The organism is Actinomadura rayongensis (assembly GCF_009831215.1).
Lineage (GTDB): Bacteria > Actinomycetota > Actinomycetes > Streptosporangiales > Streptosporangiaceae > Spirillospora > Spirillospora rayongensis.
In genome coordinates this window covers 743,845-800,338 of the sequence record NZ_WUTW01000002.1, presented here as the reverse complement: position 1 = coordinate 800,338, position 56,494 = coordinate 743,845, and the positions used below count along the sequence as shown (strand labels likewise).

55 protein-coding genes, 2 tRNA genes, 1 pseudogene and 1 CRISPR repeat array (2 of these 59 running past the window's edge) are annotated in these 56,494 nt (G+C 71.0%); of the genes and pseudogenes, 26 read left to right on the top strand and 32 right to left on the bottom strand.

From position 1 onward, the window contains the following. Both GQ466_RS12990 and GQ466_RS12985 read right to left on the bottom strand, forming a co-directional pair. Positions 1–65: the 5' end (the start) of a lysylphosphatidylglycerol synthase domain-containing protein gene (locus tag GQ466_RS12990; protein ID WP_161103109.1), read on the bottom strand. 997 nt of this gene lie to the left of the window's left edge; only the first 65 of its 1,062 coding nucleotides appear in the window; its start codon is at positions 63–65; its stop codon lies beyond the left edge, outside the window. A gap of 759 nt (positions 66–824) precedes the next feature. Further along, positions 825–1,250 carry a luciferase domain-containing protein gene (locus tag GQ466_RS12985; protein WP_161103108.1) on the bottom strand — a complete coding sequence of 142 codons (426 nt, stop codon included), beginning with the start codon at positions 1,248–1,250 and terminating at the stop codon, positions 825–827. Positions 1,251–1,956: 706 nt separating this feature from the next. Between GQ466_RS12985 and GQ466_RS12980 the strand changes: the two genes are divergently transcribed. Beyond that, complete coding sequence (locus tag GQ466_RS12980; protein WP_161103107.1) at positions 1,957–2,889, top strand: fumarylacetoacetate hydrolase family protein; 933 nt, start codon at positions 1,957–1,959, stop codon at positions 2,887–2,889. Positions 2,890–2,944: 55 nt separating this feature from the next. Here GQ466_RS12980 and GQ466_RS12975 read toward each other — a convergent pair whose 3' ends face one another. After that, a complete protein-coding gene (locus tag GQ466_RS12975; protein WP_161103106.1) occupies positions 2,945–3,835 on the bottom strand; it encodes a TIGR01777 family oxidoreductase in 891 nt (296 codons plus the stop codon). A gap of 303 nt (positions 3,836–4,138) precedes the next feature. Between GQ466_RS12975 and GQ466_RS12970 the strand changes: the two genes are divergently transcribed. From GQ466_RS12970 to GQ466_RS12960, 3 genes are all read left to right on the top strand, one after another. Continuing rightward, positions 4,139–4,213: transfer RNA gene (locus GQ466_RS12970), tRNA-Asp, on the top strand. A gap of 38 nt (positions 4,214–4,251) precedes the next feature. Further along, a tRNA-Phe gene (locus GQ466_RS12965) sits at positions 4,252–4,325 on the top strand. A gap of 85 nt (positions 4,326–4,410) precedes the next feature. Beyond that, on the top strand, positions 4,411–5,358 hold the full coding sequence (locus GQ466_RS12960) for a tyrosine-type recombinase/integrase (protein WP_161103105.1): 948 nt from the start codon (positions 4,411–4,413) through the stop codon (positions 5,356–5,358). A 59-nt stretch (positions 5,359–5,417) separates the two neighbouring features. Here GQ466_RS12960 and GQ466_RS12955 read toward each other — a convergent pair whose 3' ends face one another. The 3 genes from GQ466_RS12955 to GQ466_RS12945 all read right to left on the bottom strand — a co-directional run bounded on the left by GQ466_RS12955 (position 5,418) and on the right by GQ466_RS12945 (position 7,044). Continuing rightward, a complete protein-coding gene (locus GQ466_RS12955; RefSeq protein WP_161103104.1) occupies positions 5,418–5,651 on the bottom strand; it encodes a hypothetical protein in 234 nt (77 codons plus the stop codon). A gap of 112 nt (positions 5,652–5,763) precedes the next feature. Next, entirely contained in the window at positions 5,764–6,705 is a 942-nt protein-coding gene (locus GQ466_RS12950; protein ID WP_202420407.1) for an NlpC/P60 family protein, read from the bottom strand. A 69-nt stretch (positions 6,706–6,774) separates the two neighbouring features. Further along, positions 6,775–7,044 (bottom strand): helix-turn-helix domain-containing protein, encoded by a 270-nt coding sequence (locus tag GQ466_RS12945; protein WP_202420406.1) that lies wholly within the window; start codon positions 7,042–7,044, stop codon positions 6,775–6,777. Between the two features lie 152 nt (positions 7,045–7,196). On the opposite strand from GQ466_RS12945, the gene GQ466_RS12940 reads away from it, so the two are divergent. The 13 genes from GQ466_RS12940 to GQ466_RS12880 all read left to right on the top strand — a co-directional run bounded on the left by GQ466_RS12940 (position 7,197) and on the right by GQ466_RS12880 (position 18,670). Next, positions 7,197–7,691 (top strand): hypothetical protein, encoded by a 495-nt coding sequence (locus GQ466_RS12940; protein ID WP_161103101.1) that lies wholly within the window; start codon positions 7,197–7,199, stop codon positions 7,689–7,691. Positions 7,692–7,715: 24 nt separating this feature from the next. Next, positions 7,716–8,051, top strand: coding sequence for a hypothetical protein (locus GQ466_RS12935; protein WP_202420405.1), 336 nt, complete (start codon positions 7,716–7,718; stop codon positions 8,049–8,051). After that, on the top strand, positions 8,048–8,710 hold the full coding sequence (locus GQ466_RS12930) for a DUF8175 domain-containg protein (RefSeq protein ID WP_161103100.1): 663 nt from the start codon (positions 8,048–8,050) through the stop codon (positions 8,708–8,710). The genes GQ466_RS12935 and GQ466_RS12930 overlap by 4 nt, the downstream gene beginning before the upstream one ends. Before the next feature lie 4 nt (positions 8,711–8,714). Further along, positions 8,715–10,007 (top strand): TrbL/VirB6 family protein, encoded by a 1,293-nt coding sequence (locus GQ466_RS12925; RefSeq protein WP_161103099.1) that lies wholly within the window; start codon positions 8,715–8,717, stop codon positions 10,005–10,007. Further along, positions 10,000–11,484, top strand: coding sequence for an SCO6880 family protein (locus GQ466_RS12920; protein WP_337193445.1), 1,485 nt, complete (start codon positions 10,000–10,002; stop codon positions 11,482–11,484). The genes GQ466_RS12925 and GQ466_RS12920 overlap by 8 nt, the downstream gene beginning before the upstream one ends. Before the next feature lie 12 nt (positions 11,485–11,496). Then, positions 11,497–12,909 carry a hypothetical protein gene (locus GQ466_RS12915; protein WP_161103098.1) on the top strand — a complete coding sequence of 471 codons (1,413 nt, stop codon included), beginning with the start codon at positions 11,497–11,499 and terminating at the stop codon, positions 12,907–12,909. After that, complete coding sequence (locus GQ466_RS12910) at positions 12,906–14,690, top strand: type IV secretory system conjugative DNA transfer family protein (RefSeq protein WP_161103097.1); 1,785 nt, start codon at positions 12,906–12,908, stop codon at positions 14,688–14,690. Before GQ466_RS12915 ends, GQ466_RS12910 begins: the two co-directional genes overlap by 4 nt. 21 nt (positions 14,691–14,711) lie before the next feature. Then, entirely contained in the window at positions 14,712–15,083 is a 372-nt protein-coding gene (locus GQ466_RS12905) for a DUF4913 domain-containing protein (RefSeq protein WP_161103096.1), read from the top strand. Positions 15,084–15,168: 85 nt separating this feature from the next. Beyond that, positions 15,169–15,801 carry a hypothetical protein gene (locus tag GQ466_RS12900; RefSeq protein ID WP_161103095.1) on the top strand — a complete coding sequence of 211 codons (633 nt, stop codon included), beginning with the start codon at positions 15,169–15,171 and terminating at the stop codon, positions 15,799–15,801. 83 nt (positions 15,802–15,884) lie between these two features. Next, on the top strand, positions 15,885–16,325 hold the full coding sequence (locus GQ466_RS12895) for a hypothetical protein (protein ID WP_161103094.1): 441 nt from the start codon (positions 15,885–15,887) through the stop codon (positions 16,323–16,325). Positions 16,326–16,356: 31 nt separating this feature from the next. Further along, positions 16,357–16,740, top strand: coding sequence for a hypothetical protein (locus tag GQ466_RS12890; RefSeq protein WP_161103093.1), 384 nt, complete (start codon positions 16,357–16,359; stop codon positions 16,738–16,740). Further along, positions 16,737–17,180, top strand: a complete 444-nt coding sequence (locus GQ466_RS12885) for a hypothetical protein (RefSeq protein WP_161103092.1) — start codon at positions 16,737–16,739, stop codon at positions 17,178–17,180. The genes GQ466_RS12890 and GQ466_RS12885 overlap by 4 nt, the downstream gene beginning before the upstream one ends. Positions 17,181–17,200: 20 nt before the next feature. Further along, on the top strand, positions 17,201–18,670 hold the full coding sequence (locus GQ466_RS12880; protein ID WP_161103091.1) for a hypothetical protein: 1,470 nt from the start codon (positions 17,201–17,203) through the stop codon (positions 18,668–18,670). A 325-nt stretch (positions 18,671–18,995) separates the two neighbouring features. On the opposite strand, the pseudogene GQ466_RS31510 reads toward GQ466_RS12880, so the two are convergent. Beyond that, positions 18,996–19,175: pseudogene (locus GQ466_RS31510) on the bottom strand (helix-turn-helix domain-containing protein); the annotation flags it as partial. Positions 19,176–19,604: 429 nt separating this feature from the next. Further along, positions 19,605–19,970 (bottom strand): hypothetical protein, encoded by a 366-nt coding sequence (locus GQ466_RS12870; RefSeq protein WP_161103089.1) that lies wholly within the window; start codon positions 19,968–19,970, stop codon positions 19,605–19,607. 142 nt (positions 19,971–20,112) lie between these two features. Between GQ466_RS12870 and GQ466_RS12865 the strand changes: the two genes are divergently transcribed. Next, complete coding sequence (locus GQ466_RS12865; RefSeq protein WP_161103088.1) at positions 20,113–20,958, top strand: helix-turn-helix domain-containing protein; 846 nt, start codon at positions 20,113–20,115, stop codon at positions 20,956–20,958. Further along, positions 20,955–21,152 (top strand): DUF397 domain-containing protein, encoded by a 198-nt coding sequence (locus tag GQ466_RS12860; protein ID WP_161103087.1) that lies wholly within the window; start codon positions 20,955–20,957, stop codon positions 21,150–21,152. Before GQ466_RS12865 ends, GQ466_RS12860 begins: the two co-directional genes overlap by 4 nt. Before the next feature lie 1,240 nt (positions 21,153–22,392). Next, a CRISPR array of direct repeats spans positions 22,393–23,669; the repeat unit is 37 nt; unit sequence CCTCCAACGGTGACCGGCACCTTCTGGCCGGTGCGAC. A 146-nt stretch (positions 23,670–23,815) separates the two neighbouring features. Here GQ466_RS12860 and csb2 read toward each other — a convergent pair. From csb2 to GQ466_RS12745, 23 genes are all read right to left on the bottom strand, one after another. Beyond that, positions 23,816–25,303, bottom strand: a complete 1,488-nt coding sequence (gene csb2 / locus GQ466_RS12855) for a type I-G CRISPR-associated protein Csb2 (protein ID WP_161103086.1) — start codon at positions 25,301–25,303, stop codon at positions 23,816–23,818. Between the two features lie 6 nt (positions 25,304–25,309). After that, positions 25,310–26,284 carry a type I-G CRISPR-associated RAMP protein Csb1/Cas7g gene (gene cas7g, locus GQ466_RS12850; protein ID WP_161103085.1) on the bottom strand — a complete coding sequence of 325 codons (975 nt, stop codon included), beginning with the start codon at positions 26,282–26,284 and terminating at the stop codon, positions 25,310–25,312. Positions 26,285–26,286: 2 nt separating this feature from the next. Further along, a complete protein-coding gene (gene cas8g1, locus GQ466_RS12845; RefSeq protein WP_161103084.1) occupies positions 26,287–28,659 on the bottom strand; it encodes a type I-G CRISPR-associated protein Cas8g1/Csx17 in 2,373 nt (790 codons plus the stop codon). Beyond that, a complete protein-coding gene (cas3g, locus tag GQ466_RS12840) occupies positions 28,653–31,130 on the bottom strand; it encodes a type I-G CRISPR-associated helicase/endonuclease Cas3g (RefSeq protein WP_161103083.1) in 2,478 nt (825 codons plus the stop codon). The genes cas8g1 and cas3g overlap by 7 nt, the downstream gene beginning before the upstream one ends. A gap of 2,793 nt (positions 31,131–33,923) precedes the next feature. Then, entirely contained in the window at positions 33,924–34,751 is an 828-nt protein-coding gene (locus GQ466_RS12835) for a 5'-3' exonuclease (protein ID WP_161103082.1), read from the bottom strand. A gap of 108 nt (positions 34,752–34,859) precedes the next feature. Continuing rightward, complete coding sequence (locus GQ466_RS12830) at positions 34,860–36,152, bottom strand: glycosyltransferase family 4 protein (protein WP_161103081.1); 1,293 nt, start codon at positions 36,150–36,152, stop codon at positions 34,860–34,862. After that, entirely contained in the window at positions 36,149–36,949 is an 801-nt protein-coding gene (locus tag GQ466_RS12825; protein WP_161103080.1) for an RNA-directed DNA polymerase, read from the bottom strand. The genes GQ466_RS12830 and GQ466_RS12825 overlap by 4 nt, the downstream gene beginning before the upstream one ends. Continuing rightward, a complete protein-coding gene (locus GQ466_RS12820; protein ID WP_161103079.1) occupies positions 36,946–37,665 on the bottom strand; it encodes a WbqC family protein in 720 nt (239 codons plus the stop codon). Before GQ466_RS12820 ends, GQ466_RS12825 begins: the two co-directional genes overlap by 4 nt. Next, the gene (locus tag GQ466_RS12815; protein ID WP_202420404.1) at positions 37,665–38,384 is read right to left on the bottom strand and encodes a PIG-L family deacetylase; all 720 of its coding nucleotides are present in this window, start codon (positions 38,382–38,384) and stop codon (positions 37,665–37,667) included. The genes GQ466_RS12820 and GQ466_RS12815 overlap by 1 nt, the downstream gene beginning before the upstream one ends. Beyond that, on the bottom strand, positions 38,381–39,523 hold the full coding sequence (locus tag GQ466_RS12810; protein WP_161103078.1) for a glycosyltransferase family 4 protein: 1,143 nt from the start codon (positions 39,521–39,523) through the stop codon (positions 38,381–38,383). Before GQ466_RS12810 ends, GQ466_RS12815 begins: the two co-directional genes overlap by 4 nt. Next, positions 39,520–40,062 carry a phosphoribosyltransferase gene (locus tag GQ466_RS12805; protein WP_161103077.1) on the bottom strand — a complete coding sequence of 181 codons (543 nt, stop codon included), beginning with the start codon at positions 40,060–40,062 and terminating at the stop codon, positions 39,520–39,522. The genes GQ466_RS12810 and GQ466_RS12805 overlap by 4 nt, the downstream gene beginning before the upstream one ends. Beyond that, positions 40,059–40,499 carry a DUF6884 domain-containing protein gene (locus tag GQ466_RS12800; RefSeq protein WP_161103076.1) on the bottom strand — a complete coding sequence of 147 codons (441 nt, stop codon included), beginning with the start codon at positions 40,497–40,499 and terminating at the stop codon, positions 40,059–40,061. The genes GQ466_RS12805 and GQ466_RS12800 overlap by 4 nt, the downstream gene beginning before the upstream one ends. After that, a complete protein-coding gene (locus tag GQ466_RS12795; protein ID WP_337193444.1) occupies positions 40,496–41,008 on the bottom strand; it encodes a formylglycine-generating enzyme family protein in 513 nt (170 codons plus the stop codon). Before GQ466_RS12795 ends, GQ466_RS12800 begins: the two co-directional genes overlap by 4 nt. 199 nt (positions 41,009–41,207) lie before the next feature. Further along, positions 41,208–41,897: a radical SAM protein gene (locus GQ466_RS12790; protein WP_161103075.1), complete on the bottom strand. Its 690-nt coding sequence runs from the start codon at positions 41,895–41,897 to the stop codon at positions 41,208–41,210. Positions 41,898–41,899: 2 nt separating this feature from the next. Then, positions 41,900–42,277 (bottom strand): 6-pyruvoyl trahydropterin synthase family protein, encoded by a 378-nt coding sequence (locus GQ466_RS12785; RefSeq protein WP_161103867.1) that lies wholly within the window; start codon positions 42,275–42,277, stop codon positions 41,900–41,902. After that, positions 42,277–42,990, bottom strand: coding sequence for a 7-cyano-7-deazaguanine synthase QueC (gene queC / locus GQ466_RS12780; RefSeq protein WP_161103074.1), 714 nt, complete (start codon positions 42,988–42,990; stop codon positions 42,277–42,279). Before queC ends, GQ466_RS12785 begins: the two co-directional genes overlap by 1 nt. After that, on the bottom strand, positions 42,987–43,259 hold the full coding sequence (locus tag GQ466_RS12775; protein WP_161103866.1) for a GTP cyclohydrolase I: 273 nt from the start codon (positions 43,257–43,259) through the stop codon (positions 42,987–42,989). Before GQ466_RS12775 ends, queC begins: the two co-directional genes overlap by 4 nt. A gap of 84 nt (positions 43,260–43,343) precedes the next feature. Continuing rightward, entirely contained in the window at positions 43,344–43,727 is a 384-nt protein-coding gene (locus GQ466_RS12770) for an STAS domain-containing protein (RefSeq protein WP_161103073.1), read from the bottom strand. Positions 43,728–43,974: 247 nt separating this feature from the next. Continuing rightward, positions 43,975–45,444, bottom strand: a complete 1,470-nt coding sequence (locus GQ466_RS12765; RefSeq protein WP_161103072.1) for a bifunctional aminoglycoside phosphotransferase/ATP-binding protein — start codon at positions 45,442–45,444, stop codon at positions 43,975–43,977. Between the two features lies 1 nt (position 45,445). Continuing rightward, complete coding sequence (locus GQ466_RS12760) at positions 45,446–45,868, bottom strand: universal stress protein (protein WP_161103071.1); 423 nt, start codon at positions 45,866–45,868, stop codon at positions 45,446–45,448. Positions 45,869–45,957: 89 nt separating this feature from the next. Continuing rightward, the gene (locus GQ466_RS12755; RefSeq protein WP_161103070.1) at positions 45,958–46,689 is read right to left on the bottom strand and encodes a DUF6544 family protein; all 732 of its coding nucleotides are present in this window, start codon (positions 46,687–46,689) and stop codon (positions 45,958–45,960) included. Then, a complete protein-coding gene (locus GQ466_RS12750; RefSeq protein ID WP_161103069.1) occupies positions 46,686–47,072 on the bottom strand; it encodes a pyridoxamine 5'-phosphate oxidase family protein in 387 nt (128 codons plus the stop codon). The genes GQ466_RS12755 and GQ466_RS12750 overlap by 4 nt, the downstream gene beginning before the upstream one ends. 71 nt (positions 47,073–47,143) lie before the next feature. Beyond that, entirely contained in the window at positions 47,144–49,759 is a 2,616-nt protein-coding gene (locus tag GQ466_RS12745) for an HAD-IC family P-type ATPase (RefSeq protein ID WP_337193443.1), read from the bottom strand. A gap of 151 nt (positions 49,760–49,910) precedes the next feature. Between GQ466_RS12745 and GQ466_RS12740 the strand changes: the two genes are divergently transcribed. The 6 genes from GQ466_RS12740 (at position 49,911) to GQ466_RS12715 (ending at position 54,308) form a co-directional block, all read left to right on the top strand. After that, positions 49,911–50,774 (top strand): universal stress protein, encoded by an 864-nt coding sequence (locus GQ466_RS12740; RefSeq protein ID WP_161103067.1) that lies wholly within the window; start codon positions 49,911–49,913, stop codon positions 50,772–50,774. 2 nt (positions 50,775–50,776) lie between these two features. Next, on the top strand, positions 50,777–51,664 hold the full coding sequence (locus tag GQ466_RS12735) for a universal stress protein (RefSeq protein WP_161103066.1): 888 nt from the start codon (positions 50,777–50,779) through the stop codon (positions 51,662–51,664). Beyond that, positions 51,661–52,653 carry an Acg family FMN-binding oxidoreductase gene (locus GQ466_RS12730; protein WP_161103065.1) on the top strand — a complete coding sequence of 331 codons (993 nt, stop codon included), beginning with the start codon at positions 51,661–51,663 and terminating at the stop codon, positions 52,651–52,653. The genes GQ466_RS12735 and GQ466_RS12730 overlap by 4 nt, the downstream gene beginning before the upstream one ends. 95 nt (positions 52,654–52,748) lie before the next feature. Then, positions 52,749–53,090, top strand: coding sequence for a hypothetical protein (locus GQ466_RS12725; RefSeq protein ID WP_161103064.1), 342 nt, complete (start codon positions 52,749–52,751; stop codon positions 53,088–53,090). Positions 53,091–53,144: 54 nt separating this feature from the next. Continuing rightward, positions 53,145–53,975 carry a universal stress protein gene (locus GQ466_RS12720; RefSeq protein WP_161103063.1) on the top strand — a complete coding sequence of 277 codons (831 nt, stop codon included), beginning with the start codon at positions 53,145–53,147 and terminating at the stop codon, positions 53,973–53,975. Between the two features lie 36 nt (positions 53,976–54,011). Further along, positions 54,012–54,308 carry a hypothetical protein gene (locus GQ466_RS12715; protein WP_161103062.1) on the top strand — a complete coding sequence of 99 codons (297 nt, stop codon included), beginning with the start codon at positions 54,012–54,014 and terminating at the stop codon, positions 54,306–54,308. On the opposite strand, the gene GQ466_RS12710 is transcribed toward GQ466_RS12715, so the two are convergent. Further along, a complete protein-coding gene (locus tag GQ466_RS12710; protein ID WP_161103061.1) occupies positions 54,292–55,995 on the bottom strand; it encodes a GAF domain-containing sensor histidine kinase in 1,704 nt (567 codons plus the stop codon). The genes GQ466_RS12715 and GQ466_RS12710 overlap by 17 nt on opposite strands. A gap of 182 nt (positions 55,996–56,177) precedes the next feature. On the opposite strand from GQ466_RS12710, the gene GQ466_RS12705 reads away from it, so the two are divergent. After that, positions 56,178–56,494: the beginning of a response regulator transcription factor gene (locus GQ466_RS12705; protein ID WP_161103060.1), read on the top strand. It continues 367 nt past the right edge of the window; 317 of the gene's 684 nt are visible here — the first part of the coding sequence; the start codon lies at positions 56,178–56,180; its stop codon lies off the right edge, out of view.

Genomic DNA, 56,494 nt, shown 5'->3' with positions numbered 1-56,494 from the left:
GCGCGGACGACCCGCGCCGCCCCATGCGGACGCGGCCCCGCACCCGTCTCAGTACGCGTTCCCACCCGTACGCCCTTCCGTCGCGCGGGCTCCTTCGCCGCGCACCGTCTTCCGTCCCCCCGGACGGCCCCGCCGCCGATCCCGACGCCGAGCCGGACCCACTTTCTCGAAACACGCCGGAAACCGCCACCCGCGACCCAGCCACCCCAGAGGCCCCGCCGCGATTCTTTCTACTACAGCCCTTGTAGTAGACGAAACACGCCCACCACTCCCCGCCCCCGCCCCGCCACCCCCGCAATCACACACCGAAGCCTCACCCGACACACGGCAAATCGCCGCCGCACCCCGCAAGCACCCACGAACCGTCGCACACCCGCACCACGCAATCGCAGACGCGCGCAAAAAACCGCACACCCGCCCCACACGTCAAAGCCCCGCCCACCACACCGCGCAACCAGAAGCTGCGCAGGAGGCCGCACATCCGCACCACGCGTCGAAGACTCGTGCGGCACGCAGCGAACCAGCGCCGTCCCCTCGGGCAAGCCCACGCGAAACGCCGCGCGCCCGCACCACGCGATGGCAAGCCCGCGCGGAACACCGTGGACTCGCGTCGGCGGAACATCGCGCACCTGCGCTGCGCGACCGGAAGCTGGGAGGGACGCCGCGCATCCGCGCCGCGCGTCGGAGACTCGTCAGGGGCACAGCAGATCAGCGCATTGCCCCGGCAAGCTCACGCGGAACGCCGCGCACCCGCGCTGCGCGGGCGCGCGAACGTGCGCGGAACTCCGTGGACCGCGACGCGCGCTGCGTTGCGCCGGGACGGATTAGGCGTGCGTGGCCAGCCCGGCTTCCAGCGAGGTCGCGCGGCTCCAGGTGACGCGCGGGCAGAGCGCGTTCGGCCGGGCGCCGCGGGCGACCCGCAGGTGCGCCTTGATCGCCACGCTGGTCAGCGAGATCAGCAGCTCCAGGTCGGTCTCGCCGAACAGGGCGATCTCGATCCAGTCCGCGTCCGGCCGGACGCGGACGTTCTCGGCCCGCCACAGCGGCGGCCCCATCCGCTCGATGACCGGCCAGGTCAGGAACACCTCGGCAGCGTGCGCGTCGGGGAGGTGGACGATCTGCCGCTCGGCGATCGCGAGAGCGCGTCCCGAGCCGCAATCGGCCCGCCACAACCGCAACGCGGGCCATGTCCGCAACTGCTCGACGGCGCGCCATGCAAGGGGTGAGTACGCCGTGGAAACGAGGCCCATAGCGCACAGGCTGACACCGTCCGGTGCCGCTGGCTACCGGGGCTACCCGAATCGTTATCTACGCGTCTGGCCAACAGCCACCGAACGTTCAACCGGCTCCGCCGGATAGAAGGTTTCGGAAAGTCCTGTCCAGGGGTCATGTATCCGAAACGGCAGTGATCTTTTTCACCGTTTCCTACTCCGAAGTACGGAAGGGCGGGCGGCATGCTCCGTCCCACTCCGCGCACCCGCCTGACCGTTCCCGGCGCGATCCCGAACGGGCGGCGCCGAGCACCCGCCGGGGCCCGCCCTCACCGCCGACTCGTACGTGCGCGGGTTCCAGGGGAACGGCGCGCGTGACGCCTCGACGACGTCCACCTCCATGCCGCTCATCGCATTCGACCTGGTGATGACGTCGGCGACGGCACTTCCCCATTCGCCCGGCGCCCCCGCATGGCCTGGGCGATCGCCGCCCGGACAGGCCCCGGCCGCTCACCAAGGCGTTTCAGCGGCAAGCTCTCGCTGGACAGTTCCCGGCTCCTTGCGGCAAATCCAGACGACGCGATCACAAGGTAATCCACGGACGAATTCCGCAAGACACTCCGCAGCCAGAAGAACCACCGAACGCTGGCCGGAATCGGACGAGCAACACCGTTGCGAATAGGCCCACACCCCACCCGACAAGGTTGAGGGAGACTGGACGCAGACCGCCAAGGGAGGAACGCCCGTGAAGTTCGTCCGCTACGCCGAGGGCAACGCCGTCCGAACAGGGGTCGTGGACGGAGACGTCGTCCGCACGATCGAGGGGGTTTCGGACCTGCTCCCGCTCATCAAGGACGGCTCTCTGCGCGCCGCAGGAGCGACCGCCCTGCGTTACAGCGCAGGCGTCCCGCTGGACGAGATCGTCCCGCTGTCGCCGATCGCCACACCCCCGACCGTCCGGGACTTCTACGCGTTCGAGCAGCACGTACGCGCCGGCCGCGCCTCCCGCGGCCGAACGATCGACCCGGCCTGGTACGAGGCGCCGGTCTTCTACTTCTCCAACCCCTACGCGGTGCTCGGCTGCGGCGACGTCCGGATGACACCCGGCACAGAGGCATTCGACTTCGAGCTGGAAGTAGCGGCAATAGTCGGCCGAGCCGGCCGCGACCTGACCCCGGCCGAGGCCGAAGACCACATCGTCGGCTACTGCGTCCTCAACGACTGGAGCGGACGCGACGTGCAGCGCCGCGAAATGCGCCAGGCGATGGGACCCGTCAAGGGCAAGGACACCGCCACCGGCCTGGGCCCCTACCTCGTCACCCCGGACGAGATCGCGGACAGAAAAGAGGGCAACGGCCACCGCCTGGAAATGACCTGCACCGTCAACGGAGTCGAGTACTCCCGAGCACTGTGGTCCGACGTCTACTGGTCCTTCGGCGAGATGATCGCCTACGCCTCACGCGGCACCGAAGTCCGCCCCGGCGACGTGATCGGCTCGGGCACCTGCGGCACCGGCTGCATCCTGGAGCTGTCCCAGACCCACGGCGCGGACGCCTACCCCTGGCTCAAACCAGGAGACAAGGTGTCCGCCACCATCGAAGCCCTGGGCACCCTCCACAACACGGTCATAGAACCCGCCCCCATAACCCCCCTACGCCCAACCCAACCACCCGCGTGAAACTCGCCTCCGCCCGCAGCGACCCCGCAAAGCGAGAACCGACCGCCCAAGCGCGTCAGACGCGGTGCGTGGCCTGCCGAATCACGTCTTGGTGATCCGGATGGGCGAACGTGAACCCAGACGCAAGCAGACGCTTCGGAACAACGCGCTGACTGGCGAGCACACCCGTCCGAGCGAACTCACCAAGCGCGAGCCGCAACGCGGGACCGGGCACCGGCAGCACCGCCGGACGATGGAGCGCCCGCCCGAGCGACGCGGTGACCTCCCGGTTGGTCACCGGATCCGGACAAACCAGATTCACGGGCCCCGACACCGCCGGAGTGTCGATGACGTGCCGAATGGCCGCCACCTCATCAGCCAGCGAGATCAAGCTCCAGTACTGCCGCCCACCCCCCAACGGCCCGCCGAGCCCCAGCCGGAACAACGGCAACATCCGCCCGAACGCACCCCCGCGCGAAGAGACGACAAGCCCCGTACGGATCCGGACAGTACGGATCCCGGCATCCGCAGCGGCCCCCGCCGCGCCCTCCCAGTCACGACAAACACGTGCAAGAAAGTCGCCCCCAGCCGGATCATCCTCGGTAAGAACCCGCTCGCCGGCATCCCCATAGAACCCAACAGCCGAACCAGAGACGAACACACGAGGCGGTTCACCCATACGAGCCAACGCGGAAGCGAGCGTGGCAGTCCCACGCACCCGGCTGTCATAGATCTCGCGCTTGTAGGCGGACGTCCACCGCCGCTCACCAATCCCGGCCCCGGCAAGATGCACCACCGCGTCGACACCGGTCAGCGCACCGACCTCCCCGAAGGGATCCCAGCCGACCTCACCCGCACGCCGGGCCGCACGCCGAACAAGCCGGACGACCTCATGCCCGTCCCCAGCCAGACTCTCCGCCAACGCCGCCCCGATCAACCCGGAGGCCCCGCTGACCGCAACCCTCACCCCCTCAAGATAACGACCACCACCCCCCAACGCCCGAACACGCGCCGCCGCACCCCACCACACTCACCCAAGCCACCCCCACCGGTCCAGCCGAACCCACCGCTGTGGAAAACCCGCCCCCAGCCCCCACGACACATCACCCCAAACCCCGCCCACCACCCCTCTGACCTGCCCTTTCACCCAGCCGAATACCGAGTTGGCGCAGGCAGCGAGCATCCCGTATGCTTTCGGACGTCGCCAGGGAAACGGCCCACGAGGACCGGCTCGGGCAACGCCCCCGAGCGGCTAGACTCGGAAACGCAAGGTCCTGTGGAGCAGCTAGGAGTGCTCGCCACCCTGTCAAGGTGGAGGCCGCGGGTTCAAATCCCGTCAGGACCGCTCGACGTGCACACGTCACCGCGACGACCGCGCGTCCCGGGCAGGTAGCTCAGTCGGTACGAGCGTTCGCCTGAAAAGCGAAAGGTCGGCGGTTCGACCCCGCCCCTGCCCACACAGCACCTCTGACCAGCGAAAACGCCTCAAGCGGATCCGACCCCGCGGGTGTACACCGCTTGAACAGAGGAAAACTATCGGCGATGGCCACGCCTCGCACGCGACGGCCCAGGGACCTGCGAGCAGGTACCTTCCAGGCCGCGATCAACTCGTTCACCCTCCACCTCAACGCCGAGGGGAAGTCTCCCAAGACCGTCCGGACCTACGTCGAGGCCGCCCAGTGGTTCGCAGGGGAGCACCTGCGCAACCACACCGACCACCAGGACTGGGACGACGTCACGCCCGACGACGTCCGGACGTGGATGGTCTGGCTGCTGGGGCACTACTCCGACAGCTACGCCAACAACCAGTACCGCGCGCTGCAGGCGTTCTTCAAGTGGTGGTCCACCGACGAAGAGCTCCCGAACCCCACGGCCAAGCTCCGCCCGCCCGCCGTGGGGGAGAAGATCGTCCCGGTCTTCACCGACGCGGAACTCACCAAGCTCCTCAAGGACTGCGAGGGGAAGAACTTCGTCCAGCGCCGCGACCACGCGATCCTCTCGCTGTTCAAGGCAACCGGGATGCGGCTGGCGGAGCTGGCAGCGATCACCATCGATCTGGAAGATCCCGAACAGGGCGACCTCGACCTCATGCGCCGCGAGGTGCTCCTGCACGGGAAGGGCAACAAACAGCGCGTCGTCCGCTTCGGTCATCAGGCCGCGCGCAGCATCGACCGCTACCTTCGCGTCCGCTCCAAGCATGCGTACGCGTCGCATCGCAAACTCTGGCTCGGTGTCAACAACCGACCGCCCATGACCGACAACGGGATCTACCAGATGGTGGTCCGTCGTGGAGAGAGGACCGGCGTTCCCGTTTTCCCGCACAAGTTCCGCCACAACTTCGCTCACACCTGGCTCGACCGAGGGGGAGCCGAGGGCGACCTGATGGAGCACAGCGGCTGGACGTCACCGCAGATGCTCCGGCGTTATGGCCGGAGCGCCGCGAGCGCGCGAGCACGTCGCACGTACGACCGCGTCATGGAAGACAACTAGGCGGGTGAACACGTCGGCCCCGGTCCGTTCAACGAACGGACCGGGGCCGAAGCGTTTGTTCAGTCGTTCTTCTTCCTCGCCTGAGCGGACCGCTTCGCGAGACGCAGCATGTAGGCGCGCTTGGCGGCCTCGGCTCGCTCCCGTCGCTGTTCGGGAGGGAGCACCCCTTCGGGATCCACCTCACGCTCGAACCGCGCAAGGAACGTGTCCCGGGCCGCCTTGGTCCGCTTGGACTTGTCTTTCGTCCTGCTCCAAGACACCAAGGCGGCGATCCGCCTATCGATATCAGCCACTACGGCTCCTGAGTGCGAAGAACTAGAGGGTTCGGGTGGTGCGGCGGTCGGTGCGCGGCATGCCGATGGGCTGGGCGCTGAGGGTCGTTGAGCAAGGCCGAACTCCGGTGAGTCAGGCGGGGTGCGGGTTAGTGGGTCGGGTGGCTCCGGCATATTCGTGCTCGCGTTCGCCGGCGAGGCGGGTGACACGGACGACGTCGCCGGTCTGAGGGGCGTGGACCATGCGGTTGTTGCCGAGGTAGAGGCCGACGTGGTGAATGGTGGCCGGGTCGTTCGGGTTGTGGGCGAAGAAGAGCAGGTCGCCGGGTTGCAGTGCCGCGCGGGGGACGTGGGGGCCGTCGTTGTACTGATCGGCGGCGACGCGGTGGAGGTGGATTCCGGCCTTGGCCCAGGCGTATTGGACGAGGCCGGAGCAATCGAATCCGCGCGTGTGGGCACCTTGTGCGACGCCGTACGTCGGGCCGGCCGCTGTGCCGCCGCCCCAGGAATAGGGAGTGCCGAGCCAGTGCAGGGCGGCGCGAGCCGCGATGATTCCGCGTCCGCCGACCGCCGGGGCGAGAACTGCGGACGTGGCATAACGCGCGGCTTGGTCGAGAACCTTGCGGACGTACCAGTCGGCGTGGTTGTACTGCCAGATCGCGCGGCGGAGGTGACGGCCGCCCTGCGTGGCGCCGTTGGCGGCGAGGTAGCGGCCGGCTCCGTAGATGGCGTCGGGCGCGGAGTAGCGGTTCGCGCGGCCGTCGTGGTCGGCATCGACGCCGTAGGCGGCCCAGGTGGCGGCGAGGAACTGCATGGGTCCGCCCGCGCCCGCGCTGTTCTCGCCGCTGCGGACGCCGGGGGCGCGGGAGCGGCCGTGGTCGGACTCGACCTTCCCGATCGCGGCGAGCACGTTCCAGCCCAGGCCCGGAGTGGTGCGGGCGGCGGCCTGATACCAGCGCAGGTAGTCGTGCGGGATATCGCGCCGCGCTTCGGCAGAGGGCTCACCGGTCAGATCAGGAGCGGCGGCAGGTGACGCCGGCGCGCCGGTGAGGCACAGGACGATCAGCAGCGGCACGCCGAACAGTGCGGTCGCGGCGCACGCCGCGGGCTTCACCATCGGCGCCGCCGACGCGATGGCGAACGATCAGGGGGCGGGAGGCGCTCCGCTCCCGGGCGGGTCGTCGGTCGGTTCATCGGCAGGTTCCCCCGGTAGGTCGCGGGGCTGCCGCAGCACATGCCGGACCGCTTCCCAGGAGTAGCGGAAGTCCCTGCCGGTCTTGAGGGCCGGGATCTGCCCGGCGTTGGCCATCCGGCGGACCGTCTGGGGCGACAGGCCGAGCTTGGCGGCGAGTTCGCTCGTCGTGAGCACGTCGGGGTCTCGGCCGGGCAGGGACATCACTTCGACTCCTGGCATGGGGTTCATCGCGCCTTCCAAGGACGTTGGCGGGGTGCTGCGGTAGCGACGTTCTCGATTGTTTGACACGCACAGAACACGTTTGACGATGCTTGCGCTCCATCATCTTGCCACTTACGGTGACGACACCGCTACTCATTGGAGGACTCGGAGTGTTTCCTCGTCGTCGGACCATCGAGTCGGACAGCCCGCCCGCGCGCTGCGCCGAGCTGGCGTTCCTGGGCGCGCACGGTGGTGCCGGGACCTCGACGCTGGCGGCGCTGCTGCCTCCGTCGTGGGACCTGGGCTCGATCGGCGGGCTGCTGCCGGGCGAGGATCCGGTCGCGCGGGCCTGCGGACGCCGCCTGGTGATCGTGTCCCGCAACACCGTCGCGGCGGCCTGGCACGCCACGCGCGCGGTGACGGCCGCCGATCCCGATCCGCGCGCGCCGACGCGTCAGGTCGCCGCGCTGGTCGTCGTGGCCGACGGCGCGGGACCCGAACCCCGCGACGCGACCGCGCGGTTCTCGCTGCTGGCCGGCCGGGTGCGCCGCACCGTCCGGGTTCCCTTCGTCCCGGCGCTGCGTTCCGTCGACGACCCCGGCCGTGTCGACCTGCCCGTCCGGGCGCGTGCCGCGCTCGACCTGCTCCTCGACCTCTCCCGCTGACCCGCCGCATCTTCCGGAGGCCCTATGCCGCTGACCCCGTCCACGCTCGGCCTTGCTCTCCTCTACAAGCTCCACCCGCTGACCGCCGCCGCACCGACCCCGCAAGTACGCGTGCCCAATCCACCGCCGCAAGCTCCGCCGGGCCTGGACGCCAAGATGGACGTCCTCCTGGGCTGGGGCAAGTACGGCGTCCTGATCTGCGGCCTCGCCGGACTGGGCATCTGCGCCGGGCAGATGGCGATCGGACGCAAGAACCGCTCGACGTTCGCCGCCGACGGGGCCACGGGCATCCCCTGGGTCCTGGGCGGGCTGAGCCTGGCCGCCTCCGCGTCGGCGATCGTGGGGGTGTTCTTCCAGTGATCCGCCGACGCGTTCTGACCGGCGTCCACGCGGCGGTCACCCTCACCTTGGCCGGCGCCCTGGTCCAGCAGGCGACCCACCACGAGACGGCGGTGCCGCGAACGGTCGTCCCGACGCCGTTCGAGGCCGTCCCCTCGGTCGCGTTGACGGACCTGGTCTGGGACGACTTCCACGGCATGCCGCTTCCCCGGGCGTCCGATGGTCCCCGCCGACGCGACGGGGACCGTGCGTCCGGATTCGCCCGGACGCCCCGCGGCGCGCTCCTGGCCGTGATCCACATCGCCGTCCGTGCGGCACCGCAGTGGGAGCCGGCGGTGTTCGAGCCGACGATCGACCAGCAGGTCATCGGCCCCGACCAGCCGCAGCTGGCGACGGCCACCGGCACCGGCCACGACCGACTGCGGAAGCGAGACGTCCGCGCGTTCGCCACCGTCGAGGGGTTCCGCTGGCTCGGCTACAGCCCCGACGCCGCGACGCTGGACGTCCTGTCGTCCGGGCCGGGTGACGACGATCTGACCGTCCGCGCCGCAACACGCATCGAAGTCCAATGGAAGGACGGCGACTGGCGCGCGGTCGCGCCGCTCGGCGGCGACTGGGCGAACGCCGCGGTCCCCGTCGGCGCGCCGGACGGGTTCACGCTCTTCCCGGTACGGGGGTGAGCGGGTGCCGTGCAGTCCCCTCACCGATCCGCAGTGCGTGGAGCCGGTGGATCACGGCAGCCATCCGTTCGGGCCGCCGCTGCCGGACCTGGCCGGCGAGATCGGCGGCAACGCGCTGGACAGCGCCGCCAAAGCCATGCAGGAGGCCGTCGGGTGGTTCGTGTCCCACACCGCGACGTGGTGGTTGCGCACGCCGTCGCCCGACCTGGAGAAGGAATCGGCGATCGAGTTCCTGCAGAACGTGACCCGCCCGCTGACGATCGCGGTCGCCATCGCGTCTCTGCTGTTCGTGGCCGGGAAGATGGCGCTGGTGCGCAAGTCCGCGCCCCTGGTGGACGCCGGAACCGGGCTGGCCGTGCTGGTGGTCGTCACCGTGATCGGGACGACGCTGCCCAACATCCTGCTCTGCTGGGGTGACGCCTGGACGGACTGGGTGCTCAAGGCCGCCGCCGACGACGGATTCAGCTCCCGGATGACCAAACTCGTCGCGCTTCCGGCAGGCGCGCCCGCCGCGTTCGTGCTGGTGATGTCGCTCATCGCGCTGTTCGTCGGGATCATCCAGGCGATCCTGCTGCTGTTCCGCCACGGCGCGCTGATCGTCCTGGTGGGAATGCTCCCGCTGGCCGCCGCCGGGATGGCGACCTCGGCGACCCGTCCGTGGCTGCGGCGCGGAGGCGGCTGGACGCTGGCCCTGGTCTTCTACAAGCCGATCGCCGCCGGGGTCTACGCGACCGCGTTCATCCTGATCGGGCACGGGACGGGGATGCGGGCGATCCTGCTCGGCCACACGATGATGCTGATCAGCCTGTTCGCCTTCCCGGTCCTGCTGCAGCTGTTCTCCTGGATCACGCCCGGACAGGACGGCGGCGGGGGCGGAGGACGAGTCTTCTCCGCGGTCATCGGCGGCGCGACCGCGGTTGGGGCGCTGCGCTCGTACGGCCTCGGCGGGACGGCGTCGTCCGGCAGCGCCGCAGGTCACGCCGACTACCTGAATCAACAGCTCGGCGACCGACGCGGCGATCCGGCGCCCTCCGGGTCCGACGAACCGGGCAACGGCCCGGCGAATGACGCACCACCCGGGACCGTAGGCGATACGGCTTCCCAGCCCGATGGCGGCCCGCCGAGCGACGGCGCGCCCCCGGCCGCAGGCGAAGAGCCGATCGGGCCGACGGCGTTCCGCGCGTGGAACCGGAGCCGCAAGCAAGGACGCACGATGATCCGCTGGATCGGCAACCCCACGGGCAACGACGACGGCGCCCCGACCGGCGCCGGGGAAGGAGGCGGCGGCGGTGGCTGACGACGCGCATCGGGTCCGCACCTACGGAGGCTGGCGACGACGCCAGGGCATCGGCCTGCTCGGCATGGACACGACGGCCACGTTCGTGGCCCTCGGCGCGGCCGTGATCGTCATCATGACGGCCGCGTTCGCCCCGAAAGCGCTGCTCTACTTCGCCCCGCCGGTCGTCGCGGCCGGCGGACTCGGGCTCGTCCGTGTCAACGGCGTCCCGGTCGCCCGGCTGCTGGCGACGCGGATCCGCTGGTGGTGGGGCACCGCCCGCCGCCACACGCGGTACCGGGCGGGCATCGTCGTCGACCATCCGCGGGCGTTCCAACTTCCGGGCGTCCTCGCGCCGCTGACCCTGCTGAGCGCCGAGGACGGCTACGGCGGTTCGTACGGCGTGGTCTGGGACCGGCGAACCGGGCTGCTCACGGCGACGTTGCGGGTCGTCCCCGCCTCGACCTGGCTGGCCGACCGCGCGGAGGCCGACACCTGGGTCGCGGCGTGGGGCGGCTGGCTCGCATCCCTCGGCCATCTGCCGATCGTGCGATGGGTGACCGTCACGGTCGACACCGCGCCCGAGCCCGGCTCCACGCTCGCCGACGCCGTCAACGCGTCCCTGTCCCCGGACGCCCCGGAGTCCGCCCGGCAGATCATGCGCCGGCTCGTCGCGACCGCGCCCGCCGCGGCGGCCGACGTGGACACGCGAGTCTCGGTCACCGTCGATCCGCGCCGGGCCGCGAGCCCGCCGGGCGATCTGACGGGCGCGGTCGGCGAGCTCGGCCGTGTCCTGGACGCGCTGGCCTCCACTCTTTCCGGCTGCGGCGTGAGCGTCATCGGCAGGGCGACGGCCGCCGAGATCGCCGGGGTCGTCCGCACGGCGTTCGACCCGGACGCGCGCGGCGAGGTGAACCGGCTGCTCGCCGGCCCCAAAGCAGACTCCGCGCTCGGCTGGTGCGACGCGGGACCGGTCTTCGCAGCCGAACACGTCGGTCACTACGAGCACGACGGCGGCGTTTCCGTGTCGTGGGCGTGGCAGGAACCGCCCCGCCAGAACGTCCGCTCGGACGTCCTGGCCCGTCTCGTCTCGCCGGGTCCGTTCGCCAAGCGGATCACGTTGCAATACCGCGCGTTCCCGGCAGCCGCGGCGAGCCGCGTCCTGCAGCAGGAGGTCAACGCGGCGGCGTTCCGTTCGCAGTTCCGCCGCCGCACCGGACGCGACGAGACGGCCCGCGACGCCTGGGACGCCGCCCGCGCCCGCCAGGCCGCAGCCGAGGAGGCGATGGGCGCGGGCGTCTGCCTGGTCTCGCTGTACGCGACCGTCACCGTCACCGATCCCGGCCACCTCGCCCAGGCCGCCGCGCACGTCGAGGCCGCCGCCGACACCGCCCGGATCCACCTGCGCCGGCTGTGGGGCGGCCAGGCCACCGGGTTCGCGACGACGTTGCCCTGCGGGATCTGCCCACCCGAACTGTCCCGACGTCTCGTCCACTGACCTGGAGCCCACGTGACCGAAACCGAACCGCTGGCGCCCGCGCGGGGCTGGCGTGAGCCGTTCGCCGGACGAACGTCCAACGTCCTGGCCGCGGCGGAATTCCAGGCGACGACCATGCAGGTCTGCGGCCTCTATCCCTTCACCGCCGGGTCGGGGACGCCCACCGCCGGAACGCCGATCGGGCGTCACCAGCTCTGGGGCGAGGTCGTCTGCCTGGACCCGCTCGCCTGGCTGCGCGCCGGACTCGTCACCAACCCCGGGATGTTCGTCCTCGGCCAGCCGGGCACGGGGAAGTCCACGCTGGTGAAGCGGCTCGTGACCGGCGCGGTCGCGACCGGGACGACACCGATCATCCTCGGCGACACCAAACCCGACTACACCCGGCTCATCGAGTACCTCGGCGGGCAGGTCGTGCGCGTCGGCCGGGGCTGCGACCGCATCAACCCGCTCGACGCCGGACCGCTCGGCACGGTGCTGCGCACGCTCACCGGCGCCCGCGCCGAAGCGCTGCGCTGGGAGGTGCGCGGACGGCGGCTGTCCCTGCTGATGGCGCTCTGCACGTTGGTCCGCGAGGAGAAGCTGTCCAATGCGGAGGAGGTCGTCCTCGGGCGCGCCGTCGATCTCCTGGACGACCGGCTCGACCACGAACCCACCGTCCCCGACGTCCTCCGCCTTCTGGAGGAAGGGCCGTCCGAACTGCGCGCGGCGGCCCGCACGGACTCCGTCGACACCTACCGCAGACGCTGCGACGAGCTCGTCTTCACCCTCGACCTGCTCTGCCACGGCTCCCTCGCCGGAGTGTTCGACGCCCCGACGTCCCGGCCGCTGGACATGGACGCGCCCGCCATCAGCGTCGACATCTCCCGCGTCCGCGCGGCGGGCGACAAGCTCCTCACCGCGGCGATGCTGTGCACTTGGGCTTACGCCTTCGGCATGGTCGACGCTGCAGCCGCCCTCGGTCCCGGCCGCTCCTACCTCGGCGTGATGGACGAACTCTGGCGGGCGCTGCGCGGCGCGCCCGGCCTGGTCGAGCACGCCGACGCCCTCACCCGCCTCAACCGCGCCAAGGGCATGGCCTCGATCATGATCACGCACTCGCTGGCCGACCTGGACGCCCTGGCCACCGAGGAGGACCGCGCCAAGGCCAAGGGCTTCGCCGACCGGTCCGCCATCACCGTTCTCGCCGGGCTTCCGCCGCGCGAACTGAGCCGCGTCCACCAGATCGCGCCGCTCACTGGACCCGAGCAGCAACTGGTCACCTCCTGGTCCGCGCCCGACTCCTGGCAGCCCGGCGCGCGCCATCCCGGACGCGGCAAGTACCTGATCAAGACAGGTGAGCGGCTCGGGATTCCCGTCGAGTTGTCGCTGGTCGGCGCGGAAGTCGACCTGTACGACACCGACCAGGCCGTCCGGGGGGTCGCATGAGCCGAGCGCTCGGACCTCGTCCGTCGGTCTGGCATTCCAGTGCGGCGGCCGGGTGGATGGTCCTGGCCGCGTGCTGGCTGCCGGTCGTCGTTCTGTGGGTGGTGTGGAGCTGCGCCCGGGTCGCCGCCGCGCTGAGCGGCGGGACGGTGATGCCGTTCGGCGTCCGGTTCGCGGTGGCGCTCGCGCGCTGGGACACCGCCGTGCTGTGGCCGCGCACCTCGACCGCGTTGGTCGTCCTCCTGGTGGTGGTCGTGGTCGTCGGAACCGCCGGCGTGGCCTCGGGGATCTGGCAGCGGGTCGCCGCCCGCCTGCCCGATCCCACCGACCCCGTCGCCGCGCTCACCGACAACCCCGGTCTGGACGCTCTGGCCGCCGGTCCGTCCGCGCGCAAGGCCGTCGCGTTGCGGCGCTCCCTCACCGGCACCGCGCCCGAGCCCGACGACATCGGCCTGGTGCTCGGGGACGTCCTGCGACCCGGCGGACGCCCTGGCGAAACCCTCTACACCTCGTGGGAGGACACCGTCGTCGCGTTCATGGCGCCGCGCTCGGGGAAGACGACCACGCAGAGCATCCCGCACGTCCTGTCCGCGCCCGGCCCGGTTATCGCGACCAGCAACAAGGCCGACTTGTGGGCGGCGATCTCGGCCGTCCGCGCCGAACGGACGGGCGGGCGGATCTGGCTGTTCGACCCCCAGCGCATCACCTACCAACCCCAGGCGTGGTGGTGGAATCCGCTCGCCGGGCTGAGGACCGTCGAGGACGCCCACCGCCTCGCCGGGCACTTCGTCCTGACGGTCGACGACGGTCAGAAGAAAGACCTGTGGGGACCTGCGGCCCAGGATCTTCTCTGCGCCCTGTGCCTCGCTGCCGCCGGCTCGGGCCGATCGCTGCACCACGTCGCCGCGTGGCTGGACGAACCGGCCGTCCCCACCCCCGTCGAACTGCTCATGGATGCGGGCTTCGCTCTCATGGCGTCGTCGCTGAAAGGGACGCAGAACGGCGCGGTCGAGACCCGTGACGGGATCTACCAGACGGCCCGCACGGCGGCGAAATGCCTGCGCGACGACGAGATCCTCGCCTGGGTGACGCCCTGCGACCTGCCCGTCTTCGACCCCGACGCGTTCGCCGCGACCCGCGACACTCTGTACCTGTTGTCGAAGTCGCTGTCGGCCGCCGCACCGCTGATCGCGGCGCTCACCGACACCGCCATGCGCGCCGCCGAACGCCGCGCCGAGCGGTCCGGCGGACGTCTCGATCCGCCGTTGGTCGTCGCGCTGGACGAGGCCGCCAACATCTGCCGCATCGCCGACCTGCCCCAGCTGTACTCGCATCTGGGCTCGCGCGGCATCGTCCCGGTCACGATCCTGCAGTCGTACGAGCAGGGCGTGACCGTGTGGGGCGAACCCGGGATGGCCGCGCTCTGGGGTGCCGCGACGCGCAAGCTCATCGGGGCGGGCATCGACTCGCCACGGTTGGTGCGCGACCTGGCCACGCTCGTCGGACAGCACGATGTGCCCGTCCGCTCGGTCACCTACGGCGGGGACGGACGAGCCAGCGAGCAGATCTCCCTGCGTCGCCAGGAGATCCTCGAAGCCTCCGACATCCGGGCTCTGCCCGCCGGGACGGCGCTCCTGCTGGCGACGGGGACGAGACCCGCGCTCGTCCGGCTCCGGCCCTGGTACGCCGGCCCGTCCGCCGACCGCATCAACGCCGCCATCCGCGACGCCGATGTCGCCATCGCTGACGGAGCAATGCGTCACAACAGATCCACTGACGAATAACTGCAGCTTCTTGGAGATCACATGTCCACGCTCGACGCCGTGCAGCCCGTCACGGACCAGCCCCAGCCGCTCTTCGCCACCGTCGAAGACTGGGTGACGCAGCACTTCGTCCCGATGTACCGGCGGACGCTCGGCGGCGAGTTCCGCTGGTGCGCCCGGTGGTGGAGGCACGCGGAAGCCATTTCCCGACTCACCGCGCTCTGGTACTCGTGGGAATGCATGCGCTTGCAAGGCGCCACCGGCATCGCCCTGTGGTACCGGGACTACCTGGACCACCAGCTCCCGATCCTGCTCGGCGCGCGCGGCCCCTTCTACCAGTGCACCGAGCACGAGCACCTGGAGCCGCACCAGGCCCGTCTCGAAGTTCCTCCGCCGGGCTACTGGGAGGACTGAGGTGGCCAACTCGGTCCGCGGAGCCGTCCTCGTCGGGACTTACGCGCGGCTCCGCATGAGCGAGAAGCTTCCGCTCGACGATCTGATGGCCGATCTGCTGAGCGATCTGCGCCGCTACGCCGACAGCCGGGGCGTGGACTTCGACCGTGCCCTGCGCGGACGGACCGAACCTCGTCCACAGGCTGTGGAAGGTCGCGCGTTCGCGGTCGGCGACGAGGTCGAGCGTTCGGCGGACGGGAGCAAGATCCGCCGCGGCTATGTCACCGCCGTGGACGACCCTTCCTTCTACCTCGTGCGGTTTCCGGGCGTCACTCGCGGCGTGCTGCGCGTCCCGGCCGACAGGATCCGCGGAGCTCCGCCGTTCCCGCCGATCGAAACGCGCACCGGCGTTCTCAAGTCCGCAGCCGCCGCTGAGGACGCCCTGGTCGAGGTGTCGACTCGTGTGCGGCGGCACACCAAGGCCGGCACCTCGCCGCCGCGCGCGGATGTGGACGAACGCGCCCGGCTCGCCCGGACGTTGGCGGACTGGGCGGGCACCACTGCCTCCAATGTCCTGTTCAGCCTCAACCCGCACATCACCAGGGCGCTCGGCGGCGCCGGTAAGCCGCCCGCCCGAGTCCGTGAGTTTCCGGGCAGACCGACCGAGCCCGCGCCGGGCAGATCGTCCCCACCTCCGGCCCGTCGGCCGAACCGGCCCGGTCGACCGCAACGCCCCTGACTGTTTGTCCTCTCGCCATCCGCACGTCTCAGCAAGCAAGGGAAGTCGTCAGCCGCCCGGCCCGTTCTCGGAGGTCGCTTCCCGTGTCCTTGTCGCTCATCCGTACCGTCCGTACCGCTCTCGCCGATCCGCACACGATCCCTGGGCGGCTCGCCGCCGCGCACCGCGCCCTCGAAGTTCTCGAAACCGCCGTCCACGACCTCGCGTTCCTCGACCCGGATCCGCCGCTCCTGTTCTGGACGACCGTCCACAGTGACGCCGTCCGTGCCCGAGCGGCACTCGCCGGGGCGCGCTCGCTGCCCTCACCCGCGGGACGCCCACCCGCGACCGTGGCGCTCGGCGCCGAGGAGCCGGCCACGGTGATCGCCGCGCTCCTCGAACTCGCCGAGGCGCTCGTCCTGCACCTCGTCGAGGCCGCGAACGCGACCCGCCATGACGGCGACAAGGCGTGCTGCCTGCACGCCGCCCTGATCACCCACGAACTCACCACGTCGCTTCGCAACGCGAGCCACGAACACCGCTGACATCTCGTTCTCGGCCACAGGAGGCCCTTCCTTGGATCACTATGTCCGCTACTTTTCCCGCCACACCGGTACCGAAATTCCCGACGCGTTGGTCACCGCGCATCTCGGCCTAAATGCCACCGAACGCGCTGTCGCAGCGCTCGGCCTGACCGACGACGGGGCGCTCGACGAGGCCATCAACGCCGGTGTCGCTCTCGCCAAAGCGCGGACGGTGGCCTGGCCACCCGGCGGCGACGTCGAGTCCGCTGGGGAACGCCGCGACAAAGCCGCCTCGATCGCGGATCTGGTTATGGTGGTGAGCAGAACGCTGCTCACCACCGCGAACAAGGTCACCGACCCCGCCGATCGCATCGCCTGCTTCCAGTCCGTTCAGCACGCCGGGCGCCTCCAGACGATCTTGCGGAGACGACAGTGAACGAGCGCTCCGCGTTTCGAACTGATCGCCCGATGCGCGAAACCTATTTGAAGTCGGTCTCGAATCCCGGCGACTTGGGAATCGATATTCAGGGAGTGGAAATGTCGCATTCCGACCTCTCGGTCGTCTACATGGATCTCGCGCGGCTTGAGAAGCTTCTACGCGAACTCGCAGATCAGGAACCTGATGGGTTCATCAAATGGGGAATCGCCGAAGGTGAAGCCTCACATGCTCGCCACGCGCTGGAGACCGCGGCCTCGCGTCCGGAACTTTTGCCCGACAGCGTCACGGCGCTCGCTGAGGACGAGATCGCACCCGCAGCGGACCAGATCGCACAGAAGCTGATCGACGCCGCCGACCTTGCCGCCGACCCTGCCGACAAGTTCGCCTGCCTCCAAGCGGCTCTCCACGTTGGCCGACTCCGCGACGCACTCGGGTAGCCGTGGTCACGTTCGGAGACATGCTCGGCCTCGCCGACGACCATATGGACCAAGCCCGAAGCTTCGCGGAGGCGGCATCCCAGGTTCAGCACCCCGCCACCGTCACCGAATTGGCACGACTCACCAGAACTCTTACTCGGTACGCCGACCGCATCGCCGAAGGGTTCGGCACACCGGACGACCCAGAACGCACAAGCGCCAGGGCCACAGCCCGGCACGCTGCCGACCTTCTCCGCCGGGCTCAAGCAACTCCGGTTCAGCCTGAACCAACGCACGCGCACGTTTCCGCCCTGGCTCAAAGCCTGCGCGCCGCAGCGGTCGCGCTCGGCTGCGGCCTGGATCTCCTCGAAGCCCACTTCCGCCGAGCCGACGGTTCCGCGACCACCACTGCGCCGGTCATCGTCGCTCCCGATACCACCCGTTCACTGCTGCACCTGCTCAGCCACCACACCGAGACCGCAGGACGGATCGCGCTGCACAACGAGGTTCTCGCCGACAAGACGGGCCGCCACCTGGTCGACGCCGCGGCCATCATGCGCGAGAGAGGCCGCGCCCGAGAGAACGGCCTTCTCGTGATCCAGATGCCCGCACTCCGCCCGCCCGAGCGGGCCAGGCCGGCGGATGGTGAGAGCTTCACGAGCAAGCTCGACGGCGTCAACACCAGCATCCAGCGGCTGAACGCTCTGGACCCGACGGCTCCCATGACATCCTGGGCCTACATCGCCCGCGCCACGGCGATCACCTGCCAGATCAACGGCCTGCTCGTACGAACGTTGGCGTGGAGGGCACGTGAACTCGGTAACGAGCCAGCCTGCCAGGGTCTCGTCCGCACGAGCAGATCGATGAAGTCATTGACCTCCTGGTGGAAGCATGTCTCCCGCACCTGGAGCCAAAAAGCGGCCGGCTACCGCTTCTCCCACGAAGGACCGGTGACGGACGCCAGCGACCTGCTGCTTCGCGTCGGCCGCCTCACTTTCGACGACCCGGCGTGGACCCCGGGCCCGAAGTCGACGCTCCATCGAGTGCTCCCCGCCGACCTGGCGCCCGGACCGGCCGAGTTCGAGCACGTCGCCCTCACAGCCATGCGCGTCATCGAGAGCTCGGGCAGCCTAGCGCAAGCCCACCAGGTCGCCATCAACAACATCAGGCCGATCCAAGCTTTCGATACTCACGACGATCGAAGGTTCCGTGCCCGCTGGGTTGCTCAGCTGGCGAACCGCTCCGAGCTGGTCACCCACAAAGGGGCTACGCTCATCGAGCGGTTCAACCGGGCATTGAAAGAGATGCGATTCGGCGAGACGTCCGCAACCCGGGAGATCGACCTCATCGTCCAACGCTCCCGTTCTGCATCGCGAAACATGACGACTGAGGACTTTCCCTCGTCCATAGCCGGAGTTATCGGTATGCCTCCGCTCAACGGACCGATCGCATCGAGTCGACCGCAATCTCTGCAGGAGCCGCAGACTTCAGCCAAGACGAGGGCGTGGTAGCCGGGGCGGGGCTCTCGCGACCCCGGACGATCGCCCATGACGATCGGCGAGGGTTTTCCGCACATGCCTTCGGCCGCTCCGGCGCCGCTCCTGCACTCTTCGGTACTCGAACGCGTCAGTGCCCGAGTCATCCAGGTGAGTCGGACGGCTCGGGCACTGGCGGGTTCCGCGGGTGTGGTCAGTTGAGGTCGGTGCGGAGCGTCTTGATGGCCGCGGCGGCGTCGCCGCCGAAGTAGGTGCGGATGACGCTGTGCAGGACGGCGCGGGCGCGCGGCGTCGGCTCGGGCTCGGCGTGGGTGTCGTCGTCGGCGGCGTCGCCGGTCTGGAGGAGCTTGTGGATCTCGTCGGCGTGGTAGCGGCGGTGGCCGGACGGCAGGGTGATCGGGTGCAGCGTTCCGGTCCTGGCCCAGCGGGTGACGGTCTTGGGGTCGACGCGGAAGAAGTTCGCCACCTCCGCCGGGGTGTAGAGGGTCGGCTGCTGGGGCTCTTCGGCCTTCTTGGTCATCGTCGTAGAGTTCCGGTTCTCAAGTTGGGTCTTGCTTCGGACGTGTTGGTGCTCGTGCGGGCCTGTGGGCCGTGGCAGGGCCGGTCACCGGTAGGGCCTGGCGGACCGCCCTCCCCGAACGGTCCGCCCTCCGCCCCATTGCTGACCGTCGGCTCTGGGACCTGTGGGGCGTGCTCACCGTCACCCGGACAATCGTCCGGGTGATTGCTCCTGCCACGGGTTGTACTGCCCGTACGGCCCGCGCGGCGGTTGCCCGTGCGGCGGCGCCGGGGGCCGGGCTGGAAGTGGTGCGGAGAGCGGCGGTGCTGCCGGGGGCTGCGGGCGGGCGGTTCGCTGCTCGGACTCGTCGCGTTCCTGTTCGGGCTGCCGCAGTCCTGCGGCCGAGTGCCTGCCCGGACGTCGGCGGCGTCGACGCGGCCACACCGCCGATCACATCCGGACCCGCTCGGCGGCCTGTCCGCCGGCCTGCTCGGCGGCCTTGTCCTTCAGCCACGCGAGCGCGGCGGTGACGCCCGCACCGCCCGACGCCTCGGCGATCCACGCGCCGCCGTCGCCGTAGAACCAGAGACGGCCCGCCTCCTCGGCCCGGGGTGCGCAGAACACCCGCGCGGGCGCGCGGCCGGGGCGGTCCAGCCGCACGTAGTAGTTCTGGCCGCCGTCCACCGACGTCACCTCCGTCCTCATGCGGTGCCCGTCGCGCGCTGCCTGGTCCAGCACCCCCAGACGCGCCATCGCCGTGTCGGTCGTCAACCGCCGTCCACCCTCGTCGCCGTCACGCGGCTTGTCGAAGCTCATCGGGCATCCTTCCTTTCTTCGGTGAAGTGCCCTTTGAGTCTGTGACCCACGGCATAGAATCCGCTACAAAGCGATGCCAGCCCTCGGCAAGAGATAGCCGCTCGCCTCTCAAGCAGCCTCCTCCTTGAGAAAGGGTCCCCCGATGGCGCGACGTGGACGCCCGCTCTATCCCTTCAACCTCCGCACGTACTACGGAGCCCAGCTGCGCAAGCGCCGCGAAGCAGCGGGCTTCACCATGGAGGAATTGGGCGACAAAATGGGATATACCGGCTCATGGATCGGCGCCGTCGAACTGGGAGATGAGAAGCCGTCCGCCAAGTTCGCCGAGGACTGCGACACCTACTGGAATACCGGTACCTTCTTCCACGATCTCCAGGAAGCCATAGAACGGCCGAATCCGGGCCGCACGACGATCCCGTCCGTTCCCGGATTCAGCAAGTACCTCCAGCACGAGGCCGAAGCCGCGTTCGTCCGGAAGTACGAAGCCCTGCTGGTCGCCGGTCTGCTCCAGACCGAGGACTACATCCGTGCCGTGTGCACATCGGACCAGCGCACGCCGAGGGAGACCGAAGCGATGGTGCGGAGTCGCCTCGAACGTCAGGGTCAGGTGCTGGGCAGGGACAACCCGCCCCGCGTCTTCATCATCCAGAGCGAACACTCCCTGCGTGCCCGCGTCGCGCCACCTGACGTTATGAAAGCCCAATATGCGCACCTGCTGGACTTGTGCACGCGTCCCCGGATCCACCTCCAGGTCGTGCCGGAGGATCTGGGATACCACGACGGTCGCACGGGATCGTTCACCGTGCTCAGCTTCGATCGGGGCGCTCACGATCTCGCCTACATCGAGGCAGGAGTTCACGGGAGCGTCGTAGAAGATCCCCAGGCGGTAGCCTCGTTCTCGGAACTTTACGAGCTGATCAGGAATGTCGCGATGAGCACGGGCGACACCCTCAACCTGATCACAGCACTGATGGAGAGCACCCCATGAAGACCGACCCGAAGCGCGCCGCCTGGCGCAAGTCCTCCCACAGCGGGGGGAACGGCGGGGACTGCGTGGAGGTCGCCAACCTCACGCCGGTGGTCGGTGTCCGCGACTCCAAGGACCCCGACGCCGGGCACCTGTCCCTCGCCCGCGACCAGTTCGCCGCGCTGATCCACACCCTCCGCAACGACACCGTCTAGCCCCACGGACGCCAAGCGAAACGGAGCGCGGGGTATCCGCGTCCCGCCCAAGATCAAGGCCGCGCCGGGCTCCCACCTCCGTGGGCGTCCGGCACGGCTTCCGCCGTGCGGCCGGCTTCGACTGGCGTCAGCGGCGATCCGCATCTCAAAATGCCGACCACTGGCGACCGGCCCGTTCCGGCGTCTTCGACCAGCACCGGCACGAGGAAGGTTCACAGCCTTACGACCCGCCAACGGTGACCGGCACGTTCGGCCGGTGCGACGCGGCGGTACCGGCTACCGGGCGGCCCGCCTGCTGGTCCTCCAACGGTGAGCGGCCCGTTTCGGCTGGTGCGACATGCGCTCGCAGCTCCCGCCCCCTAGGGCGCGGGCGCCCTCCAACGGCGACCGGCACCTCCTGGCCGGTGCGACCCGACGCGATCACCGGGTTCGCGTCCTGAGCCTCATCCCTCCAACGGTGACCGGCCCGTTCGGCCGGTGCGACTTGTGCTTGACGGTCCCACGCTCCTCCATGGCGGAGTACCTCCAACGGTGACCGGCCCGTTCAGGCCGATGCGACGAATTTCCCGGACCCGTTCACCATCCAGTTTGAGGCCGTCCAACGGTGACCGGCACCTTCTGGCCGGTGCGACTCGGATATCGCGGAAGCGCCTCGGCGCAGGGCGGCCTCCAACGGTGACCGGTGCCTTCTGGCCGGTGCGACCCCTGGGGGCGGGGAAGACTCGTGCCGAGGTCGAGCCTCCAACGGTGACTGGCACCTTCTCGCCGGTGCGACTCGCGACGCAGCCAGTGCCCGGGGACGTCGGGATTGGTGGTGGTCCTCCAATCCGGCCGGTGGACCCTGGCATGTGTCAGACCCCGTCCGCGCCCTGGACTTTCCAACGGTGACCGGCACCTTCTTGGCCGGTGCGGCCAGGACGCGCCGCCGCCGCCGAACGTGCTGGCGCGGGAAGACCTCCAACGGTCGCCGGCACGTTCCGCCTGTACGACCCTTCGGGAGGACCGTGCCCGCCTGCTTGAAGAACCTTCAACGGACCGGCCGTTCCGGCCGGTGCGGCTCCAACGTGCGGAACGTCGTCCAGATCCACCATGACCTCCAACGGCGACTGGCACGTTCTTGCCGGTGCGACATACGGATCGGGGCGCTGGTGCAGCCCCACCCGTTGCTCCAACGGTGACCGCACCTTCTGGCCGGTGCGACCCGAGGTCGTTGAGATCCTGGTCGAGATCGGCGCGGTCGACCTCCAACGGTGACCGGCACCTTCTGGCCGGTGCGACGCATCACGCGAAGTCCTCTCCGATGTTCCAGAAGTACCTCCAACGGTGACCGGCACCTTCTGGCCGGTGCGACCGCCGACCTGGCCGCACGGTGCGGCATCCGGCTGGTCCTCCAACGGTGACCGGCACCTTCTGGCCGGTGCGACTCGCCTCCAGGGCTTCGACCTCGGCCGGCCGCACCGGCCTCCAACGGTGACCGGCACCTTCTGGCCGGTGCGACGCGATCGCGGAGGCGTTCGGTGAGGCGCTGGAGTGCCTCCAACGGTGACCGGCACCTTCTGGCCGGTGCGACCTGCTGATCTTCCTGCTGTGGCGGGCGATCGAGAACCTCCAACAGTGACCGGCACCTTCTGGCCGGTGCGACTGGCGCCCTTGAACACGTCGTACAACTCGGCCTTGGCCCTCCAACGGTGACCGGCACCTTCTGGCCGGTGCGACGTCCCGCAGGACGGCCCCGATGTTGAGCTGGAACCTCCAACGGTGACCGGCACCTTCTGGCCGGTGCGACTGACCGGTGGCGCCTGGACTGGTCAGCGGTGTAGCTCCTCCAACGGTGACCGGCACCTTCTGGCCGGTGCGACCCAACCATCTCGCTGCGGGGCAACACGCTCGTGGACCTCCAACGGTGACCGGCACCTTCTGGCCGGTGCGACGCCATGATCCACATCAGCATTCCTCGTTATGGATCTACCTCCAACGGTGACCGGCACCTTCTGGCCGGTGCGACGAATGAGCTGGCGGCCGCCGTCCGGGTCGATCAAGCGCCTCCAACGGTGACCGGCACCTTCGGGCCGGTGCGACCCGGGGAGTAGTCGCCCGACTGGTTGTTCAGGGACCTCCAACGGTGACCGGCACCTTCGGGCCGGTGCGACCCGAGGATCTGGCGCGTCCGCCTGCATCCGCTCGGCCTGCCTCCAACGGTGACCGGCACCTTCGGGCCGGTGCGACCCTCGGCGGGGTCGTGGGATCGCGCGGGGAGAGAGACGCCTCCAACGGTGACCGGCACCTTCGGGCCGGTGCGACCCATCGCGCGGGCGATCTCGTGGGGTTCGAGCATGCGCCTCCAACGGTGACCGGCACCTTCGGGCCGGTGCGACTCGACTGCTCCGGTCTCACCGAGTACGCGTGGTGCCTCCAACGGTGACCGGCACCTTCGGGCCGGTGCGACGACGAGGGGCCGCCGCCCCGACCGCACGGGAGGTCCTCCAACGGTGACCGGCACCTTCGGGCCGGTGCGACGCCGCGTGAAATGCGGTTACTACTGAAAGTGTCGGCGATGACACACGGCCGGTGTCTGATTTGTTCAGTCGAGTGCCGCAATGTACTTCGGAACCTCCCGGTGATTCTGCGGGTGCTTGAGGTTCCGAGGCTGGTGGGTGGTTGGGTCATGGCGGGGCGGGTTGAAAGAGGCCGAGACCGAAGTGGGTGTTGGCGCCGAGGCGAAGGGGGCCCGTAACGGGAGCTGTGAAGTCGAGGCGCAGGCCGTAGAGCGGACGGTGGTTGCGTGGCTGTTGGCGGGTGGGGCGGTGACGGCGGTAGCGGATCCAGTCGTGTGCAGGCAGGACGGTGATGGTGACCGGTGTGGTGATGTCGCGATGGGCGAGTTCGCGGTGGATCTCGTTGACGAGATGGGTGTCGGCTGGGGTGCGGGCTGGCGCCCAGCGCTGGAGTAGGACGGGGGTGCGGGTGGTCCAGCTGGTCGAGCTGGCGGCTAGGTCATCGGGGAGGGTGCTGTCGTTGCCGTAGGCGGTGATGCGGACGTGTAGGTCGCGTGGCCCGTTGACCTTCGGGCTGACCCCCAGGGTGGTGTTGGCGAGCTGGTTGAGGGCGGCGAGTTCTTGGTCGGTGAGGCCACCGGGCGCCCAGATGAGAAGTTCGTCGATCGTGTCCCGGTGGTTGAGGGCGAGGTAGTGGGCGTGCTGGTGGCCGGTGAGAGGTTGGTCGTTTTCATCGCGTCCGACGAGGTTGCTGGGGCGGGTTCGGGGGCCGGCGACTTGGTCGAGGGCCTTGAGGCTTGCGGCGCGCAGGAGGTCGGTGACGATGACGGTGTCGGCGACGCGGGGGAGGGGTTTTCCGTGCAGCGCGAATCGGACGGTGGTGACGTTCGCGTTCCTGTCGCCGCGAGCGAGGGTGAGTGCGGTTCGGGTGGTGACCGTCGACGCCCTGTCGCGCATGGGGGTCGTTGCGGCGGGGCGCCGGGGGCGCGATGCGGCGGGTGGCGGGACGGCGTACTCGACGAGCTCGCTGCCCGGCGGGTAGACGAGTCGGGATTTGCGGACGCTGGTGGTGTCGGTGATGAGCGCGTCCACGTCGAGCGGGAGCCGCGGGGCCAGAAGGGGAACCCGTTCCATCTCCGGCGCGAGTTCGTCGCTGATGAGAGGTGTTGCGGGGGCGAGGTCGGGCGTGGGAGCCCAGCCGGACGGCGCAAGGCTGGCTGCGCAAATGCTGTCGGCGCGGCCGAGATAGGGCAGCGAGGCCGCGAGTTTGGCGAGCACCTCGGTCTGCTCCGCGTTGAGGTCGCCGGGCCACTGGACATGGATGGTGGCGTCGCCGCCGAGAGAGGCGAACGTGTCGAGTCCAAGGTTGGTGTCGGCGGCGCCGGTGCGGTGCTTGGTGCTGGGCAGGTAGTGGCGACTGTGGGCTACCTGGTACGGCGGGAGGAAGTAGTCGGGCGGGACGGCGAGCTGGGTGAGAAGGCCGTGGACGACGTCGGCGTCCAGGTCGGGGGCGCGGAGTTTCCACACCGAGTACAGCGCGCGCAGGATCCGCCAGGGCGAAGGTGGAAGTTCGACGAGGCCTTCGTTGACGTAGTGGCCCCAAGGAGTGGCGTGGTAGCGCTTCCAGGGGAAGTGGACGGCGAGGGTGACGGGCATGACGGGTCAGGCCGCCTTCCACGCGACCGGCAGCGGCCCGCCGGTGCCGAAGACGTCGGGGTCGGCGGCGCGGCAGGTGGCGATGAGGCCGGTGATCCGGTCCGTCAGGTCGGCGAGGGCGGGCAGGTTCTCGGGGAGGTCGCCGACGGGGTCGAGATCGCACGCGGTCCGCAGGCGCAGCCCGCCGGTGAGCAGGGACCGGATCTCCCACAGTGCGATCGCGGTGAGCAGGTCGGTGACGTCGTCGCCGAGGCCGTAGGAGCTCAGCAGCTCGACGTCGACGGTGAACATCGCGGTGATCGTCCGGGCCGTCCACTCGACGCGGTGGAAGGGGATGGAACCGTAGCCTTCTTTTGTGCCGCCGCCGGTGCCGTTCTTGTCGAGCTGGTGGCGGACGTGGTCGGACTTGCGTCCGCCGCTCACGGCCTGCCGGACGTCGTAGGCCTCGATGACCGCCGACACCGCGCGGGAGAACCGCGGCTGCCCGAACCATTCCTTCTGGTTGAAGAAGACGCCGTGCAGGAGCGCGAACGGGTCCAGGGCCAGCAGGGCGCGGGCCATCGCGGTGCGGTCGAGGGGCGTGTCCTTGGCCAGATGCAGCCGTTCGGCGATGACCTTGAGCATCTTGGTCCCGTCGAGTTCGGCCTCGCGGACGAACGCCGACGTCAGCCGGTGGGCCTCCAGGCGGCTGGACGTCAGGAACGCGTCGGGGTCGCCCGCGCGGTGGACGCGCACATAGGGGAGGCCGCTGAACACCGGGTGCTGGTCGCGGGCCGCCGCGTCCCAGGCGGTGGCCTCCAGCCGGTTTGCCATCGACTGCACCGACTCCACCAGCAGGCATTCCTGCAGCTCACCGGTCTCTGTGTAACGGGTGAAGGTCGCCGGGCCGAGGTCGGGGAACCCGGTCGGCTGGAACGTCGAGCCCAGCGCGGGGCGGAGATCGACGCTGAAGCGGATGCGGTGCGGATTCGTCTGGATCATGGTCAGGCTCCTTGACGAGACGGACGTTGGGTGGGCACAACACAGACCGTCCGCAGGGCGCGGGAACGGTCGGCGGGAGAGATGCGCAGCAGCAGCGCGGCGGCGAGCCGGGCACTGTCGATGCGCATTGGTGAAGTCGGATCGTCGGCCGCCGCCAAGTCCGTGCGCCTCAGCACGGGCAGGAACCCGTTCAGTCGTAGGCGCAGCAGGACGTCGGACGCGATCGGACCTAGACCATAGGCACCGAGTTTGCTGATCCACTCGGGCCGGGCGCGCGGCGCGGCGTCGGTCGAGTCCTTCGGCCGGACGTCCAGGGTGTGGTCGGCCGGACCGCCGTCGGCGTGCTGGTTTCCGTCGCCGGGACGGTCCGCTTCGGAGACGGTTGGTGCAGCGACGGGATGCGGCTGGCTGGGGGACACGGCGCGTTCGTGCGGCGTCGCGTTGCCGGAGAAAAAGGACACCAGGGCGGCCAAAGCAGGGTGCAGGGGGCGATTTCGGCTTTGTGGCGCCTGAGCGTGGGTGCGGTCTGGGCAGCCCAGCGCCAGCAGCCCATTGAGGTAGTCGGCGATGCGCTGGTCATCCAGTTGGCCGAGCATGAAGGCCTCGACCAGGTCGAGGGGAACCGGTTGCCCGGACGAGAACGGCCCGCCCGGTTCGCGACGAGCCATGGCGGAGGATTCCGGACCGTCCGCGCGGTCGGGGTCGCCGGCGAAGGTCATCCGGATGCGGTGGGCCTGCAGCAGCGCCTGGATCAGAGTGCCGTCGGACAGGTCCACTCGGGTGAGGGGACGATCGGTCCAGACCGTCCGCGTCTGATGATCAGAGCCGGTCTGCCGTTGGACGCGGGTGAGCAGCGCCCGAGCGGACCGGTCGCTCGTCGCGCCAGGTACTTCGCCGGATCGCTTGGGGACAGGATCGTGGAGCGACGCGATACCGGCGGCGATCCACAGTTCCGGGTCGTCGGGCAGCGCCATGAGCCAGTCGACGCGATCGCGGGGCCGATACGGCGCGATCTGGTCGCGCACCGTCCCTGATCGGGCGACCGCGTTGTGCAACTGCCCGAAGAGTATGAGGAAGCGGCGCAAAGCTTCGGTTCCGTGACCGGCGGCGATGTCGCAGATCGCGGCGTCGGTGCGGCGGGCCAGGCTCGCCACCCCGGCAGGAAGAGCGAGGCGGTGCAGGAGGCGGAGCCACTCGTATGGTTCGCGGAGCCTTGCGATGGCCGGGTCGTCGCGGACCGTGAACCGTCCGGCCGGAACAGCCAGTGGGTTCTGCCCGAACCGGGAGGCGATCACGAACCGGCGGAACGCCGACAGACCGCGATCGGTGCCCAGCGAGGCGATGGCCAGCGCGAACTCCAGGCCGTCGCGGGCAGGACGGCCGTTCCACTGGACCCGGCCCTCACCGATCAGGTACTCGATCTCCCCGAGACCGGCCGGACGCTCCCAAAACGGCACCCACTGCTCGCCCTTCACCTCCTCCCCAGATGCCGTGGAGTACCCGACCGCCGAGGTGCGCGCCGCGAACGGCAACGCGCCGGCGCTGGTGGAAGCACGGTTGCGACGGGTCACCGCCGAAGCGAACAGCAACGTTCCCTCAAGGGTGAGGATCTGGCTCCACGGGTTGGCGAACCCGGTGTCATCGTTCTTCTCTCCGGGCGTGGACAGCACTCCGCCGGCCCGTCCGGGATCGAACTGGCCCACGGTGTCGCGCAGGTACGGCACGTCCTCGCGGCCGAACAGCGCGGCCTCGGCAAATGCCGCCGACGACTTCGGAGCGGCACTCGGTCCGGCGACCATCGCCAGCCGCTGCAGGAACGTCGCCGACAGGTCCTGGCGGCCGAAGTTGCCACCCGTGCCGGTCAGCGGGTTGAACTGCACGTCGCCGGTGGTCAGCACGACCGCCGTGTCCACCCATGCAAGAGCCTTGTCGGGGAAGGTGTTCCGGCACATCCGCACGATGTCGGCCTTGCGGTCGGTCGCCCACAGCGACCCGCCCTCGAAACCTCGCTCCCGGGCGTGCGCCACCACCTGGTCGGCGGCGCGGATTGTCGCTCGCAGCTCTGCGAAACGCGGCTCGGCGTTGGTACGGAAAGCCTGCACGGCCTTCTCGGCGGCGGCGCTCTTGCCGTTGCCGGCGAATCCCGAGCCGCTGTTCCACGGCGACACGATCGGCGTGGGCGCATACTCCTGCACCAGCCAGTCCACAATCCGCTCGGCCGTGAGCACCGTCGTCAGTAACGGGAGGTCCCCGTTCCACTGCAACCGAGCCGACGGATCGGCCTGGGACGCCACCACCCGCAACACGCCCAGCGCCTGCAAATACCCACCCAGAGATACCGCGGTGCAGCCGCGCAAAGACAGCTCGTTCACCATGCCCCTTTCCTGTCGGCCTTGCTGACGCGCCAGTCGGCGATCCGCACGAGCGTTTCGAGCCAGGCCAGCCGGAACGGCCCCAGGTCCGGACGATCCCGCAGCATTAGCGCCCGCTCGGTCCACGACGCAGACCATCCGGCCTGGCTTGAAGCAAGGGCGGATGCCGACCCTGTTCCGCTTCGCGTGGCGCCGACCCGTACCGCCTCCAGCGACAGCGCCAGTGCCGGGATCCGGCGGCCGTCCGGCAGCAGCACGGGCAACGTCTCGTCGCCCTCGGCTATCCCGAGCACCCGGCCGTCCTCGCCGGGGCGGGACCGGATCGAAACCCGTACTTTCCCGTGATGAGCGGCGACCAGATAGCCGATCAGATCGGCTTCGTCCTCGCCGTCCAGCACGTGGCATTCGGGATGGAACAGCATCAACGCACAGGCGAGGTCATGCCGGGGAATCCGCCGCCGCGCGCTGCGCCGCCCATTCGGTGAAGCTCCCATTTCGGGGCAAGGACCAGGCGACTTAGCCCAGACCGTGCCCGCCAGCTCGGACCGCCTGTCCGGCGGCACCGAATCGAGCAGAACATCCTGGAACCCGGGAAGCGCCTTGCCGAGATCGTGATAGCGAGCCGCCGCCTGCACCGCCGCCAGCGTCCGGTCGGACAACCCACTCGTGAAGTCCGCGCATTCACCGATCAGATCCGCGCTTTCCTGGCCGACGCTGTGAAGATGGCTGGTCAGCGACACCTTCTGGCGGGCGTTGAAGGACTGCTCATCGGACCCAGCCGTGTCCGACACGGTGATCTCGACGGGGTCGACCGCCGTCCGCGACTTGGGAGACCACCCCGTTTCCGGCAGGTAGCCACCGTTCGCCGCGTCGGCCAGCAGCACTGCTCCGGGGACGACGTCGTCCCGGCCACACCGCCGCCACCTCGGCTCGGACCGGTCGTAGGTCCACAACGTCCGCCCGGCTTGCACCAGGCGGCGCACTTCGCCGACCGGGGCCGGGCAAAGCTCCGCGCGAGTCGGGAACACCACCCGCTTCCTGTGCCCGTCGCCGTTGTCTCCAGGCTCTCGTCCGCCCAGCGTCCGCCACGCCACCAGGACCGTGGCGTCGTCGCCATCGCGGATCCACGGTCCGACGTCGATGTCGGCACCCGACAGGTCCGGCGCCGTGTCGAACAACTGCATCAGATCCCGGCGCCGGAGCACCGAATACACCGGGCGGATCGAGGGCACCTTGACGGCCTGCAACTCCAGCGTCGTCAACGACCGGCCCTCCAACTCGGCCAGTGCCTCGGCCGAGGCCCGCAGATCGGCCTCTTCGTAGGGCGCCGCGCTCATCTTGGGCGGCGCGCACCACACCACGTCAGCGCCGTCCGGGTACTCGCCTGCCCGGTTGCACCGGCCTGCGCGTTGCACGACTGAACTCCACGGCGCCACCTCGGTGACCAGCGTTCGCGAAGAGATGTCCACCCCGGCTTCCAACGCCTGCGTGGCCACCACGATCCGTCCCTGCGGCGGCAACGGCTCGGCGACCGCGTCCCCTAGGGCCTGGCGTTCAGCCCCCCGGAACTGCGAGTGCACCAGCAGCCGTCCAAACTCCGGTGCAGCACGGACGATTGCCGCGTACACCGCACGCGCTCGCTCGACGGTGTTGAGGAACACCAACGTCTGCGAGCCGGGTTGGTGCCGGTCCACTGCCGTCTGGGCCAGCGCCTGCGCGTAAGCCACCGGGTCGTCGGGCAATTCCAGGCGCGTGAACGTACGCGACGCGTTCATCCGCACGCCCAACGGCCCGGCCAGGTCCTCCGCCGTCAAGCCGACCGACCGCAGCACCCCCGACGACGCGGCGTGATCAGGCGTCGCCAAGTCCGCAAGATCCAACGTCGCCGACATCCACATCGTGGCCGTCCGACCCACCGTGCCCAACGAATCACGAAGGCCCTGCAACTGCGCGGTGGTGGCCAATGCCGGCCCCAACAACTGGGTCTCGTCCACGACCCACTGCGTCCCCGCGTGCAGCAGCGCGAACGACACCGGCCACCGCGAACGCGGCTCCCCGTAACCGCGCATCAACGCCCGCGACAGCAGCATGTCCTGCGTTCCCACCAAGATCGCGGGAGCGGCTGGATCCAACTGCCATAGATCGTCGTCACGGTCGACACCGCCCATCAGGACATGGACCCGCACCCGCTCGGCCAACCCCAGACGGTCCAGCCAGCCACGGATCTCTCGGACCGCCTGATCCACCAGCGTTCGCATCGGCAGCACGTACACCAGCCGCCGAAACTCCTGATCAACCTCGGTTTCCACCGACCGCCAGAGCCACGGAAGCACCGCAGCCGCCGTCTTCCCCGCCCCAGTCGCAACCCCTAGGACATCCGGGAACCCGGACGCAGCGACGACCTGTTGATACGGATACGGGCCATAACCACCATTGAACGCACGACGGACAAAACCGGCAAAATCCTCAGTCATTCACCAACCCCCTACTCCTCGGTGCTGCACACACCATGCCAGCCGCCACCGACAATTCTTTGCCGCCCCTGAAGGGTGGCCACAACTGACCGCCGAATGGCACCAAGCAAATTGCGACACGGCGCGTAATTCCGACAAAACAAACAAAACACCCAATCATATTGGGCTGCGCTGGCCGCATGCGATGATCGCGGATGCGCCGATAGGGTCCGGCCGCCGTTCATGGAAGCGTGCTGGTGATGGTGCTCGTCGACTCGGTTCGGAACCCTGGGCGCCCACGGGATCGTCGGGAGGTTCCAAAGTGCACCAGTGCACTCGATGGGATAAAACGGGCAACAACAGTGCTCACTCTCAGGCGCCCTCGGTAGTAGCCGCAGCTCACGCGGTGTCGCACCGGCCACCACTGGCCGGTCACCGTTGGAGGGCGTACGTCATCGACCCGCCAGAGTCGCCGCCCACCAGTCGCACCGGCCGCCACTGGCCGGTCGCCGTTGGAGGAGCAGCGACAGCCACTTGTTCGCCTCGCCGGCGACGGGTCGCACCGGCCACCACTGGCCGGTCACCGTTGGAGGCCGATCGTGAAGTTCTTGACGCCCTTCACGAAGTCGTCGCACCGGCCACCACTGGCCGGTCACCGTTGGAGGGATGACGGCGGGTGGCTCCCGCCGAGCCTGCACACGTCGCACCGGCCACCACGGGCCGGTCACCGTTGGAGGGCCTCGGGCGGGCTTCGGACGAATGCTGAGGGCAAGGTCGCACCGGTCACTACGAGCCGGTTACTGTTGGAGGCTGACCGAGGCGTCGACGCCGGTGTCGGTGACTACGGGTCGCACCGGCCACCACGGGCTGGTCACCGTTGGAGGGGCACCTGCCACGTGCCTAGCGTCTCGGGGTCGTCGGTCGTACCGGCCGCTACGGGCCGGTCACCGTTGGAGGAAGCAGGACGAGATGTCCAGCCACGAGATCACGGTTGTCGCACCGGCCGCCACGGGCAGGTTACCGTTGGAGGCAAAGGTGTTCGGTAGCCGCGCGGGCGCTGGCCAGGTGGCATCGACCGAAGAGGTCGTGCACCATTAGGGTGTGCGAACATGCGCTGTTCCGCGGCGCCCGTGCCAATTTCAGAGGCCGGGTATATTTTCGTGGTTCGCGACACGTCGGTCGACATCGCGAAAATATCACCGCGCTACATTTGCGGTCATTGTTGAAGTACGTGGTGTTTTAACACCCGCAAGCGGTTAGAAAAATTCACCAGCGTTTAAAGCTGGTCACCGAAATGTGGCGACCCGGCGACGGTATCTCTTACCTTCGCCGGGTCGCTCCATTGGTGGCATTGGCTCTTTGTGGTGGATTGTGCGTGGGTACTTCGGGTTGCAGATTGCCGCTAGGCGGCAAAGGTCATCTTTTGGGCTGAATTACCGCTTTGTGTGGGTATTCCAGCTGATCCAGACGGCCACGCCGGTTCCGAATACAATTTCGATCATGACACGCCACCCGTGGTGGATGTAGCGGTGCTTCGCCATGCTGTGTCCTCTCATGTCTGGTTATAGGCCGAATTGTGCCTGAACTTTGACGTGCTGTTTTGTGTGAGCTCTGGTCACGTGGCAGAAAGCCTATGGCTCGCGCCCCGAACGGAGGCAGGATTCCCTCGAGTAGTCCGATTGATGGCAGACTGACGGATTCTGGCGATGTGTGATTGGTGGCGTTATTGGGCGATCTGGTCAAACATGCGTTGGTTGATCGGGGGATCCCGATGCGTGAACCCGCGTCCGGGTCGGCGACATGGAAGCCGGCTGCGTCCATGGAAGCGCGCTGGCGGCGATGCCGGTTGGCTCGGTTCGGGACCCTGAACGCCCACAGAAGCACCGGGAGGTTCCGAAGTGCATCAGTGCACTCGGTGGGACAAGATGGGCAACAACAGTGCCCGTGATCAGGCACCCTCAGTAGTTTCAGGTCACGCGGCGTCGCACCGGCCAGAACAGGCCGGTCACCGTTGGAGGACGCAGGACAACTGGTGTCAGGCCGCCGGAATCGCCGTCGGCACCGGCCAGAACAGGCCGGTCACCGTTGGGTGCCCTTGGTTTGGCCGGATTAAGCCACGTCGAACTTGTCGCACCGGCCAGAACGGGCCGGTCACCGTTGGAGGGGCTCATTGGGCATCGTCACCGCCTGGCACGCTCGTGGTCGCACCAGCTAGAACAGGCCGGTCACCGTTGGAGGTTCGACACGACCTGGGTGAGCGGCGTCTGGCTCGGCGGTCGCACCGGCCAGAACAGGCCGGTCACCGTTGGAGGGCGATGAGGGTCGCGCCGGTCACTGCGATCCAGCCGTCGCACCGGCCAGAACAGGACAGTCACCGTTGGAGATCTGGGTCCAATGGGTCGAACGGCCCCGAGATCTCGGGTCGCACCGGCCGGAACAGGCCGGTCACCGTTGGAGGAGGACGCCGAAGTTGATTCGCGCCTGGATGTCCAGTCGCACCGGCCGGAGCGTGCCGGTCACCGTTGGAGGAACTGGTCGTGCAGGTAGACGCCGATCAGGAAGAGAGCACCGCCGAAACAGGCCGGTCATCGCTGGAAGCCGACTGAAGTACAAAACAAAGCCTTGCTCGATGCGGTGATATCAGACTTCCGCTTCAATGGCGGAGCGCTTGGTTCTGGTAAGAATTGCGGAATAGTGCGCCGATGGTACTGAATTTTTTGTCGTATAAATAGCTTTATTGTATGTCTGCGGCCTTGAGTCAAATAGGTGATTAGGTTGCCTCCAAAAAGGGCTGCGGCTTCCGGGACGGGCTGATCACCAGAGGTTGAGGTCTTCGAGGAGTTCTGCGGCGCGGGGCATGGGCGCTGTGGGTTGGGCGGTGGTGGTGTTCGGGGGCAGGGGGATGGTGGTGTTGAGGCGGATCATGTTGCGCCAGGTGATGAGTTGGTCCCAGTGGTCGGGGATGGTGCGGCAGCGGGGGGCGTTGAGGCGTGGTGAATGGGGGAGGTCGTCGAGGTGGAGGCCGCCGGCGAGGAGGGTGGCGGCGGTTTTGGGGCCGATGCCGGGGACGCCGGGGATGTTGTCGGATGGGTCGCCGGTAAGGGCTCGGTAGTCGGGCCATTGGCGGGCGGCGACGCGGTGGCGGACGATGACGTCGGCCGGAGTGATGCGGCGGCGGGCGGGGTCGAGGATGGTGACGGTTTCGCTGACGAGCTGGAACAGGTCGCGGTCGCCCGAATAGCAGGTGACGGTGCGACCTGCGCCGGTTGCGTTGTGGGTGAGGGTGGCGATGACGTCATCGCCCTCGTGGTCGTCCAGTTCGATCCAACGGACTCCGGCGGTTGTGAGGGCTTCTTTGACCATGGGCAGCGACTTGATCGGGCTGTGGTCGGCGTCGATGCGGTTGGCCTTGTAGGACGGGTCCTGGGCTTGGCGGGCGAGGTGCGCGTTCTCGCCGTCGAAGACGACGACGATCTCGTGATCTCGTGCTTCTTCGAGGTGGGTCTTTCGGAGGATGGCCAGGAAGCCGAAGACGCCGGTGAGGTCGCGGGTCTTGTCGCGCGACATGATGCGGCGGTCGGAGAAGCCCCACCAAGAGCGGTAGAGCAGATGGTGGCCGTCCACGGCCAAGAGCGGCGTCATCGCTGAGTCCCTGTCCCGTACGCGGGTGCGGTGTCGCCTGTGACCGGGGCGGGCGGGTGCCCACCGCAGCGACGTGGACCACGTCCGGGTGCGGGGACGGCCCCGAGGTTACCGGCTCGCCGCTGGGGGCGGTGGGAAGAGGTGCTGGAGTGTCTCGGTGAGCGCTGGCACGATGTCCCGCTCGGCGACGACGTGCCGGTGAGCGCGGCGACAGAGCTCGCGGCGCTCCCCGGACGGCAGGTCGAGCCCGCGCCGAAGAGCCGCCGTGAGCGCACCGGGTTGCCGGGCGTCGTAGAGGATGCCGGTGCGTCCGTCGGTGATGGTTTCGGGGAAGCCGCCGAGAGCGGGAGCGACGACGACGGGCCCGCCGTGCCGCGCCCAGAGCGCCGTCTCCAACGGGACGTTCGCCAGCGCTTCGCCACGGGACGGGCAGGCGACGACGGCCGTACCGGGCAGGCTGGCCAGCGCACGCGGCAGCTCGCGGGTGAAGCGAGGGATGAGCGTGGCGTCAAGGCGCTGCTCCGCGATCTGCCGTCGGTACGCGTCGAGCAGCGGGTCCGCTCCGTCGAACGGTACGACGATCGCCACGAGGTGGACGCGGTCCCGGAGCGGCCCGAGAGCCGCGATGAGCTGGTCGACTCCCTTCGTCGGGTCTGTGCGCGCGACGACCAGGACGAGCGGCCGGTCCAACGGAATGCCGAACTCGGCGGCGACGAGACGGGCGCGCTCGATGGAGGCCGGCCGCAGGTCGGGAGCTGTGAGATCGAGTGCGGAGCGGAAGGGGACGAAGTCCTCTCGCCTCACGCCGTAGTCCTGAACGAGGTGCTCGGTGAGCGCCTGACCGATGTCCGCCGGCCGGACACCGGCACCGATCGTCGCAAGCCCTTCCCGTTCCCATGCGAGTCGCGACGGCTCGGGATGCGGGTGATGGTGCCAGTGCGCCGTCCCGTACATCGCGAGGAGGACCCGCACGTTCGCGGGCAGGTGATGCACGCCGATCCCGACGAACGGAGTGTCCACGGCGATGACGGCGACGTGCTCGAAGCGGCGAGCGAGGCGGCGACCGACGGAGGCGGCCCCGGCCGACAGCTGGCTCCACATACGTGGCGACCAGAACGGCGCCTTCATGTCGTAACTCAGAGCGAACACACGTCCTCCCCGCGCGGCCAGCGTTCGTTCAGTCTCGGCCAGGCGCGCCGGGTCGTAGGCCCACGTCGCCGGGCCGGGCTCGGGAATGGCGACGAAGGGCGTGAACGGCCCGGCGAGCGCGTTGAGCTCGTCCCAACGCCGGGAGAACGCGCCGAGCAGGGTCTGGGTCTGGCGGCCGATGCCGTTCGTGCAGTTCGCTGCGCCGTTGAACGTGCAGTACAAGAGCGCCCGGCCGGTCGGGACGGCGGTCATCCGGCGAGATAGAGGTCTTCGGGATTCGGCCGCCACACCTTGGACTTGGCGTGGTTCGGCCTGAGCCCGCAGGCGGCCAGGGCACCGGTCACGGCTTCGGCGGCACGTTCGGCCGCCCGGCTGGTGGTGCAGAAGACGGTGTAGTTGTCGGTGACCCGGACGACGGCCAGATCGCCGAGTTCCTCGTCGACGGGAACCAGGCGCAGGTTGGTGAGCATCGGTGTCAGCCCACTGCCAGGCGCGAGCGGCATGGGCAGCGCGGCGAGCGCGCGGCGTACGACGGCGAGGAACGAGCCATCGTGAACCCATCGCGCCAGCCAGGAGACGGCGTCGTCCAGGTGGGCGCCCGAGGTCGCCGCCGCCACGTCGAGATCGGCGACCCAGCTCCTGCCCGCCCCGAGATGACGAGCCGCAACCGTCAGCGCGTCGACGCGGCCGGCCCGCCTGCGCCAGCCGAACAGCCACGGCGGATAGGCGTCGGCGTCGAGGACGGGCTCGGCCGCCGTCCGCAGCGCGCGATGCACGATCCGGTCGGCGACGCTCGGGATCGACAAGCGGAGTTCCTTGCGCCACGAAGGCAGGTCAACGCTGCGCACCGGGCCAGGCCGCCACTCGCCTATCTGGAGTTGAGCCGCCAGCTCGGCGATGCGGTCGTCGAGACCGTCGCGATACTGCGCCCAAGTGACACCGTCGGCCCCGGGACCCGTGGGACGTCGCATGCACGAACGCGCGCATCGTTTGAGCCGCACACGGTCGGTGAGCAGTGGCATGAGGCTGTGCGCCGCGGGGTGGGTCACGGGGCCGCGCTCCAACGGGCAGTGGCCGCGCCCTCGGCCAGGACGGCGCGGGCGTGCGGACCGTGATGCAGAAGGAGATCGAGGACCGACAAGTCGCTGGTGAACGGCCCGCCGCCCACCTGCTGATATGGCGGCGTGGTGAAGGTGGCGACCTCGACGGAGATGCCCGCGGCGTCGAGATCAGTCGCGTTCAGGTATCCGGTGGCGCCCGTTCCGACGCGCAACGTCTCCACACCGGTCCGGCGGCAGAGGTCGATCAACATGGCGGTGCGTGATCCAGTCGGGCCGATCGCACTGGAGCGGACGAGTTCGACGCTCAAGCCCAGAGCGTCCAGCACGAACCGGGTCAGTGCCAGGTCGAGATCGACCAGACGCGTCCACGGACGGCCGTAGATCTCGGCGATCGGATCGGCGTAAAGGCTCCAGAAGGGCGCGCCACCATAGTTCTGGACGAGCGTCCGCCAGTGACGACGGGCCCACGGCTGTTCGGCGAGCATGACCTCGTCGAGTGGTTGGCCGAACCGCCGACGGACGGGAACCGTGAGCCACTGCGCGCCGCCCCCGGGCCGCAGAATCCGATTCCGATGCTGGAATCCGCGCTCGCTGAACTGGACGTGGTCAAGGACGACGAGCCGCGAGACGTCCAGCAGACGTGCGAAGTAGCCGCCCCATGGAAGGTAGGCGGGCTGATGGGCGACCAGGACGGTGTCGGGCATCAGTCGGCGATCCGGTAGGGCACGAAACGCTCAGCGAACTGGGCGCCGACGGAAACCCCATGGGCCGCGTCCAGTTTCCGGATCGCCGCGATGCTGCGCGGGTGGCCGTCCTCGCGAAGCTGCGATGAGTACGCCGCGAGCGCCTTCTCCTTCGCCGGCCAATGGGCCGTCGTATCGACGAGCACGCTCCACTGCTCCAGCGTGGGCGTCCACGAATCCTCCGGACCGGCGTAGCCGAGGACGAAACGAGGCGTCGGCTTGCGGAAGCCGCCAGGACGGACCGTTGCGAGGCACGCGGCGTGCACTGCACGGTGGTCCTGGTGGAAACCGTTGCGCGCAGGCATGAGGAGGACGTCGGGACGCACCCGGGTGAGCGAGACAGCGGTACCGGACTCGATCAGGCTCACAAGCTCCGCCTGATGACTCCACGGCGAACGGGCGCGGTCATCATCGACCCAGCCGATCGCGCGGCCGGAGACACCGAGCGCGTCGCAAGCCTCCTGGAACTCCTCGAAGCGGACGTCGACGTCGCTGTGGCCGCCCCACATCGGATGGGTGCAGCACGCCACCGCGAGCACGTGGACCGTGACCCCCGCGTCGGCCAACCGGTGCAGAGTGCCACCTGCGCCGAGGGTCTCGTCGTCCGGATGGGTGGCGACCATCAGCGCGACGGCGCCGGGCGTGAGGCCGAGCGGTGCACGGCCGGTGAGAGCGGTCACGGTCGGATCCTCTGGTCGAAGGCGAAGGGAGCTAGGGCGCTGATGAAGGCGGCTGCCGCCGCGGCCGGGGTGTGGGCGGCGACCTGTGCCGGCGCTGCGCGGCTCGCCGCGTGGTAGACGCGGCGATCGTCGAGCAGAGCGGTCGTGGCGTCCCAGAGCGCCGTCGCCGGCCGGCCGGGCGCGACCATGACACCGGCCGGGCCGGCGAGCGCCGGCACGTGCCCGAAGTCGTAGGCGACGACGGGCGTCCCGGCCGACAGCGCTTCGGCTGCGGCGTTGCACCAGCTCTCCGGGCTGGTGGTGGAGATGATCGTGGCCGCCGCGCCCGCGAAGAAGTCCGGGACGGCCCGCCAGGGGAGCACGGGCAGAAGACGAACGGCCGGTGAGGAGCGTGCGGCATCCTGGGCCTCGTTGATGACGTCGTCCTGCATGCCCGGCCAGTACTCGAATCCCGCCGCCGCGAGGACGATCTCGACCGGGCGTCCCAGATCGTCCGGCACCGCGTCGATCAGTGCGCGGATGCCCTTGTGCGGTTCGGCGCGGGCGACGATCCGGACGGGCCCCGCGCGACGGAACCGTTCGCGCCGATCCCCGTCCGGCGGTTCGACAATGTTGAGAAGCGCGTTCGGCACGGCTGCCCAGCGCGATGTGTCGTAGCCCGCCGAGGCTGCCTCTTCCAGCATGAACGGACTGTTCGTCATCACGACGGACGCGTGGGCGGCTGCCTCGCGGAACAGCGGATCCGTTCGCATGACGGCCGTGTTCAGGACGGTCGGGATCCCGGGCGGGGCCGGTGCGAGATGGCCAAGGCCCCACGAAGCGTCCGCCCAGCAGACGACGTCCACGTGGTTGCGTCTGAGCAGCGCTTCGACCTCGTCGCAGACATGACCGGCAGAGCCGAGCGCGGCGAGAAGGTCGTCCTCGGTCGCCGGATCGGCGACGCACACCGATGCCAAGGAAAGGACATCCGGGGCGGCGCCGGACGCCTTGCCCGCAGCGGTGATGATGATGGCGCGGTGCCCGAGCTCGCGTAATCCCGCCGCCAGCGCGGCCACCGATCGCTCCAGCCCGGCCGGAGCGTTCTCGCTGTAGGACAGCAGTACGAAGGCCACCGTCGTTCGGCCATTCTCAGCGCTCATGGATGCATCACCTCGGTAGGCATCGGGAGGGGTTGGACGGGAACGCTCGGGGACGCCTCCCACGGGAAGACCGTCCAGTCCGCGACGTCCCACACCCACACGTCGGGACTGGTGGTCGCGCCGACGTTGCGGCACAGCGTGGCGGTGCGCACGAGCTCGGGATCCAGGGCACGAGCCAGCGCGGCCCCGACAGCGTCGAGCGTGGCGCCCGAACCGCAGATGTCATCGACGAGCAGGACGCGTCCGGCGGGACGGCGGAGTCCCGCGATGTCCACGCCGACCCGTCCCGTGGCCGGCAGAGCGATCTGGTCACTGGCGTTGTGACGTGCTGCGACATGAGCGCAGGGCACGTCCATCAGCTCGGCGAGCGCGCTGGCGGGCGGCGCTCCACCGCGGCGGATTCCGACGACGGTGTCGGGTTCGAAGGCGCGCTCGGCGTCGGCGATCAGCCGGATCGCCGTGACGAAGGCGGGTGCCGTGACACACCAGATGCGTCGTCCTTCGAAGATCCGCTGCGGCGAGTTCGGTCCACTGGTCATGGCCACTTCCACTCGTCCAGGACGGCGTTGACGTAGTCCGCGTCACGCGGTTCGGGCGTCCACCACACGCGTGGCCCCGTCGCGAGCAGGTCGGCGATGAGATACAGGTAGAGCGGCTCGGCCGCGACCAGCACTTCTCGGACCGCCTGTTCATCGGCCAGCGATGCGGCGGCCGAGATCCTCAGTCGGGCCGCGCGGGCCGCGTCCAGCCGACGGTCGTACGGGCGCAGCAGGTCGTCCGCCCGGACGAGGCCGTACTCGGCCGACAGGACCCGCACGCGAGCGCGGAGTTCGGGGCGATCTCCGAGGCGGGCGCGGAGAGCCGGAACGCAGCCGCCCTCGTACAGGTCCAGAGCGGGAAGGCGGGCGGCGGTCGTTCTCTTGCGGCGAGAGCAGCCGACGACCACGAGCCGATCGGTCACGCGACTACCGGTCATGCGTCCTTCACCACCCGGACGCCGATGCCCGGTGAGACGATCGTCGGCGGAGCCTCGTTGGCGTAAGAGCAGCGGGCGTAGAGGCTGATCGACCGGTACGAGCCGCCGCGCAGCACATGTCCACCCGGGACCGGCGTGCTGGTCCACTCCCAGACGTTGCCCGCGACGTCTCGGATCCCGTCGGGCGTCGCGCCGTCGGGGAAACTCCCCACCGGTGAGGTGGCGCCGAGACCGAGGCCGCGCAGGTTCGCCCGTATCGGCCCGCCGTAGTCGGGTTCGTCGTCGCCCCAGGGGTAGCGTCGATGACCGCCGCCGGCCATCCATTCCCACTCGTCCGAAGTCGGGAGCCGGCCGCCGAGAGCCGCGGCGATCCGAGCGGCGCGAAGCCAGTCCACACCCGTGACCGGCAACCGTCCGTGACCGGACTCCAAGACCCCGGCGAGTTCGCCCAATTCGTCGGCCAGCGACCGGCTGACGGGAACGCTCGTCCACCAAAGGTCCGGGACCACCGTCGCGGGCCGCCATCGGCCACGGGGAAGAGTGCCTCCGGCGACGGGCGTCCAGAGTGGCCGCCGAAGCTCTAGCGTGGAGGAAGCCCGGGCGGTCGAGACGCTTCCCGGCGCGTCGCCCCGATCGGTGCGCGGCTCGCTTCCGCACACGTGCGAGCCGGTCGCCGGGAAAAGACGCCGCCGCCCGGGCCTGTTCTGGTCAGCGGGCACGGGCGTCCTCCCACAGGAGCACGTGCAGGCGAGGGGCGAGGTTCCAGCCTCGCTCGACGACCGGGTCGGCGAGTTCGCGCAGCAACCGCAGAAGCCGTCCACTGGTCGTGGCCTCCGGCATGACCCAGACATCGTCCAGGTCGTACTCCTCCTGCAACACCTCGATCTCGTCGAGGTCGGCGGCGCCGGTGACGACGAACTTGAACCGGGCGTGTCCCGATGCCGCCAGCGTTCGCAGCGCCTGGCCGCGGACCCGTCGGCGGTCCGGCATACCCGCGTTGGCGAGCTTCGGCGAGACGTTGAACGTCACCTGCCCGGCGAGGAGCGCGTCAGGGGGAACGACGGTGCCGTTGGTCTCGATCTCGACGGAAGCCCCCGTCGCCAGCAACTTCGTGGTGAGTTCGGTGAGCGGCTCAGCCTGAAGCAGGGGCTCACCGCCCGTGACCACCACCAGGTCGGCCCGATCGCGCGCCCAGGCGAGCACCGCCTCGACCGTCATCACCGTCTGCTCGGCGGCGCGGTCGTAGCTCTGCCACTGCCACGTCCATGGGGTGTCGCACCATGAGCACGCGAGGTTGCATCCGGAGAGGCGGACGAACGTCGCGTGTCGTCCGAGACTCGGGCCTTCGCCCTGGAACGTGGGACCGAAGAGCTCGGCCACCTTCAGCGTCGAGGCCACCGTCACGCCTCCTCCGGCGCGTACTCAGCCCATGTCGACGCGGTCTCGCTGACCCGGACGGACTCGACCCGCACACCGTCGGGAAGCGCGAGTCCAGTTGCGCACCATCGGAAGAAGTGCCGGGCGAGGTTCTCGCTCGTGGGCTCCGCGTCCATGACGTCGTTCAGGTCGCGGTGGTCGAACGTCCTCTGCAGATAGGCGCGGAACTCGTCCAGGACGGCGAAGTCCGCGACGAAGCCAGGGCCGGAGAGTCGGCGTGCAGCGAGCCGGACCTCGACGGAGTACGAGTGCCCGTGCGACCGGCCGCACTTGTGGCCCTCGGGAAGGCCGCTGAGCCGGTGCGCGGCCTCGAACCCGAAGCTCTTCCCGATCCGGTGCATCACGCCGTCTCCGCTGCGTAGCGGGTCGGATCGGGAACTCCGGCGACGGCGAACGCCTCCCGGCGCTCGACGCACGTCCCGCACGTTCCGCAGTGCAGCTCACCGCCCCGGTAGCAGGACCATGTGCTCGCGAACGGAACGCCCAGTTCTTCGGCGAGCCCGACGATCTCCGCCTTCGCCAGCGTCAGGAACGGCGCGAGCACGGAGAATCCGGCCGGGAGGGCGCCCTCACCGGCGAGCCTCGCCATCTGCCCGTAGGCGTCCACGAAGCCGGGCCGGCAATCGGGATAGACGGTGTGGTCACCGCCGTGCGCGCCGTACGCCACGGTGTCGGCGCCGAGGACGGTGGCCAGGCAGACGGCCACGTCCAGCAGTAGGGCGTTGCGGTGGGGGACGACCGTCACGGCCATGGACGCGTCGGTGTAATGCCCGTCGGGGACGTCGACGGCCAGGTCGGTGAGCGCCGAACCGCTCATCATCCGTCCCACCGACGTCAGATCGACGATCTGGTGCTTGACCGCGAGCGCGTCGGCGGTGGCGCGGGCGAACTCCAGCTCCTTGCGGTGTCTCTGGCCGTAGTCCGCCGACAGCAGCGTTACGCGGGCCGCGTGCGCGTGAAGCCAGTAAGCCAGCGTCGTGCTGTCGAGCCCTCCCGACAGGACGACGACGGCGTGACCGATCGGCCGGGTGGGCGGCGCGGGTGTCGTGGTCATGCGGCCCTGCTTCCCGCCACGTCCGCAAGCTGAAGGAATTCCCCGCGTGCACCGGCATCCGTGCGCAGCTCCCCGCGGAGCGCGAAGGTGATCGTTTCGGCGCCCAGCGCCCGCACGCCGCGGCGGGTCATGCACGAATGCTCGGCGACCATGACCACGCCGACGCCGCGGCACTCCAGCCACTGCTCGACGAGCGTGGCGACCTGCTGGCCGAGTTCCTCCTGCACCTGAAGGTTCGCGGCACACCACTCGACCGCGCGGGCGGCGATGCCCTACACGCGTGCCGTTCTGGGCCGACTCCGCGAAAGCGAGCCGGGCCTTGTGTTCGAGACCCGGCTGCTGAGTTTCGCCGACTAGTTCCGGGCACTGGAGCCGGGCGACGTCGACGTGGTGTTCGCCCGGCCGCTCGCTCCAGCCAGCATCGAGTTACTCACCCTGTCGACCGAGGGCCGGATCACCTGCCTTTCTGCGGGCGGCCCGCTGTCGGATCGCCCCTTCCTGAATACGGCAGACTTGTCCGATCTCCCGGTGTCCTTTCCCGTCAGTCCGGACGCGTCGATGACGACTCGCGGCCACAGCTCGGCGACCGAGACCAGCAGGTGCCGGAACGGGGCCCAGGTCGCGAGGTCTAGCTCGCCGCGGACGGTCAGGTGCAGGGTGTCGCCGTCGCCGGGTGCGACCCGCAGGGTCGTGTCGAACCTCGGGTCCGGATCGGTCTCGGGCGCCGCCATCAGCATCGTGGTCCCCTTTGCCGGACTTTTCTTGTCACCATGTTGCCGGGGGCGCGCGGCGGGTCATAGGGACGAACGTCCCGGGACGGGCGGCGGAGGTCCAGCCGGTCAGGCGAGCGCCGGGGGGTGGGGAAGTTGTTCCCGGCGACGACGCGGGGAGATTTCGGAAGCCGGGCCAGGACGGCGGCCAACTGTGCCTCGGCGATGATCCGCGTCAAGATCCCCCTTGTGCCTGAACGGTGCCCGGGCGTCCTTAGTCGGCGGCCAGATGGGGCAGGGGCCGTTCGGGTCCGGCGGGCCGAACCGCCGCTAGGGCTCGGGCGAGGGTGGTCGCTAGCGCGCCGGACGTGTCGATCGGTGTGGCTTCGGGCCAGGGGTCGGCGTGGGCTGTCAGGGCCGCTGCGACGGTGGGGTCGGCGTCGGAGGCGCCGCGCGGGCGGGTCCGGACGCGTTCGGCGGCGAGGCGTGCGGGCGCGCGGCATTCCAGCTCGGTCAGGTCGGCGTGTTCCTGCGACGCGACGTCCCGGAGCAGTGCGCGGTGTTCGGTGGCGGTCCAGGACGCGTCGAGCACGACCGTCTCGCCGAGGCGCAGCAGCCGTCGGGCGCGGTCCGCTAGTTCGACGTAGAGCCGGGCGGTGCGGGCGGGGGTGTAGAGGCCCGTTCCGTAGGGGGCGGCGGCGGACGCGTCCGGGGCGATCCCCGCCAGTTCCTTGCGGATCCGGTCGCTGCTGAGCAGGACGGCGCCGAGCCGGTCGGCGAGCGCGCCCGCCAGCGTCGACTTGCCGGTGCCGGGCGGCCCGCCGACGAGTACCAGGCCGACCGCGCCCGCCCGCAGGTGACGCAGCGCGACCTCCGTCAGGGCACCGGCCTCGGCGGCGGCGCCGGTGGCGCCCTGCGCGTGGCGCAGGCAGGCGACCTTGGCGCGGACGAACGCCCGGTAGGCGACGTAGTGGTGCCACAGGGACGGCGGCGCCGGGTCGGCGGCGAACTCGGCGTACCAGGCCGCGAACCGGCGGGCGGCGGCGGTCGCGCCGAGGCGTTCGAGGTCCATCGCGAGGAAGGCGGCGTCGTCCAGGCCGTCCACGCTGCGCAGCGCGGCGTCGAACTCCAGGCAGTCCAGGACGCGCGGGCCGTCGTCGAGGCAGAAGACGTCGGCGGCCATGAGGTCGCCGTGGCCGTCCACGACCCGTCCGTCGGCGATCCGCGCGGCGAACAGGTCCGCGCGCCCGGCGAGGAACCGCAGCGCGAGCCGTTCGACCTCGGCGGCCTCCACGCCGTCGATCGCCGCGCCGTGGAAGGGCCGGACCTGGTCGAAGCCCGCCGTCCACCGGGCGCGCAGCGCGTCGCGGGTGCCGGCGGCGCGCGGGGCGCGGGCGTGCCAGGCGGCGAGGAGGCGGGCGATGGAGCGCAGCGCGTCGTCCACCGGGGCGCCCGCGGCGGCCAGCGTCGACAGTCGTCGCTCGGCGGGCAGGCGCCGCATGACGAGCAGGTGGTCGCACGGCTCGCCGTCGGGGCCGTGGACGTCCGCGACGCCGAGGTACACGTCGGGGGAGAAGCGGCGGTTGAGCCGCAGCTCCTCGTGGCAGGCGCGTTCCCGCGCCTCCCGCGTGCGGAAGTCCACGAACCCGAGGTCGACGGGCTTCTTCATCTTGTACGCGCGGTCGCCGGCGAAGAAGACGATCCCGGTGTGGGTCTCGGCGACGGCCGCGGGGCTGCCGTCCATGTCAGGCGGCGGTGTGGTCGGCGCAGATCAGCACTTCGCACGGCGCCTTCTCCAGGACGCGGGGAACCGTGTCGCCGCCGAACGGGTTGCCGTGCTCGGAGTGGATGCGCGCCCCGATGACCAGCAGGTCGGCGTTGCGGGCCGCGTCCGTGAGGACGGTCCCGGGATCGCCGTGCGCGATGTGCAGCCGCGTCGTGAAGTGCTGCGAGCGGCGGAGCGTGCGGGCGGCCAGCGCGCGCAGCCGCAGCCACTGTCCGATGGTCCGCAGCGGGTGCGCGGCGGTGCCGGTGTCGGGGACGCGGATGACGTCCAGGCGCGCGTGGCGGCGTTCGGCCTCGGCGGCGGCGCGGCGCAGCGCGGCGAGGGAGTTGACCGATCCGTCGACGCCCACGACGACGTGGCGCTGACCGGGGACGAAGAACATGTTTCCTCCTTGGGGGCCGTCTCCAGCGTCGCGGTCGCGGCCGGAGCGGGGGCAGGGCCTCTGGTCGGCCGCCGCCGGGACCTTGGGCCTCAGAAGAACGCGGCGTGCCGGAGGGTGAAGCGGAAGAACTCGCCCTCGTCCCAGCGGTCCGTCCCGTACCACCAGCCGGCGCGGGCGCGGGACGGGACCGTGAACCCGCCGAACGTCCGCTCCGCGAGGAACTCGGCGCCGAACGCGTGCTCGCGGTAAGCGCCGTCCGGATTGCCCCAGCGGGGGAGCGTGACGGAGACGAGCGCGCCGTCCGGAGCGACGGTCAGCGTCACCGGATGCGCCGCGCCGCCGATCGTGACGTCCGCGCGGACGCGGCGGTCGTCCACGTGCTCGAAGGACACGGCCGGGGACAGCGCGGCGGCCGGGTCGAGGACGAGTTCGCCCGCGAGCCGCCCGGCGGCGCTGCGCGTGACGTCCGGTCCCGAGGCGGACAGGACGGGGATCGCCCCGAGCAGCCGCCAGCGCATCTCACCGGCCCCGGCGTCGTAAAGGTCGTGACCGATGACGGGCAGCCCGGCGACCCGCGCGGTCGCGGACCAGACGAACCCCTCGGGCGGCCGGAGGATCTGCGCGGCGGTGAACGGCCGCCAGGCGCCGCCGAGCCGGATCGCGCCGCGCGTCCGCAGCCGCGCCCCGGTCGCGAGCGGCGTCCCGGGGGCGATGGCGTGCAGCAGCCAGCGCCGCGCCGCGTCCGGCAGGCCCGCGACCATCGCGGGGTCGAACGCGGCGGGCCGTCCGGTGGGCGCGGCGAGCCTGCGGCGGACGGTCATGACGCCTCCTCGCGCGGCCGTCCGGCGACCGGCGCGAACCGGCGGCCCGTCACGTGCTCCCCGGGAACGCGGACGCCGGGCCGGCCGGGGACGGCGCCGCCGAGCCCGACGAGCGTGACCGTCCAGCCGTCGTCCGACGCCGCGTCGTACTCGTCCACCTGGAACGCGACGACCGCGCCGAGCAGCGCCCGCTCCAGCCGCGAGCCGGGGACGGTGCGGACGATCACGCCGTCCCCGTCCACCGCGAACGCGACCGGCTCGACGGCGGGCAGCGCGTGGTCGGTGAAGACGATCCGTCCGGTGCGTCCGTCCGGCGCGGCGCGCAGCAGCGCCAGGCATTCCGCATGGCCGAGAACTCCCAGGCCGTCCCCGTCAGTGTTCATGGGTCCAGCGTGCGTCCGGCACGGGCGGCGCGGGCAGAGACCAACGTCCCGGCCCCCTTCGCCGAACGCCCTCAGCGCCGCGCCGGAAGGGCCTTGACGATCTCGACCAGCACGTAGGAAGCGACCGCGACGGCGGCGGCCCGGCCCCACGCGGCGGCGTCGATCGGCGCGGAGCGGAACACCTCGTGCATCGCCGGAAGATAGGTGTACGCGGCCTGGACGGCGACGAGCGCGACGGCCCCGGCGCCCACCCACGGATTGCGGCGCACGCCCCGCCACAGCAGCGGCCGGTCCAGCGACAGGCAGTTGAACAGGTAGGTCAGCAGCGTCAGCGCGAACACGTTCACCACGACCGTGCGGGCCTCGGCGAGCGAGCCGCCGTGCGCGTGCTCCCAGTGGAACAGCCCGTACGCCCCGGCGAGCAGGACGGCCGACACGAGCAGGATCCGTCCGGTCAGAGCCCGCGTGAGCAGCGGCCGGGCGGGATCGCGGGGCGGGCGGCGCATGATCGCCTCGTCGCGCGGCTCGACGGTGAACGGGAGCCCGAGGATCAGCACGGCCGTCATGTTCAGCCACAGCACCTGCACGGGCTCGATCGGCAGCTCCCCGCCGACGAGGATCGCGGCGGTGAGCAGCAGGCCGAGGCCGACGTTGGCGGGCAGCGCCCACACGATGAACTTCACGAGGTTGTCGAAGACGCCGCGCCCCTCCTCGACGGCGGCCTCGATGGACGCGAAGTCGTCGTCGGTGAGGATCATGTCGGCGGCCTCCTTGGCGACCTCGGTCCCGTCGCGTCCCATCGCGATCCCGATGTCGGCCTGCCGGAGCGCGGGCGCGTCGTTGACGCCGTCGCCGGTCATCGCGACCACGTGCGAGCGGCTGCGCAGCGCCCGGACGAGCCGGAGCTTCTGCTCGGGCGACACGCGCGCGAACACGGTGACGCGCTCGACGGCGGCGGGCAGCTCGTCGTCGGGGCACGCCGCCAGCTCCCGGCCCGTCATGACGGCGCCGCCGAGGCCGATCCGCTCCCCGACGGCCCGCGCGGTCGCGGCGTGGTCCCCGGTGATCATCTTGACCTGGATCCCGGCGTCGTGGCAGGCCCGCACCGCCCGGGCCGCCTCCTCGCGCGGCGGGTCGTGCATGGCCTGCAGCCCGACGAAGACCAGCCGGGGCAGGGCGCCGATCCGGTCGGCGTCGTGGTCGGCGCGGGCGAAGGCGAGGACGCGCAGCGCCTGCCGTCCGTACTCGGCCGCCAGCTCCTCGACGGTCGCGGCGTCCAGCGGGACGGGCCGTCCGGACGAGTCCAGCCGCGTGTCGCACAGCGCGAGCACGCGTTCCACCGAGCCCTTCACGTAGAGGGCGCCGTCCGCGTGCAGCGTGGCCATGTACTGCCGCTCGGAGCTGAACGCGATCGTGTCGAGGCGTTCGGGGACGTCGGTCACCCCGCCCTTGGCCGCGCTGACGACCAGCGCGCCCTCGGTCGGGTCGCCGACCAGCTCCCACGTGCCGTCGCGTTCGGTGACGCGGGCGTCGTTGCAGGCCAGCCCGGCGAGCAGGCACTCACGCAGCGCGGGATCGGCCGCCGGACGTCCGTCCGTCTCGATGCGGCCGTGCGGCGCGTACCCCGAACCGGTGACGGTGTAGCGGCGGTCGCCCGCCGCGATGGCGGTGACGGTCATCTGGTTGCGGGTCAGCGTCCCGGTCTTGTCGGTGCAGATGACGGTCGTGCCGCCGAGCGTCTCCACGGCCGGGAGGCGGCGGACGATCGCGTTGCGCCGGACCATCCGCGCGACCCCGAACGCCAGCGTGATCGTCACGACGGCGGGCAGGCCCTCGGGGATCGCCCCGACGGCCAGCGCGACCGCCGCCGTCAGCATCTCGGCCGCGGGCTGGCCGCGCAGCGTCCCGACCGCGAACGTCACGGCGGCCAGAGCGAGGATCGCGACGGTCGCGCGGCGGCCGAACTGGGCGATCTTGCGGGTGAGCGGCGTCTGGACGGCGGTGGCGCGGTCCACCAGCCGGTGGACGCGGCCGATCTCGGTGTCCGCGCCGGTCGCGGTCACGATCCCGGCGCCCCGGCCGTAGGTGACGAGCGTCCCGGAGTGGGCCATCCCTGCGCGGTCGGCGAGATCGGCGTCGCCCAGCGCGGCGGGGTCCTTGGCGACCGGGGCGGACTCGCCGGTGAGAGCGGACTCGTCCACGGCCAGCTCCGCCGCCCGCACCAGCCGCACGTCCGCCGGGACCTTGTCCCCGGCCTCCAGCACGACCAGGTCGCCGCGCACCAGGTCCGCCGACGGCACGCGCCGCGCCCGCCCGTCGCGCACGACGGTCGCGGACGTGGTCGTCAGCGCCGTCAGCGCGCCGAGCGCGTGCTCGGCGCGGGACTCCTGCGCGAACCCGACGACCGCGTTGACGAGCACGAGGACGAGGATCACCGTCGCGTCCACGTGCTCGCCGAGGCCCGCCGTGACGGCCGCCGACACCAGCAGCACATAGATCAGCGGGCTGTTGAACTGCGCCAGGAACCGTCGCGTCGGGCCGCGCCGGTGCGCGGCGGGCAGCGTGTTCGGTCCCGAGCGCGCGCGCCGCGCGGCGGCCTCCGCCGTCGTGAGGCCGGCGGCGGCGTCGGTGCCCAGGTCCCGCGTGACGTCCTCGGCGGTCCGCAGGTGGGGCGGCGTCGCGTTCACCCTTCGAAGGGTTCCCCGCCCACGGCCGGTCCCATCAGGGACCAAGGTCATCGCCGGGTCGCGAACGTCCCGCAGACCGGGGCCGAACGGCCCTGGGGACGGTACGGCGCACGCGGTGGCATGGAAGCACCGAAGAGTGGAGGCGGAACCCATGAGCCCCGGAACGAGCGTCGTCGTCGGCTACGACGGGAGCGAGGAGAGCGAGCGCGCGCTGGCGTGGGCGGCCGAGGAGGCCGCGCTGCGCCGCCTGCCGCTGCTGGTCTGCCACGCCTGGCACTGGCCGTACCCGGTGACCTACATCGACCATGAGGGCACGGCGATCGTCCGGCGGATGGGTCAGCACGTCCTGGACCACGGGGTCGGGCTGGCGCGTGCTCTGCGTCCCGGGCCGGAGGTCCACGGCCGGCTGCTGGACGGCCCCGCCTCCGCCGCCCTGGTCAACGCCGCCGCGGACGCCGAGGTGATCGTGGTCGGCTGCCGGGACGAGCCGGCGCCGGGTTCGACGGCGCTGCGGCTGCCCGAGCACGCCGGTCGTCCCGTCGTCGTGGTGCGTCCGGCCGGGTGGCGGTCCGGCGAGATCGTCGCGGGGGTGGACGGCTCGGCGGCCGGCGACGCGGCCCTCGGGTTCGCGTTCGAGGAGGCGGCGCTGCGCGGCCGGAGCGTTCGGGCCGTGTACGGCTGCTGGGAGCCGGGCGCCGAGGGCGGCCGGGACCTCGCGCTGTTCCACGACGCCGTCCGCCGGGATCGCGGCGCGCTGCTCGAACGCGCCGTCGCCCCGTGGCTCGCCAAGTACCCGCAGGTCGACGCGCGGACGTCGCTGATGGTGGAGTCGCCGCGCAAGGCTCTGCTGGACGCCGCGCAGACCGCCGCGCTGGTCGTCGTCGGCGACCGGGGGACGGGCGGCTTCGACGCGCTGCGGCTCGGCGCGACGAGCGGGACCGTTCTGCGGTACGCGCCGTGCTCCGTCGCGGTCGTCCCCTCGCCGCGCGCCGGCCGGCCGAACGGGCGGGTGTGACCATGACGGACGAGCAGAGGCCGCGCGGCGTCGTCGTCGGCTATGACGGCTCCGCGGCGAGCGAGACGGCGCTGCGCTGGGCGGCGCGCGAGGCGCGGCTGCGCGGGCTGCCGCTGACGGTCTGCCACGCGTGGGAGATCTTCATGGCCGCCGGGCCGATGGCGTTCCCGGTCGCGGACCTGGAGGCGGCGGCGCGGGAGGTGCTGTCCGGCGGCGCGGCACGGGCCCGCGCGCTGCACCCGGACGTCCACGCCGAACTCGGGCGCGGCCCCGCCGCGCAGATCCTCCTGCGGGCCGCTGCGGGGGCGGACCTGCTGGTGGTCGGGTCGCGCGGGCACGGCGGGTTCGCCGGGCTCCTGCTGGGCGCGGTGCCCGCGCAGGTCGCGGGGCACGCGTCCTGCCCGGTCGTGGTGGTGCGCGCGGACAGTCCGGCCGGGGACGGCACGGTCGTGGTCGGCGTCGACGGTTCTGCGTCGTCGGTGGAAGCGCTGGCGGCGGCGTTCGCCGTGGCGGACGCGCGGGGCGCGCCGCTGCTCGCGCTGCTGGCCCGGCCCGCCGCCGAGGCGTCCGGGACGTTCGGGCCGCCGGTGGACGCCGACGGCATCGCCGGCCTGGCCGCCGAACGGCTCGCCCGCCTCCTCGACCCGTGGCGCGCCGAGTACCCGAACGTGGCGGTGCAGTCGGAGGTGGTGACGGGAGCCCCGCGCGACGTCCTGCTCGCCGCCGCGAAGGACGCGGGACTCATCGTCGTCGGGTCGCGCGGCACCGGCGGCTTCCGGGGACTGCTGCTCGGCTCGGTCAGCGAGGCGCTGCTCCACCACGCGCCCTGCCCGGTCGCCGTCGCGCCCGCGCGAGACACGACACGACACGAACGGAGGCCGGAGGAATGACGACGACACAAGACGCACTGACGCGCCGGGCGGTGGAGGCCGCCGCATGGGCGCCGTCCGTCCACAACACGCAGCCGTGGTCGTTCGGCCTCGGCCGGGACCGCATCGTCGTGCGGGCCGACGCGAGCCGGAGGCTGGACGTGGCCGACCCCGACGGCCGCGAGATGCTCATCAGCTGCGGCGCCGCGCTGTTCACCCTCGAAACCGCGCTGCGCGCGCACGGGCTCGTCCCGGACGTGCGGTCGCTGCCGGATCCGGACCGGCCGAACCTGGTGGCGGACGTCCGCGTCCGCCCGGGGGCGCCCGGGGACGAGACAGCCGCGCGGTTGCTGCGGGAGGTCCCGCACCGGCGCACGCACCGGGGGGCGTTCCGGACGGCCTCGATCGAGCCGGGCGTGCTCGCGGCCCTGCATCTGGAGGCCGAGCTGGAGGGCGCGCACCTGCGGCAGGCGATCGACGTCCACACCGTGGGGGCGCTGGCCGCGCTCACCCAGCTCGCCGAGCACCTGCGGCGGCTCGATCCCGCCCACGCCGCCGAGGCCGCCCGGTGGGCGCCCACCCCGCGCAGCACGCGGACCGACGGTGTCCCGCACACCGCCTACCCGCGCGAGACGCCGCGCAGCACCCCGGACTTCGCCGCCCGCGACTTCGCGCGGGGCCAGGGCTGGGGCGTGCCCGCCGGGCCGGACGAGACGGACCTTTCGCCGGGGCTCGTGTTCACGCTGAGCACGAAGGGCGACACCCGGGCGGACTGGCTCACCGCCGGACGGGCGCTGCAGCGCGTCCTGCTGCGCGCCGCCGCCGACGCGGACCTGTCGGCCGCCTTCCACACGCAGGCGCTGGAGATCCCGGAGCTGCGCGCGTTCGTCCGGACGCGGTTCTGCGCCGGTGACGCGCCCCAGATGATCCTGCGCCTGGGCGTCCCGTCCGGACCCGAGCTGACGAGCGTGCGCCGCCCCCTGGACGCCGTCGTGTTCGACGAGCCCTGACCGGGGCCGAACGACCGGCCGTCCCGGGCCGAAAGTCCCTGTCGGCCGCGTCGCCGTCCGGACGAGCATGGACGGCATCGACGGGAGGCCGGGACATGGGCGACACGATCGATGCGGGCCACCGCGCCTCGGCGCTGACACGGCTGCGCAGGACGGCGGACGCGGGACCGGTCGGCCCCGACGCGGTCCCGGCCGCGCGGACCGTCCTGACCGAGCTGCGCCGGACGCAGCCGGGGCGACGGGACGGCGGCGGTTCGAGCGTCGAGATGCTGTTGGCCCGCCGCCTCGACCGGCTCGCCACCGTCGCCGACGAGATCGCCGCGGCGGCGACGGCGGGGGACCGCGCCGCGCTGCGCGGCCACGTCTACCGCTTCCACGCCCTCGCGGCGGCGACCTGGCGGCTGCGGCTCGCCCTCCCGGGACCCGCGCCGCGCTGACACCCCGCCCGGCGGGCGGACACCGAGTTTTCGAGCCAGAGAAGAGGACGCGTCATGGCCACTCCGATCATCGTCGGGATCGACGGTTCCGCGCACGCCTGGCAGGCCCTGGACTGGGCCGCCGCCGACGCGCGCCTGCACGGGCGCCCGCTGTCGCTCGTCCACGGTTCCCGGGCGCTGCTCCGGGACGGGACGCTGAGCGAACTCGACTACGCGCACCTGGACGAGGAACGCACCGCCCTGCTGCACGAGGCCCGGCAGTACGCGCTCAAGCAGGCGCCCGGCCTGGACGTCACGACCGAGCTGATCGCGCTGGAGGCGGGCGAGGCGCTGATCGACCTGAGCGACCGCGCGGCCCTCGTCGCGGTCGGCACCCGGGGCGTGGGCGGATTCGAGGGCCTGCTGTTCGGCTCGGTGGCGCTGCGCGTCGCCGGGCACGCCCGGTGCCCCGTCCTGGTCGTCCCCGGGCCGGCTCCGCACCCGGAGGACGCGCCGCCGGAGATCCTGCTCGGCGTCGACACCGCGCACCCGCAGGACGCCGCGATCGGCTGGGCGTTCGAGGCGGCGTCGCTGCGCGGCGCCCGGCTCACGGCGCTGACCGCGCTGCCCGTGGACTTCGGCTCCCTGCACCTGCGCGGCGTCGCCGACCGCGAGCTGTCGGAGGTCCTGGCGGGCTGGTCGACGACCTACCCCGACGTGCCGGTCCGGCCCGTCGTCGCGGACGCGGGTGCCGCGCGCGCCCTGGTCCTCGGGTCCGAGCAGTCCGCGCTGCTCGTCGTCGGCGCCCGCCGCCCGGCGGGCCGCTTCGGTCTCGCGCTCGGCGCCGTGAACCATGCGGTGCTGCACCACGCCCGCTGCCCCGTGGCCGTCGTCCCGACCGCCTGAGCACGACGCCCGCCAGGGAGCCCCCGGTGACCCGACGTGTCCACCTGCGCCCGCGCCGTCTCGGCCCGCCGCCGCCCACCTGGTGGCAGCGCTGCGGGACGCCGCACGCACCGGCCGGTGCTGTTCGTGCGCGCGACGCTCAGCAAGGTCGCCGACCCGCCGCCCCGTTCGGCCCTGGCGTCGGTGCGGGCCGATCTGAACGGGACCGTCCTCAACGCCCAGACGGCCGGATCGATCGAGGAGGCCGTCGGCCTCACCGCCGACCGCCTGCGCGTCCGGCTGGAACGGACGCCCGAGCACTCGCGGCTGACGCGCGTCAGTCCCGGCCGGTGAGGGGGACGCGCCAGACCAGGATCGTGCCGCCGCCGGGGCGGGGGCGGGTGGTGAGCGTGCCGCCGAGGGCGGTGGCGCGGTCGTGGAGGTTGGCCAGGCCGCTGCGGCGTCCGGTGTCGGGGATGCCGACGCCGTCGTCCTCGACGCGGAGGGTGAGGTCGTCCCCGGCGGTGACGTCCACGCTGACGTGGGAGGCGCGGGCGTGGCGGGCGGCGTTGGACAGGGCCTCGCGGGTGACGGCGAGCAGGTGGTCGCCCGTGTCGTCGGGGACGGCGGTGTCCAGCAGCCCGTCCAGCCGCACCGACGGCGCGAACCCGAGCTGTTCGGTCGCGGCGTCGACCAGCGCGTAGAGGCGGCTGCGCAGGCTCTCGGCGTCGGGGGCGGCCTGGAGCGCGAAGATCGTGGAGCGGATCTGGCGGATGGTGTCGTCCAGGTCGTCCACGGCGCGCTGGACGCGGGTCGCCACGTCCGGCTTAGTAGTGATCTTGATGGCGCTCATCAGCGTCATGGCGGTCGCGAACAGCCGCTGGATGACGGTGTCGTGCAGGTCCTTGGCGATGCGGTCGCGGTCCTCGAACAGGGCGAGGCGTTCGGCGTCGCGGCGCCGGTCGGCCAGCTCCAGCGCCACGGCGGCCTGGGTCCCGAACGCCTCCAGGAGCCGCTGGGCCGACTCGGTGAACGCCGGCCCGCCGGGGCGGTTCATCACGGTGACGGCGCCGCGCGCCGACGCCCCCGTGCCGAGCGGGACCGACAGCAGCGGCCCGACGGGCGGGTCGGCGCCGGGCCGTCCGGCGTCCTCCAGCCGCAGGGAGACGCCGTCGGCGAAGACCGGTGCCTCAAGCGCCTCGTCCCGGGGGACGCGCAGCCCCCGGAGGCGGGCGGCGGCCTCGCCGTCGGCGGCGTCGATGACGAACGCCCGCCCGGCCGGGTCGGCGAGGGAGACGGTGGCGAGGTCGGCGTCGGCGATGCGGCGCGCGCGTTCGGCGACCAGCGCCGTGACGTCCTGCGTGCCGGTGCCCGACAGGAGCCGGGTGGAGACCTCGGCGGACGCTTCGAGCCACTGCTCGCGGCGGCGCCCCTCCTCGTAGAGCCGCGCGTTCTCGATCGCGACGCCCGCGGCCGTGGCCAGCGCGCCGACGACGACCTCGTCATCGGCGTCGAAGTCCCCGCCGCCGACCTTCTCGGTGAGGTACAGGTTGCCGAACACCTCGTCCCGCACGCGGATCGGGACGCCCAGGAACGTGCCCATCGGCGGATGGTTCGCCGGGAACCCGTAGGACTCCGGATGCGCGGACAGGTCATGGAGCCGCAGCGGGCGGGGCTCCTTGATGAGCAGGCCGAGGATGCCGCGCCCGTGCGGCCAGTGCCCGATCGCCTCGATCTCCTGCTCGCCCACGCCGACGGTGACGAACTGGACGAGCCGCTCACCGTCCTCGTCGATGACGCCGAGCGCGCCGTAACGCGCGTCCACCAGCGTCGTCGCGGCCTCGGTGATGCGGCGCAGGACGGTCTCCAGATCCAGCTCGCTGCCGATCGAGACCACCGCTTCCAGCAGCGCGTGGACCCGGTCGCGCGTCGACCGCGCCGTCTCCAGCCGCGCCTGCAGCTCGGCCAGCAGATCGTCCAGCTTGAGCTGCGGAAGGACGAGCCTGGCCCGGTCCTCGCCGGGCGACGGGTCACCGGCCATGCGCGCTCGCCTTTCGCCTCTGCGGAGTGCGCCGCGGACAGTGACGCATGTCCGAATCCTCGCATCACCAGGGACCTTCGTCCTTGTGATCGGGGACTCATGCTGCTCGCGGGGCCGCCACCGGGGACCTACTGTCGGAAAGGGCGCGCCCCGCCCGCCACCGAGCGTAAAGGACCCCTGCCATGACCGGTCGAACCGCCGAACGCGCCGGCGTCATCCGCGTGTTCCTGATGGACGATCACGAGGTCGTGCGGCGCGGCGTCGGCGCCCTGCTGGCCGCCGAGGACGACATCGAGATCGTGGGGGAGGCGGGCTCGGCGGAACAGGCGCTGGCGCGGGTGCCCGCCGCCCGCCCGGACGTGGCGGTGCTGGACGTGCGGCTGCCCGACGGCGACGGCGTCACCGTCTGCCGCGATCTGCGCTCCCGGATGCCCGAACTGGCGTGCCTGATGCTGACGTCCTTCGACGACGAGGACGCGCTGTTCGACGCCGTCATGGC

Bases quoted from the DNA above. Each gene is read 5' to 3' on its own strand.
- GQ466_RS12985 (WP_161103108.1), bottom strand. From the start codon at position 1,250: ATGGGCCTCGTTTCCACGGCGTACTCACCCCTTGCATGGCGCGCCGTC.
- GQ466_RS12960 (WP_161103105.1), top strand. From the start codon at position 4,411: ATGGCCACGCCTCGCACGCGACGGCCCAGGGACCTGCGAGCAGGTACC.
- GQ466_RS12945 (WP_202420406.1), bottom strand. From the start codon at position 7,044: ATGCCAGGAGTCGAAGTGATGTCCCTGCCCGGCCGAGACCCCGACGTG.
- GQ466_RS12935 (WP_202420405.1), top strand. From the start codon at position 7,716: ATGCCGCTGACCCCGTCCACGCTCGGCCTTGCTCTCCTCTACAAGCTC.
- GQ466_RS12910 (WP_161103097.1), top strand. From the start codon at position 12,906: ATGAGCCGAGCGCTCGGACCTCGTCCGTCGGTCTGGCATTCCAGTGCG.
- GQ466_RS12905 (WP_161103096.1), top strand. From the start codon at position 14,712: ATGTCCACGCTCGACGCCGTGCAGCCCGTCACGGACCAGCCCCAGCCG.
- GQ466_RS12900 (WP_161103095.1), top strand. From the start codon at position 15,169: ATGGCCGATCTGCTGAGCGATCTGCGCCGCTACGCCGACAGCCGGGGC.
- GQ466_RS12880 (WP_161103091.1), top strand. From the start codon at position 17,201: ATGCTCGGCCTCGCCGACGACCATATGGACCAAGCCCGAAGCTTCGCG.
- GQ466_RS12870 (WP_161103089.1), bottom strand. From the start codon at position 19,970: ATGAGCTTCGACAAGCCGCGTGACGGCGACGAGGGTGGACGGCGGTTG.
- GQ466_RS12865 (WP_161103088.1), top strand. From the start codon at position 20,113: ATGGCGCGACGTGGACGCCCGCTCTATCCCTTCAACCTCCGCACGTAC.
- GQ466_RS12860 (WP_161103087.1), top strand. From the start codon at position 20,955: ATGAAGACCGACCCGAAGCGCGCCGCCTGGCGCAAGTCCTCCCACAGC.
- csb2 (WP_161103086.1), bottom strand. From the start codon at position 25,303: ATGCCCGTCACCCTCGCCGTCCACTTCCCCTGGAAGCGCTACCACGCC.
- cas7g (WP_161103085.1), bottom strand. From the start codon at position 26,284: ATGATCCAGACGAATCCGCACCGCATCCGCTTCAGCGTCGATCTCCGC.
- cas8g1 (WP_161103084.1), bottom strand. From the start codon at position 28,659: ATGGTGAACGAGCTGTCTTTGCGCGGCTGCACCGCGGTATCTCTGGGT.
- cas3g (WP_161103083.1), bottom strand. From the start codon at position 31,130: ATGACTGAGGATTTTGCCGGTTTTGTCCGTCGTGCGTTCAATGGTGGT.
- GQ466_RS12835 (WP_161103082.1), bottom strand. From the start codon at position 34,751: ATGACGCCGCTCTTGGCCGTGGACGGCCACCATCTGCTCTACCGCTCT.
- GQ466_RS12830 (WP_161103081.1), bottom strand. From the start codon at position 36,152: ATGACCGCCGTCCCGACCGGCCGGGCGCTCTTGTACTGCACGTTCAAC.
- GQ466_RS12820 (WP_161103079.1), bottom strand. From the start codon at position 37,665: ATGCCCGACACCGTCCTGGTCGCCCATCAGCCCGCCTACCTTCCATGG.
- GQ466_RS12810 (WP_161103078.1), bottom strand. From the start codon at position 39,523: ATGAGCGCTGAGAATGGCCGAACGACGGTGGCCTTCGTACTGCTGTCC.
- GQ466_RS12805 (WP_161103077.1), bottom strand. From the start codon at position 40,062: ATGACCAGTGGACCGAACTCGCCGCAGCGGATCTTCGAAGGACGACGC.
- GQ466_RS12800 (WP_161103076.1), bottom strand. From the start codon at position 40,499: ATGACCGGTAGTCGCGTGACCGATCGGCTCGTGGTCGTCGGCTGCTCT.
- GQ466_RS12785 (WP_161103867.1), bottom strand. From the start codon at position 42,277: ATGCACCGGATCGGGAAGAGCTTCGGGTTCGAGGCCGCGCACCGGCTC.
- queC (WP_161103074.1), bottom strand. From the start codon at position 42,990: ATGACCACGACACCCGCGCCGCCCACCCGGCCGATCGGTCACGCCGTC.
- GQ466_RS12770 (WP_161103073.1), bottom strand. From the start codon at position 43,727: ATGCTGATGGCGGCGCCCGAGACCGATCCGGACCCGAGGTTCGACACG.
- GQ466_RS12765 (WP_161103072.1), bottom strand. From the start codon at position 45,444: ATGGACGGCAGCCCCGCGGCCGTCGCCGAGACCCACACCGGGATCGTC.
- GQ466_RS12760 (WP_161103071.1), bottom strand. From the start codon at position 45,868: ATGTTCTTCGTCCCCGGTCAGCGCCACGTCGTCGTGGGCGTCGACGGA.
- GQ466_RS12755 (WP_161103070.1), bottom strand. From the start codon at position 46,689: ATGACCGTCCGCCGCAGGCTCGCCGCGCCCACCGGACGGCCCGCCGCG.
- GQ466_RS12750 (WP_161103069.1), bottom strand. From the start codon at position 47,072: ATGAACACTGACGGGGACGGCCTGGGAGTTCTCGGCCATGCGGAATGC.
- GQ466_RS12740 (WP_161103067.1), top strand. From the start codon at position 49,911: ATGAGCCCCGGAACGAGCGTCGTCGTCGGCTACGACGGGAGCGAGGAG.
- GQ466_RS12735 (WP_161103066.1), top strand. From the start codon at position 50,777: ATGACGGACGAGCAGAGGCCGCGCGGCGTCGTCGTCGGCTATGACGGC.
- GQ466_RS12730 (WP_161103065.1), top strand. From the start codon at position 51,661: ATGACGACGACACAAGACGCACTGACGCGCCGGGCGGTGGAGGCCGCC.
- GQ466_RS12725 (WP_161103064.1), top strand. From the start codon at position 52,749: ATGGGCGACACGATCGATGCGGGCCACCGCGCCTCGGCGCTGACACGG.
- GQ466_RS12720 (WP_161103063.1), top strand. From the start codon at position 53,145: ATGGCCACTCCGATCATCGTCGGGATCGACGGTTCCGCGCACGCCTGG.
- GQ466_RS12710 (WP_161103061.1), bottom strand. From the start codon at position 55,995: ATGGCCGGTGACCCGTCGCCCGGCGAGGACCGGGCCAGGCTCGTCCTT.